We start from the raw sequence: 57,671 nt of genomic DNA, 5'->3' as shown, positions 1-57,671 counted from the left end.
TGATGGCAGTAGTCTTAGGGGTGTTCACTTTTACGCACAACTTATTACTGGCGCTAGGACTCTGTGCAGTTTTGGGTGTAGGTGCTGCCCTAATTGGCGTACCCATGCAAACTTTAATTCAACAACAAACACCGTCTACCATGCACGGTAAAGTGTTTGGCTTTCAAAATCATGCCGTCAACATTGCCCTGGCGTTACCCCTGGCAATTACTGGGCCCTTAACTGATGCTCTGGGTTTACGAACTGTGCTTGTAGCGATGAGTGTTGTTGTCGTAGTTGTCGGTGTTTGGGCTTGGCAAAATACCCGCAAAGTCTTGCAAGACGTACTTTAATTATGTAGGCTAATAATCTAGATTTATATTTAATATAAAAATTAATAAGGTTTTGATTGAAGTTTTCAACTAAAATGAAATCTTAAATACAGAATCCAGCATTAACTTTAGCTATAGTCTGAGGTTTGACCGTGCGTTCACGAAGTGTCTCCGCAGGAGAATCGCTCTCCCAAATTAGTCTCCCACAAACTGAGAATCACAAACAGTCTCGTGCTTCTAGCCCGCCAATCTTGCCCAAACGTGCATCTGGCGGTTTTGCTTTGCTTGACAGCCTTCATCGCCACGGCGTTGATTATATTTTTGGTTATCCTGGTGGAGCAATTCTACCAATTTACGACGACCTGTATAAAGTGGAAGCGACTGGTGCTATGAAGCACATTCTCGTGAGACACGAACAAGGCGCAGCCCACGCCGCAGACGGTTACGCCCGTGCAACTGGGAAGGTAGGAGTATGCTTTGGCACTTCTGGCCCAGGAGCAACTAACTTGGTGACAGGGATCGCCACCGCCTACATGGATTCAATCCCGATGATTATAGTCACGGGGCAGGTAGCACGGCCGTCTATCGGTACAGATGCGTTTCAGGAAACCGATATTTACGGAATTACGTTACCCATCGTCAAGCACTCTTATGTAGTGCGTGACCCCAAAGATATGGCGCGAATTGTCGCCGAAGCCTTCCACATCGCTAGCAGTGGCCGACCGGGGCCCGTTTTGATTGATGTGCCCAAGGATGTAGCTTTAGAAGAATTTGACTATGTACCTGTGAAACCAGGTTCAGCAAAATTACGCGGTTATCGTCCCACGGTAAAGGGGAATCCCCGACAAATCAACGCTGCGATTCAGTTGATTACTGAAAGTCGCCGTCCTCTACTGTATATCGGTGGTGGTGCGATCTCAGCTAGTGCCCATGAAGAAATCAAAGAGCTAGCTGAATTATTCAACATCCCTGTCACCACAACCTTAATGGGGATCGGTGCATTTGACGAACATCATCCCCTCGCTTTGGGAATGTTGGGGATGCACGGCACAGCTTACGCTAACTTCGCTGTTAGTGATTGTGACTTGCTGATTTGCGTTGGTGCTAGATTTGACGATCGCGTTACAGGCAAGTTAGACGAATTCGCCTCCCGCGCGAAAGTAATTCACATCGACATCGATCCTGCAGAAGTCGGCAAAAACCGCGTTCCCGAAGTGCCCATCGTCGGCGATGTGCGGAATGTGTTAGTAGACTTGTTGCGTCGCTGCAAAGAAACAGGCGTAAAGGCTACACCTAATCAAAACCAAGAATGGCTGAATCTAGTCAACCGTTGGCGCGATGAGTATCCTCTAATCGTGCCGCACCATCCCGACAGCATTTCACCCCAAGAAGTGATTGTAGAAGTCAATAGCCAAGCACCCAATGCTTTCTACACCACAGATGTCGGACAACATCAAATGTGGGCAGCACAATTCCTGAAGAATGGCCCAAGGCGCTGGATTTCTAGTGCTGGTTTGGGAACGATGGGTTTTGGCTTACCTGCGGCAATGGGCGCGAAAGTGGCGTTTCCTGATGAAGAAGTCATCTGTATTAGTGGTGATGCTAGTTTCCAAATGTGTTTGCAGGAACTAGGAACAATTTCACAGTATGGAATAAATGTCAAGACAATAATTATCAATAACGGCTGGCAAGGGATGGTGCGCCAGTGGCAGCAAGCCTTCTATGGTGAACGCTACTCATGCTCCGACATGGAAGTAGGGATGCCAGACGTAGAATTATTGGCAAAAGCTTATGGCATTAAAGGCATGGTAATTAGCGATCGCAGTCAATTAAAAGATGCGATCGCCGAAATGCTGGCACACAAAGGGCCAGTAATCTTAAATGTCCACGTCACCAGAGACGAAAACTGCTATCCAATGGTAGTCCCTGGTAAGAGCAACGCTCAAATGGTCGGCTTGCAGAAGCAATCGCCCAAAGCAGCAGCAGAGCCAGTTTATTGTAGTAACTGCAATGCCAAAAATGCTCCTAACCACAACTTCTGCGCTGAGTGTGGGACAAAGTTGTAACGCTTTTTGAGAATTAAATAGTTTTTTTATACGCAGAGGGATGGCTCTCTGCGTATTTTTTATGAAGAAATATTTATACCAATGTATTTTTCTCCATTCTTTTGGGAATCCTAAATTTTAGGAAGCATTTTACTTCCTGAAATATCACGTAACTTTTAGAGGATAATTATGTCTAAACGCAAGTTGCCCAAAGGCCGTAGTGTTAGTTCAGTTGCTTTAGAACCAGAAGTTGCGATCGCAATCCTTGGACTTTTTTCCGCTGCTGCTGATGGTGAAGGTATTTCTTCAACCGAAGAATATGCTTTAAGTGAATTTCTCGGTCGGGTTGACTTATTTGAAGATTACTCTGAAGAAGACTTTGAAGAATTGACAGAAAAAGTCGTCAGCTTGATTGAAGAAGAAGAACCAGAAGATTTAATTGCCCAGTCCATCGAATCATTGCCCAATAGAGGTTATCGGGAAGCTGCATATATCACAGCTATCTTAGTTGTGGGGATTGATGAAGAAGTACCCGAAGCTGAACAAGATTATATCTCTGAACTTCAAGAAGCCTTAAAGATTTCAGACGAGCGGGCACAAGAACTGATAGACGCAGTGTTCGGAGAAGATGAAGAGGAAGAGGAGTAATCCTTTTTCAATTACAGCCTCAAGCATCTACCATCGTTAATTTGGGGTTGCTAATTTAGAGTAAAAAATAATTTTGTTTGAGTTGAGTTGTTCAGATTCCTGACTTCATAAAGAAGTTGGGAATCTTGCGCTTTATCAAAATTAATTCCATACACCACTAATTAGAAATTGGTACATTTTTAAATGCGGCTGTATCTGGCACAAAAATGTCCAAGTTATTAACGCCATCGGGAACTCTTAGCCAGATATAAGCATCTGCGGAGGCTTGTGGGCGTACTTGAAACAAAGAAACGCTTCCTGTTGAGCGATTGAGAGCAACTCCTTTGTAGGTTACGCTAGTCTCAACATTACGGGCTGTTGTACTAGCCACCGATATAATATCACCAACAATTCCGTCTGTGGCAAGGCGACGAATCCGCATTTGCAGATTTACCACATCACGGTTTCCAGTTTCTGGATCTTTAATTCGCTTTGCTGAAAGTAACTCAACTTCTGCCTTTTTGCCAAAAGCAGGCTGCACAAATTGACCAGGGCTAATTGCTGATGTTGTAGCACTAGTTGGGGATGGTGAGATCGTTGCTTGTGGAGAAGTTGTAGCTGTAGGGCTTGGCACTTGAGTGGGAATGGTGTTGCTGACTGTATTACTAGCATTTAGTGTCTGCCGCAACGTGAAAACTTCATAAGCTACATAGCCGCTACATCCCAAAGCCAAAGTAGAGAGTAATACAGCTACACCAGATAAAAATGTACTCACACCATTGCCTCGATTTCGTATTTCTGTATATGCAGGTTGACTTACGTTTCTATTTTGTAGTCCCATAAATTATGTTTGTGCGTAGGCGCAGCCCGTCGTAGACATCGCCCATGTGTGAAACGTATGAACATCTTCCTTATACTAATTAAGTAACTTTACTGAGCCAATTCTTCTCTCTCCGGAAAGAAGTTGTTGGCAAACTAAAAATATCTATCTTTGGGATAAGGAAAATTGGTGAGACTTAAGACTTTCAATCAACCACTGGGTGTTTTGTTAATATTCTTGACTAGCCAGATAGGATTTAGTTCTATTGCGAAAGCACAAACCCAAGTCGCACCAACAACCAGTACAAAATCAATTTGCTCTACCCAACTGGGAACAGCTATAGATGCTGTAATCAATCGTCCTTTATTTAGTCGGGTGCGCTGGGGAATTTTAGTGCAACCCCTGTCAAGTGGGCAAACTCTTTACAGTCGGGATGCTCAAAAATATTTTATTCCCGCCTCTAACCTCAAATTGTTGACAACAGCAGCTGCATTGCAGCAATTGGGTGCTAATTTTCGGATTCGCACCTCTATTTATCAGAATGGCAACGGTGTTTTACGTGTTGTCGGTAGGGGAGATCCCAGCTTAAGTGATACTCAACTGCAAACATTAGCACAGCAGCTAAAACAGAAAGGTATTACTCAAATTCAGAGATTGATAGCTGATGATAGTTATATTCAAGGAGACATTGTTAACCCCACCTGGCAATGGGAAGATGTGCAGTCAGACTATGGCGCACCAGTCAGCAGCTTTATTCTCAATCAAAATATTTTTAGCTTAAAACTTGTACCGCAGGCTGTAGGTAAATCCTTACAAGTCGTGTGGATTGATCCTGGCGAGGCGAAACAGTGGCGGACAATTAATCAGTCAATAACGGTTGCCCAAAATCAACCAACTTACGTCAATATTACCCGCGAATTATCAGGAACAGCATTACGAATTCAAGGACAACTAACAACAAATTCTGAACCGTCTTTAATAGATTTGCCTGTAATCGACCCTAATTATTACTTCTTACGACGCTTCCGTGCTGCTTTGGCAACAGAAAAAATTCCTTTGGGACAAACATTAGTGGTAACTGGTGGTGTTCATCAAGAGGAAATAGCTTTTGTAGAGTCACCACCTTTATCTGAATTATTAATGGAAACTCTTCAGAATAGTAATAATCTTTATGCTGAGGCACTATTGAGAGCATTAGCTGGGGAAAAACCCAGAGTGAAAACTAAAACTAGCGTTGATGTTGGTTTAGAAGCTGTCAAAGCGAGTTTAACTAAATTGGGGGTTGATCCAGCAAATTATATTTTAATAGATGGTTCAGGTTTATCACGTCGGAACTTAGCGACACCAGAAGCTTTTGTACAAACTTTGCGAGGGATGGCAAGAACACCAGCAGGATATGTGTATCGTGCATCTTTACCCGTAGCAGGTAAAATTGGAACCTTAAAAGGGCGCTTTCAAAACACATCTGCTGAGGGCATTGTGCAAGCAAAAACAGGTACATTAACGGGTGTAGTTTCTCTATCTGGATATATGAATGCGCCGAAGTATGAACCGTTAGTTTTTAGCATTATCGTGAATCAATCGGAGCAACCTGCAACCATTCTGCGTCAGGCTATTGATGAAATTGTTGTGTTGTTAACGCAGTTGCAGCGTTGTTAAGAAATATTTAAAGATGCAAAATCTTGTGTCTCTAAATTTGCTTACTCTGGTAAATAATTGCAGCGATCACACAATCATTGACAGTTTACGGTTTTAATCTGTGGGAATGTCAATAATTTTCAGTCCCATGATTACTAAATCTCGTTCAACGGTGTCAATTTCGGCAACTTTAGGTAAATGTCCCCAAGATTGAAAACCAAATGTTTCAAAAAGGTTTAAACTGGGCTGATTGTGGGCAAAGATGAAGCCTAACAGGGTATTTAAACCCAAACTACGGCTTTCGCTAATTGCTTGTCCTAATAGTTGTCGTCCCAAACCACAGCGATGAAATTGAGGGGCTATATAAATACTAATTTCGGCAGTCTTATTATAGGCGGGCCGCCCATAAAAGGGTTGGAAACTAAGCCATCCAGCAATTACTCCCTCCACTTCGATTACCCAAAGTGGCCGTTGTGAAGGCGATCGCGCCTTAAACCAAAGAAGGCGACTTTCTACAGATATTGGCTCTAAATCAGCAGTTGCCATGCGGCTAGGAATTGCAGCATTATAAATTGCCACAATTGCAGGTAAATCAGTTTCAGTCGCATGGCGAATAGTCATTGCTAGCTTCTCGGAGAAAATATTGAGAAAATATTTAAAAATAATACAGCGTTACGTAAGCCGTAACACGCCCTTATCTCTTAAAAAGCTATTTGATTTAGTCAGCAAAGAAATACTGATATGCACCCGTAAAATTCTATCGAGCTAAAACACAGAAATCTCAAATCTGATAGCTTAAAGTTCACCACTAATGTTACATCTAGTATCGTTGAGTGGGGAAAAACCAGCGTGAAAGCACAGGTATTTAGAGGCGTTAATCAACTGTCTTACGAAGATATCCCAGTTCCAACCGTGGAACCAGATGAAGTGCTGGTACAGGTGCGGGTTGTGGGATTGTGTCAGTCAGATATTAAGAAAATTCGTTATCCACTGTATGAACCGCCGCGCATTTTTGGGCATGAAACTGCCGGCACGATCGCAGCAATAGGCAATAATGTCAAAGGTTGGCAAGTTGGACAACGGGTAGCAGTGATGCACCACATCCCTTGTATGCGTTGCGCCTACTGCCTAAATGATAATTTCTCTATGTGCGATGTTTACAAAAACATCTCCACTACCGCAGGCTTTAACGCCAGTGGCGGCGGTTTTGCTGATTATGTCAAAGTTCCTGGACATATTGTGGAAAATGGTGGGTTGATTCCCATCCCGGATAACATCAGCTTTGAAGAAGCAAGTTTTGTAGAACCAACTAACTGCTGTTTGAAGGCGGTGAGAAAAGCTCAAATTGCTCCAGGACAAACTGTATTAGTTACTGGTGCTGGGCCCATTGGGTTAATGTTTATCATGTTGGTGAAGTATTTCGGAGCTAAAGCGATCGCTACCGATTTACTACCTTCTAGAATTGATAAAGCCTTGAGTGTCGGTGCAGAAGCGGCTTTTGATGCTCGCGATCCCGATTTAACAGCAAAAATCCATGCGCTCACTGGTGGACTAGGTGTTGATGTTACTTTGCTGGCGGTTCCGAGTGAAAAAGCTTTCTTTCAAGCACTTGATAGTACTCGCAAAGGCGGTAAAATCTTATTTTTCGCCGAATTTCCTGATGAGTTGGAAATTCCTATCAACCCCAATATTCTCTACCGTCGGGAAATTGACTTAATAGGCAGTTACAGTTCCTCTTATAGGCTTCAGAATCTATCAGCCGATATTGTATTTAATCAGCGAATCGATGTAAAAGCGTTGATTAGCGATCGCTATCCATTAAAAGATTTATCAGCAGCTGTTGAGCAAGCGATCGCACCCACACCGGATACTTATAAAATCTTAATTTATCCGTAAAAGGAAGATGAGGGAGATGGGCGAGTGTTAAAACTAGAATTTTAAAGCTCAGAGGTTCAACGACGAAGCTAAAAGGTTCAACGATGAAGCTAAAAGGTTCAACAATGAAGCTAAAAGGTTCAACGACGAAGCTCAAAGGTTTAACGATGAAGCTCAAAGGTTTAACGATGAAGCTAAAAGGTTTAACGATGAAGCTCAAAGGTTTAACGATGAAGCTTAAAGGTTTAACGATGAAGCTTAAAGATTCAACGACGAAGCTCAAAGGTTCGACGACGAAGCTCAAAGGTTCAACGGTGAAGTCAACTTAAGCCTCAGCGAATGAAATTCGCGGCTACACAAACAAAGTCTACCTGTGCGGACTAAAAAAATTGAGTGTTTGAAACCCACGGAGGTGGGTAAAGCCTTGTGTAGATGCGGTTTCTAACCACCCATTTAACTATTTATCTGAAAATAGCTGTAAAGTCTCAAGTTTCATCCTCATCTCTCTCACTTTCCCCTTGTCCCCAACAAAATGCTTATTACACTACTTTTCGTAGCTCTACTAGCTTTCTACGTCGCCTGGAATCTCGGAGCAAACGATGTCGCTAACGCGATGGGAACCTCTGTCGGTTCCAAAGCTATCACCCTCAAACAAGCGATAATTATCGCTGGGGTATTAGAGTTTATGGGTGCTGTGTTGTTTGGACATGAGGTAACGGAAACTCTCGCAACGAAAATTGCTAATCCCGCCTTATTTGCGGCTACACCCCAAATATTAGTTACTGGGATGGTAACGGTACTAATTTCCTGTGGTGTGTGGTTGCAAATTGCCACATCACGCGGTTTACCAGTCTCATCTTCTCATGCGGTTGTTGGTGCGATCGCAGGATTTAGTTGGGTAGCTTTGGGAGTAGGTGCAATTGATTGGGCATCAATTGGCTTAATTAGCATTGGCTGGGTTTTAACGCCATTAATTAGTGGTGCGATCGCTGCTTTATTTTATAGTCAAATCAAGCACTGGATTTTAGATCAACCCAATCAAGTAGTCCAGTTACAAGAATGGATTCCCTGGTTGAGTACTGCGCTGCTAGGTGTCTTCGGTGTGATTGTATTACCATCGCTGACTGAACCGCTAACCAATTTTGTAATTGAGCAAGTTGGTTTTACAATCCCTTCTCATGACATCCCACTTTTAACAGGTGCAATCGCAGCTGTTGGACTCACAATCATTAGTTGGCGACAATTGGGAGATAAGAGAGACAAGGGAGAAATACTCCCCAATCCTGTAGAAAGATTATTTGCCCGATTCCAACTACTAAGTGCTTGCTTTGTAGCCTTTGCTCACGGTTCTAATGATGTGGGAAATGCGATCGCTCCTTTAGCTGCGATCGTTTACATCAATCGTACTGGTAGCGTACCTACAGATGGTCTTAGCATCCCCCTTTGGATTTTAATCCTTGGCGGTGCTGGTATTGTTGGTGGTTTAGCTGTCTGGGGAAAAAAAGTCATTGCCACCATTGGCGAAAACATTATTGCCTTGCAACCTAGTAGTGGATTTTGTGCCGAACTTGCTACTGCTACCACTATCCTCATCGCTTCTCGGTTAGGTTTACCAGTCTCCACTTCCCACGCTCTCGTCGGCGGTGTCGTTGGTATTGGACTAGTGCAAAATATTAAGTCGATTAAGTTCCAAACACTAAAAGGTATTGCTGCTGCATGGCTAATTACAATCCCTGTGAGTGCTTTACTTAGCGCTGCCATTTTTAGCATCGCCCGAATTTTATTCCGCTAAGAATTATTAATATTTCCCTAACTTTTTCATCTACTAAATCTACTCAAAGTAGAACCTAGACTGTAACAGCAGCAAAAAAGCGTGTTTTTGCAGAATTGCTGCTCATTCATTAGAATGTTGTGCAGGGGATAGCGTAACTTTGAAATTCCACAGAAAGATACTTTAATCTCCATTTAGAGATATAAACTGTCACACAAGTTACATTCCACAGAAATTTACAACTAGTTTCGCAAGGCAGATAACTTTCCGCCTAAGCACACGCATCTACAAGTCTTTGACAATTATTATTGGTAGCAAAACAATAAATATTTATTTGGAGTGAGATTTATTTAAAAGTAAAAATCTCATTGGCAAATATTATATTGATGTACATGAAACGGATCAAAAATAAAAAAGGTGTAATTTCAAGCTAGTTACAGCCATACGACAATCTAAAATCGTTCGACTGAGGAAAACCAGAGTCCAAAATCGAATGGCTAAATACTTAATCAATGCTGAAAAAATACCGATTATTAAGCAGTAAAGTACATTTAGTGCTTTGCCAAGTTGTGTTCAGTATGACAGAATTACGTTGAAATGCGGAAGTGCTGTTAAAATTTTTAATTTATCTGACAAAATACAGGAAATTAGGATGAGCGCCAATAAAGCGTACCGGAAGCAGCTTTATCGTCAAGGTGTTAGAGGTTAGAAGCTAATGGGGCGATTCGAGAAGCAACCAGAAAATCCAAGAGTCAGAGGCGAGCTATCTAGAGCAGCAGAAAATGCTCTTTGGGCTGTAGTTGAAGACTTAGAAAATCTTCAGCAGAATGTCCTCAGAGCGTTGCAGGAAGATGTAAAGCGACTTCAGTCAGAAAAAAATCGGTTATCCGATGAGATTCAAGGCTTGGTAGAGGAAAAAGAGCATTTACAACAAGTGCGCCAAATCACCGAACAGCAAGTCTTAATTCGTCAACTGGCAGAAGTTCTGGCAAAACATATATCTTCACAACTGCAATCCTCTCTGGCAAATTTAGCTAACCAAAGCATAGAGGGTAAGTCTTACGAACAAGCTGCGCTGAAGTCCGCTGAAGTGAGCAGCAATGTAGTAGGTGAAATCAACGAAAAAGTCGAACACATGTTTGACAGCCTGGATGACACCGTTACTGTTACTTTTAACTCGCTGCAACAGGAGCTAAAAAACTATCAAAGTAATCTTTCCCAACAGTTGTCGCGGATGTATAGCCAGCAACAGCAAGGGGAAACGATTTTGACGGAGTTTGTTAACCGCCTGCATGGAGAACTAGAAAAAACTATAGAAGAAACTTCACGCAAACCAGCAGCAGGTACGCCTACTGTTTTGCAGTTTACTGAGCCAGAAAAAAACAATCCTTCTGAGACATCCCCGCCAACCTTTAGCGAAGTAGTAAAAAATTCCTCTGAGCCAATTTCTGCGATCCCGGATCAATTTTTAGAAGAAAGAGAAACCACATTAGAGCCTCCCGGTGTTAGAGAAAACACCGCGAATACAATTTCTGTCTCCATCAAAGACTTGTTGGAAAGAGAAATAACATCAGAGCCTCCCATTGTTAGAGAAAGCGCTGCGAACCCGATTTCTGTCCCTAGCAATGACTTGTCGGAAAGAGAAACGACATCAGAGTCTCCTGTTGTTAGAGAAAACACCTCGAACCCGATTTCTGTTCCTATCAAAGACTTGTCGGAAAGAGAAACGACACCAGAGCCTACTGCTCCTGTAGTTCCGCCATCGCAGGAAAACGCTGCTGAACCCATTTCTGTCTTCAATAAAGATTTGTCAGAAAGCGAAATAACATTAGAGCCTCCTATTGTATCTGTGCCAAAGCCGGAAGCAATACAACCTCAACCTTTACGAAGAAGAAACGCTACTGAACCAAATTCTGTGATCCGCAGAGTGTCGCAGAGCAAACCAAAATCACCACCTTCGACTGCGCTAGAGCCGCAGCCGCCAGCAAAACCCTCAGAATCGCGATCGCGTGAATCCTCCGGCTCTTCGCAGTTGCAAGTCGGTTTCTTGTTGATTGTCTTATCAGCAGTGATATCGTCGCTTTACAACATAGCCATCAAGGTGATTTTCCATGAAGGTTCCCAAATTTTTGGAGTAGTAGATGTAGAACGCTTGCTACCGCCGACTTTGGGTAATACTCTGTTGATTTTGACGCTCCGGTTTATGGTGGTAGTACCACTGATGGTATTGCTATCTCCCATGTTGCATCCAACACTATGGCAAGATTTAGAAAACTTGGCCGCTTCAGTGCGAGGAAATCCCACAGCTGCTAATACAGCTACCAAGCGGATTTTGCTGTTGTCGGTTGTGAGTGGGTGCTTTTTGTTCTTGTCTCAGGTGCTAATCTACATTGCGATCGCTCAAGTCACAACTGGAATGGCGATCGCACTGTTCTTTATCTACCCGATGGTTAGTGGCTTATTGTCGTGGTTTCTGTTCCGCGATCGCCCCACCACATTCCGCTTCGGTGCGATCGCTGCCATTTGCTGCGGTGAATTGTTAGTTTTAGGAGGTTCTCCCAACACCAGTATCGGTAATCCTTCACTAGGAGGCAGCACCGCCCTTCTTTCGGGCGTAGCTTTTGCTGCTTACATAATTCTCACACGGGTATGTGCTAGCAAGCTGCATCCCGTGACTTTTACCTTAATTAACTTCGCTACCATGTTGCTGTTGAGTTTTATCTGTTTGATGCTACCTTTGCCAAGCAATTGGAACTTGATAGTTTTTGACCCCTCTAAGATGCTAGAACTGGTTTTAAGCGCATTTATCTTGGGTGTGCTGACTCTTGCTGGTTATTTGCTGAACAATGTTGGTATCAGTAAACTAGGCGCTTCGCGATCGGCAATTATCGGTGGTAGCATCCCAGTTTTAACGGTGATTTTTGCTGGGTTAATCATTCAAGAAAATTTAGAGATTGTGCAAATTCTGGGAGTGTTGTTAGTAACCTTTGGCGCGGCTGCTTTCAGCCTAGAAACGATGCGAAATCAGGCTAAACCCTCCAGTAACACGAATTAAATGGCGAGTTTAATCAGTTTGGGTGTAATGGGTGCTAGTTTACCTTCTATCACTTTCACCATCAATCCTGACGCTAATCTGCCCAAGATCCCCGACTTCTTTTAGAAGTCGGGGATCTTAGTTTTCACGGTTAATTTTGAGCGAAGAGTAATCAAAATAACTTGACTTGTAATATATTTTTAGCAATTTAGCCTGATACAGATAGGGAAAACACGTATATATAAGCAGTACGAGTAGTACTGACTCAAGCAATTGAGTGCAAGTACTTGCTCAAACAGGAAATTTGCAAGGAGTGAAGACCATTGCAGCATATTTTGGAACTAGAAGATGAAAAAGTAGTAGAAGGGTTGAGAGTAACCCGTTTTTTAAGGTACATGAATATATGGAGCGATCGCGCCCATAAAACAGCTACTTCCTTGATCCTACGAAAAGCCCTGCGAGTAACGCGAAATTCCAAATGCCTAGTTTGTATATTTTATGAGGTTGACGAGATGGTATCTTTATTAATGCCTTTGTGTCCTCGTCAACTTAGTCTGCGTAGGGGTAGCCCACCGTAGGTATCGCCTAAATACTTAGATAAAGATGCTTATATCCTAGTCGGCTGCGGATTCTCGTCTTTTTTTAGTAACACACTATTTACGCAATTACAGTCTCTCAAGCATATAAAACAGCGACATCAAAATTTACTTTCAAGTAGCCAATGAATTAATTAAATCATGGAATTTTAAAATTCTTTCATGAAAAAAATATAATTCCATTGAAAAACAATCTCTAAATAATCATCAGATTGAATCCAATATGTTTTATTATATATATGCCTATTAACTAATTCTTCTTTGATTAACACGAGCCAAAAATCCTCATGGCTATGCGATTCAGTCTGAATCAATCGCAGCTTTCTGTGTCAAATCATCAACACAAAAAGATAAATCAGACTTAGATTTAAGAGTCAGAACAGAAATATCATCAAACCTTGATTTAGTTAGAATATAAAATATTTAAATAGTCATAATTTATAAACTTTAAAATACATAATTTTATTCCAAAAGCAAAAAACAATGGTATGATAAAAAGCAATATTTGAAAGAACAATAGGTACTTTGAAATTGGAATTAATTGATCTACTTGATGTCTACTATCTTCCCTCAAGCCAACGGCTTATACTGCCGAGACATCACAGGAGGTTGTGAACGAAATAATAGTTCCCAACGAGCCGTTTGGCTCAACCTCTGAATGTTGCTACACCTGGTAAGCGGTTGCTTTTGAGATTACTCCCAACGATATCCGACCATCTGTGTACTACAAATAATTCACTAAAGCTGAATATAAAGCATCTTTTTCGAGTAACAAATACCCCTGATGAACCGCGCAAACTAGTTTTTACTCCGAGTCGGCATAGTGCCATAATTAGGTATAAGCAGTTTGATCTTGTTGCTCTTGAAAGATGAGAATAATCCCAGAGAAGTTAAAAGCTTTGTAGATTATTTGCAACACAGTTAACTTTTGGGAAGTCAACCGCCGTCAAGCTGGACTTAGTAATATCTATAATTTTCCAGTCAGATGCAGAGACAGTTATGGTAACAACAACTTAATCTGCCTGTGTACTAGAAAATATGCGAAAATGGTAGTTTGGACTACTGCCGATTTTATGGTTATCGCATACTAATATAGTCTGAAGTGAAAAATCGGCTTCAGCCAGGTGTATACTACCTTATTCTCAATCGATTAAAAACTCTGTAAACGTGCTATTCAATTGTCTGTAATATGAGTAACGACATAGATCTGATCAAACGTCTTGACCCCAGTGCGATGGATCAGATCATGCTTTATCTGGCTTTTAGTGCCATGCGGACGAGTGGGCACAGGCATGGGGCATTTTTAGACGCAGCCGCAACAGCAGCAAAGTGTGCAATTTACATGACCTATCTAGAGCAGGGACAAAACCTGCGAATGACAGGGCATCTGCACCACCTAGAGCCGAAACGAGTAAAAATTATTGTAGAAGAAGTCAGACAGGCGCTAACAGAAGGCAAACTGTTAAAAATGTTGGGTTCTCAAGAACCTCGCTATTTGATTCAATTGCCTTACGTCTGGCTAGAAAAGTATCCTTGGCAACCGGGGCGATCGCGCGTACCTGGTACAAGTCTGACAAGTGAAGAAAAAAGACAAATTGAGCAAAAACTGCCAAGTAACTTACCAGATGCCCAGTTAGTTAGCTCTTTTGAGTTTCTGGATTTGATTGAGTTTTTGCACAGGCGATCGCAAGAAGACTTGCCAACCGAACACCAAATGCCTTTGAGTGAAGCTTTGGGTGAGCATATCAAGCGTCGTCTACTCTACTCAGGCACAGTAACACGCATAGATTCTCCTTGGGGAATGCCCTTCTACGCACTTACTCGTCCTTTTTACGCCCCAGCAGACGATCAAGAACGCACTTACATCATGGTAGAAGATACCGCTCGGTATTTCCGCATGATGAAAAATTGGGCAGAACGGCGACGAAATGCCATGCGCTTATTAGAAGAACTTGATATTCTCCCAGAAAAAATGGAGCAAGCTATGGATGAATTGGATGAAGTTATCCGTGCTTGGGCAGATAAATATCATCAAGACGGTGGTATTGCAGTGGTCTTACAGACGGTTTTTGGTGAAAAAGAAGACTAGTTGCACTACGCAAAACTCAAAAAGCTTACATTATAAGCTTTTCACCGCTTTTGTCCCTTACTTAAAAGTAGGGGGATGATTGGTCTATTTACATTGTCATACTGTACTAATAGTATAAAAGTCACAAAACTGCTTGTGACTTTTGTATTGTAAGTATTTAGTTTGCATAATTTGCAAGCGTAAAGCAATTATGACGGATTCTATTATATAAATATTGTTGCTTCAGTCAAGCTAGTTTTGACTCCAATAGGACTTACTCAAAACTACACAAAGTAGGGGCAATACTCTGCGGGTATTTTGTTGGATAACTCGTAGACTAAGCTTTGCGTCTACATGAATTGCCTCTACCAAAAAATATAGGTTTGGACTATTTTGTGTGTAAGTCCTCTACAAGCTTGCTTACCTATAAATTTAAACTTGACAGACTAATAAGGTGGGCATTAGAACGCCCACCTTACTAATTAACCTATATTCTCAGCAATTACAAAGCACTGTATTTAATTAGTGCCGGGTTGCGTTGGAACAGTCGGTTGTGCTGGAACAGTCTGTTGCGTTGGAAACGGAACAGTCTCGATACTTGATCCTGCGGGAATGATGGTTGGTGGTGTTGAAGATGAAGCACCGATAACACTATCATCAGCACTAATACAAGTATCTAAGACTTGAGCAGGAGGAACATCGATTTGACTACGCAAGCCAACCACACACTGCCCAAAGCGCACGGGTAACAAACTACGTCCACAGTAATTTAAAACTGCCGGATTAGCTTCTTCTTTCGTACTTAAACTGACACCGACTACACAGGTAGCTAACTCTTCAGGTCGCCGGGCCTTCCCACAAGAAGAAAGTGCATCTGTCGCAGCAATTTGGGTTTCCTTATCAATTTTAACCACGCAAGCAGCCAAATCCGTTGGACGCAGTGCAGCTGCACAAGCTTGTGATGCCGCTTCTGCCGTTACGCCCACTTTTAAAAGACGACCTGCACAGTTACTATAATCATTGCTGTAGGAAGCAGCGATCGCTGGGTTGGGTAAGATCGTTGTCAACCATCCAGCTATAGCCAAAACTGGTACTATTAAACTTCTGGAGGTGGAACTGGCTTGTTTGTTCTTACCTCTATTAACCGCTTTGTTGCTCATTGACATTGCCATTCTCCAAACACCCAAAGTTATGCTAACTCAAATATTTTAAAAATCCTCTGTAATTCAATAATTTCAGCGTGAGCAAAGTTTAGACATAATTAATTATGTCGGAAATTGTGTTAATATAACTGTTTGAAAGATAAGTAGGCAACGTAAAAAGTATTTCAGAGTAAGAATACTGCGTACACCAATCTGATGATTGAGTAGCCTACGAAACTAAATAAAAACAAAAAACTTATTGGCAGAAGTACGGCGTGACAGGTCGGAATTCAAGCTTGGAAGCTAGTACGTCGGTACCGACTTAAAGCAACTGGCACAAAAGTTGAAGCCTCTACTCTGGTAGGATACGTCATACCAAGGCAAGCAGCTTCAAAAACCAAGAATCCCCTGATTTTTAATCAGTGGTATGTCAACATAGAATGTTTGGGTAAAGTTTAAACAGGATTAGATTAAGGAAACTCATGTCCCGATATAGAGGGCCACGCCTCAGAATTGTCCGTCGCTTAGGCGACCTACCAGGATTGACTCGTAAAAGCGCCAGACGCGCTTACCCACCTGGTATGCATGGTCAGAACCGTAAGAAACGCTCTGAGTATGCCATCCGTCTAGAAGAAAAGCAAAAGCTCCGTTTCAACTACGGTTTGACTGAAAAACAATTGCTCCGCTATGTGCGGAAAGCCAGACGTGTTACTGGTTCTACCGGACAAGTGCTGCTGCAATTGTTAGAAATGCGCTTGGATAATACCGTTTTCCGCTTGGGTATAGCCCCGACTATCCCAGCCGCTCGTCAATTGGTGAATCATGGTCACGTAACTGTTAATGGTCGTGTGGTGAATATTGCCAGCTACCAATGCCGTCCTGGAGAAGTAATTGCAGTCAGGGATCGGGCACAATCACGGAAGTTGGTGGAAGCTAACTTGCAATATCCCGGTTTGGCAAACCTCCCCAGTCATTTGGAGTTTGACAAAAATAAGTTGGTTGGTAAAGTCAACAGTGTTATTGAGCGCGAATGGGTGGCACTACAAGTTAATGAACTACTTGTGGTGGAATACTACTCACGACAAGCGTAATAGTCATTTTTTCTTAGTCATTTGTCCCTAGTTATTTGCAAAGGACAAAGGACCAATGACTAGCCACCAATTTGTGACATAGTGCGAGTATATGTACCGACAATCCCAGAATCGCGCCCTTTAAAGTTAACTTCTGGCTTGATTCCAAGTAAATGCCTCACCTGTTCTTGTAATTGAGTGGTACTAGTGCCAGAACGCAGAGCAGTTTTTAAATCTATTTGACCAGTTTCATTCAATAAACAGGGACGCAGCCAGCCATCAGCACTCAGGCGCATCCGGTTACAGCGATCGCAAAAACATTCTGACATTTGACTAATAAATCCTAGTGTCCCCTTCGCACCAGGAATTTGAAAGACATCAGCAGGGCCAGCCCCACGAACTTGAGATTCTGTCAAGCCCCAGCGATCGCGGATTTGTTGCCGTAAATCGGCTGATGATACCCAACCGCGATCGCCAAACAAATCCACATTCCCAATAGGCATAAATTCAATAAATCGAACGTGCCACTGTTTATCAATTGTCAGGGCGGCTAAATCTAGAATTTCGTGGTCATTAACGCCAGGAATTACCACCACATTCAGCTTCAGTGGGTCGAATCCGACGTGGTGGGCAGCTTGAATGCCATGCCAAACTTGTTGCCAACGAGAACGCCCCTGATTACCGATAATTTGATTAAAAGTGTCAGGATCGAGAGAGTCTAGACTGATATTAATTCGTCGCAGACCAGCATTGTAGAGGTTTTGTGCCATCGGAGCCAGCAAAAACCCGTTGGTGGTCATTGAAAGGTCTTGAGTTTGGGGTAAAGTTGCGATCGCACTGACCAAATCCACCACACGCGGACGCAATAAGGGTTCACCCCCTGTCAAACGAAACCGATTAAAGCCTACTGGAATAAATACTTCCTTAATTAAGGTGAGCAACTCCTCATCAGTTAACAGCTGTTGCTTGAGAATATAGTCCAGTTCTACTCCCTCTGGCATACAGTATTGACAACGAAAATTACAGCGATCGATTAAACTAATGCGGAGGTAGTCTACCTGGTTCATCGTTTTATTTTTATTCTCTCTGATCAATTAAAGACCTCACTGAGGTGGTTTACCCCTTCCTACTATATTTGTTGTAATTCAAAATACCGTACTCCCCCTTAAGTGAGAGTCCGCAGATTATGGCATAATAAGCCGATCGCATCCACTAGTTATCATCAATCGTGCAAGACACCGACTCCATCAACGACCTTGCTGCTGCTTTACTACAGCCAGCAGATATCAGCTTTGAACTGCCCGATCCAGAAGATGAACAGATTCTAGAGTCTGATTTTCAACAGCAGCTAGAAATAGCTTGGCAGGTATGCGATCGCTTTGATTTGCAGACTGAAATCTGGCGGGGGCGAATTTTACGGGCGATCCGCGACAGAGAAAAAGTGGGTGGTGATGGGCGCGGTACTGGCTTTCTGCGATGGCTAAAAGAGCGGGAAATCAGCAAAAGTCAAGCTTACGCCTGGATTCAACTGGCCAATAGTGCCGATACTCTGATTGAAGACGGGAAACTCGACCCCAGTTCTGTGAATAATTTCAGTAAACGAGCATTTGTTGAAACCTCCAAAGCATCGCCAGAAGTGCAACAGATGGTGAGTGAAGCCGCCCAAAAAGGCGATCGCATTACCAGGCGCGAAGTGCGCCAACTCAGCGATGAATGGACAGCCATGTCCTCAGATTTATTACCTGAATCTGTCAGAGAAAAAGCCGCAGATAACACCCTTCCGCCGCGCTACATCGCCCCATTGGTGAAGGAAATGGAAAAACTGCCAGAATCGCACCAAAAGTTTATCCAGAAAGAAATTGCTGCCAATCCTGATGTGGATACCCTGAAACAGGTAACAAGCGAAGCGCGTAACTTGGCCAAATATCTCAAAGGGGCGGCTCAAGTTCAAGCGCTGACGCAGGAAAATGTTGATATTGAAACAGCCTTAGAAGAAGCGCAAAGAGTCGGCTGTTTGAGCATTGCTGCGGATTTGGTCAATCAAGCATCCCAGATTGAACAAACGATCGCTAAACTCTACATGACGTGGAAACGAATTGGCAATTTGGCAGATAGATTATATGTAGATACTGGTGCAAGTACACCCAACTTGCGATCGCTCCTCACTTGCTTAGAACCTCTGGGTGGTGAAATCATGGAATTGCAACTTAGTGGTGCAACTGAACACACTGTTCGTGTGCAAATTCAGGAGACGAGTTAGGGAATAGACAATAGGCTAACTTGGCAGTAATTGCGATCGTGATTACTCCCAAGTTACAGAAATTGAACCTTAATTCAGAGACTGTTTAACTTGTCTCAAAGTCTAACGAGCAGCGCAAGATGTAGCCGTGAGTGACGAATTATGAGGCGACGCAGTGGGTACTTGAGCAACCAAAACCACATTACCATCGGCATCCATTACCCATCCCTGGGCTTCTACAATTTGAGTAGGTTCATTGACAGAATTAACTTTCTGTGATTTTTCTTCTGTATTTCGCTGCGCCTGAAGAACCGCTCTTTTCTGAATACCAGCAGCACTATTTTTACTCTCTGGCTCTAGTGTGATCCAATCTGCCAGCACCGCATCATCAGCTATCAATGGCTGCGTGGGATCGGCTACTAATCCTCCACGCCCAGTAGCAATAAAGGAACTGCTTCCTATTTTTGCACCAGAATTACAACCAGCAGCAATTTGCTGGGAAGCATCAACCAGATTTACAGGTAGTTCCACTAATCCTTTACTAGGGTCAGTATCTGGTGAGTTGATTTGTACAGTGCCATTTAATGTAGGGTCTTGCTGAGAAAATGCAGTGATGTCACTTGTTAGCAGGTTATTCGGGTTTCTTTCGCCTGTTGGATCAAGCCTCTCTACATCTGCACCTGTGCGCCGCACAAAACCAAAGATTTTCTTAGTGGTGATTGTGATTTTACCACCAGAGCCGAAGTTGGCGTTGGCGGTGATATCGTTATTTCCGAAGGGAGTGGCGACAAGGAAGCCCTTTGGTGCATAGATGGTGATTTTCCCTCCATCTCCATTAGCTCCTGCATTAGTAGATATCTCACTATTGCGACGCATCAATAGTAAGTCCTGCACCTCTAGTGAAATATTTCCGCCTTTACCTGACTCACTATTCGATGTGAGCTTTCCTTCATCGAGCATGATAGAGCGAGCGGTTACATTTAGTGCGCCTGGTGTTTCTGTGATATTTGTATTTTCTGAGGGAATCGCATTTTGTGGAATCTTAACATCCACAGCAATTGCAGCCCCGTCGCGGACAATCAATTGTCCTGTGGTGACGTTAATAGTTCCCGTATTTCCGTACCTTAAAGCCGAAGCAAACAACCCACTAGGATTGCCTGCTGGTGAAGTTCCAATTAGCTCTACAGACTTGGAGGCATTCACAGTCAAATTTCCTCCTTTTCCAGTAGCTGGTGTCACTTCAAAGTTATCCAATAATGTAGTAGACTCTGTTGAAACGCCTGCACCATTTTGGACACTTAATTTTTTTGTATTTATTGTTACGTCTCCTGCCAGCCCCGCACCACCAGTGATACTAAATAATGCAGTAAGAAAAGCATCACTACCACCAATAATATCTACTGTCTCGGAGGCGTTAACTGTCAAATTTCCTCCTTCTCCAATACTTCCAGTAGAAGTGCCTACTTGTGAACCTTTTTGGACAATCAACCTTCGAGTATTGATTATTAATTCTCCTGCATTTCCGCTACCAAAAGTTCCAGTCCTCAAGGTTGTATTGGGATCAATTAGTTCTACGGACTCTGCACCTGTGACCATTAAATTTCCCCCTGATGGTGAGCCTAAAGTTATAGCCCAGATCCCTGAACCGCCAGTGAGTAAGACATGTCTACCGTGGACTTGAATATTACTAACTCCATCGCCACTGGTATCTACAGTAGATGGAAACTCGAAACCGTCAATAATTCGCGGGATTAGTTGAATGTTCTTAAAATCCTGAACACCCTCATATCCCAAAGCCCAGCCTTGGTTCGTTGGGTTGAGACTAACCAGACTATTGCTAGCAACGCTTCCTAGCTCAATTCGTCCGGAAGGTGCTGTTAAGTTGCCACCCTCCAAGACTATATCACCACCTACAAGTGCCAAGGTTTTGTCTGGCCGCACTTGTAAACCAACGTTTTGATCTAGAATATTTTTAGTATCGTTAACTAAACTAGAAGCTTGAGACTGATTATGGATAGGAGCCGCAGTTGCTTCAAATTGTAAACCAACGGGAACACTGACTGTGAGTAGGGGTGTAGTCTGAGGACTAGTGCTAAATTTGGTACCATCAGCAAAGTTCAGACTAGTGGCTGTGCTAGCTACAAATGAACCACCTATTTGCAAAGAAGCATTGGGACCAAAAATAATCCCATTAGGATTAATGAGAAACAGGTTAGCTGTGCCATTAGCTTTTAGAATGCCTTGAATATTGGAAACAGACTTACCTGTTACCCGACTTATAATGTTTTGAACACTGTCAGCATTTTTAAACTCAGCTGTACTTCCATTAAGAACCGAAAATTCATTAAAACTGTGGAACAGATTACTTTGTACTTGTGTTCCACCTTCAATAGTTATAGTACTACCTTCTGTTTTAACAATGGTAGGTAGAGTACCATCCTGTGTGATTTGGGCAATAGCAGAGTTGACAGAGAAAACTATCACACCACCTATAGCAACTCCTAGACTTTGAAACCAGCCCCAAAAAGTACTCATACCTAATAATGAACCTCTTCAAAGAAATATTTAGTTTCTAAACAACGGTGATGCTGCACTTACATACAAGTGGAACTTAACATCATGACTATATGTAATGCTGAACGAAGGTTATTCATTGCTCCGCTATTGCTATGTACGCATCTGACTGAATTTATAAAATATATTAAGCGCGTCTAGTTTGGAGAGACACTTGCGTCGCTACATTAAAGCGATTATGGGCAAGGAACACAACGTCCAAGCCTATCCATACAGCAAAACATTTGCATAACCCGTTTAGCAGGAATTGGTTGTAAAAATCCCTGGGCTTGGCGTTCGATATTAATATTATTAGATTGAATTTGAGTTACTTCAATACTACACTGAAATCTAATTTCAAAATTGTTGTTTTTAGATATACCATGTTTTTCTAGTATTTTACTTAAGTTAGAGTTATTTATGCTCTCACTGATTTCCTGCTGCAACTCGTCTTGTAACTGCTGTAATTCTTGAGGATCAATGACTGCTTGCTGTGAAGTTGGAGATTCCATGAATTTTACTTTCCTTGCAGAATGGTAAATGTGTAAATTTATCTTGTGATGTACTAAATTAACCTGATTTCAATTAGTACAGTTTGGCAACGAACGAATCAAGGATACAGAGTCTAGGGTGGCACGAGAGCATTAGGTTTCTAAAGCTCTTGCGAACTTGCATAATTATGACTTCAGCTTGGCTAGTTATAATTACGCATTGTGTAACAAAACTTCATATATTTCTGCCGGATTTCCTTAAAGCATTCATGAATATGGCTACTTTCCGTTAGTTATTCAAGTGGATTGAGTAATTGATACCTCCTCAACTCTCATACTGTGCTTACGGTTTGGATAAGCCCATAGGCTTTATTAGAAAAAGCGATCGCTTACATAAATTCATTGCGAAAAAGCGATCGCACTTACAGCTGAGTTTAGGGCGATCGCTTGTATGAAGGTTATTGCAAAGGAGCGGTCGCACTCAAAACTGAGTTTAGTAGAAGGTGCGATCGCTTGTATAAAGGTTATTGCAGTGGGCTACACTAACGCACCACAGCTGATTTGAGTAGAAGGTGCGATCGCTTGCTTACATGAAGGTCATTGCGAATAAGCGATCGCACCACACCTGAGTTCAGTACAAAGAGCGAAGCGATCGCTTGCATGAGGGTCATTGCGAAAAAGCGATGTCTACGACGGACTACGCCAGCGCACCAACAAAACTTACGAGAATCTCAAATTTTAATTACCAGCGCAAGATGTAGCGATGAGTGAAGAATTATGAGGCGACGCAGTGGGTACTTGAGCAACCAAAACCACGTTCCCATTGGCATCCACTACCCATCCTTGAGCTTCCACAATTTGAGTAGGTTCATTGACAGAATTAACCTTCTGTGATTCTTCTGTGTTTCTCTGCTTGTGAACAACCACTCTCTTCTGGATACCCTCAGCACGATTCTGACTCTCTGGCTCCAGTGTGATCCAATCTGCTAGCACCGCATCATCAGCTATCAATGGCTCCGTGGGATTGGGCGCTATTCCTCCACGCCCAGTTGTAATAAATGAACTTCTGGCTATTTTTCCACTAGAATTACAACCAGCAACAATTTGCTGGGAAGCATCAACCAAATTTACAGGCAATTCCACTAATCCTTGACTGGGGTCAACATCTGGTGAGTTGATTCGTACCGTGCCATTTAATGAAGGGTTTTGCTGAGAAAACGCCGTGATGTCACTTGTTCGCACGTTATTCGGGTTGATTTCTTCGCGATCGAGTTTTTCTACATCTGCACGAGTGCGCGGTACAAATCCAAAAGTGTTCTTAGCGGTGATTGTGATTTTACCACCAGAGTCAGAGAAGGCATTGGCAGTGATATCGTTATTTCCCAAGGGAGTAGCGACGATGAAGCCATTAGGTGCATTGATGATGATATTACCGCCATCTCCACCCAGTCCTGTTGTACCTGCGTTAGTGGTGATTTGACTTTCGCGGCGCATCAATAATAAGTTCTGCACCTGTAGGGTAATATTCCCACCTTTACCTGACTCACTATTAGATATGAGTTTTCCTTTATTGTCGAGAAGTATGGAGCGAGCGGTTATATTTAAATAGCCTGCTTTTCCAAGATTATTTGGATCTCCGATATAGATTACATTTTTTCGAGCTTGGCTGCTCACAGTTATTGCAGCCCCATCCTTGATAATCAATTGCCCTGTAGTTAGGGTCAAGTTTCCACCATCTCCAGGCCCTTGAGTCCCAGAAAATAAGCTACTGAGCTTAGAGCCATTTGGTGAAGTTCCGATTAATTCTACCGACTCGGAAGCGTTCACCGTCAAGTTTCCTGCATTTCCTGTAGCTGGTGTAAGTTGGTTCGGAATAAACCTGTATATGCCCTCAGAACTTGTTGATATTCTTGCTCCTCCTTCGATACGCAATTTTCCAGTATTAACTGTGATGTTTCCAGCGTTTTTATCGCCGTAAGTTGCACTAAATAATCCACTGGATATTAAATCACTACCATCTCGAAAGACAGGGATGGTAGTGCCACCAATTACTTCCACGGAATCTGAAGCGTTTATGGTCAATTGCCCCTGCAATTGCGCTCCACTTTTGACCACCAACTTCTTAGTATTGACATTTATGTTTCCAGAGTTTGCGTTGGAAAAACTCTGAGTAAACAGTTGTGAGTCTTGTTCAATTACTACAGAATCTGAAGCGTTCACTGTCAAATTCCCCCCTGATTGCACTCCAAAGGGATTAACTAGAATTAGGAAACTGCCATCTACTCGTACAAATCCCCCTTGCAGGTGGATATTGCCGCTACCATTTCCATGAGTATCTACAATAGATGGAATTTTATTTAACTGGATGATTTCGATATTCTGGAAATTTTGAACACCTTCATATCCCAAAACCCAACCTTGGTTCATTGGGCTTAAACTGACCAGACTATTGCCACCAACGCTTCCTAATTCAACCCTTCCTCCCCTTGCCGTTATATTTCCACCCTCTAGCGTGATATTACCGCCTATAAGTGCCAAGGTTTTGCCTCGCTGCACCTCTAAACCAACGCCTTGTCCAAAGATATCAACTGCGCCGTCTGGACTTGCTTGAGATTGATTGCGGATGGGAGCCGCAGTTGCTCCAAATTGTAAGCCAATGGGAACACTTAATGTCAGTAGAGGTTTAGCTTGAGGAGATGTAGCACTAAACTTTGTACCATCAGTAAAGTTCAAGCTACTCGCCGTAGTTGCCACAAATGAACCGCCAATATTTAAAGAAGCATTGGGCCCAAAAATAATGCCGTTAGGGTTAATCAGAAACAGGTTCGCCGTGCCGTTAGCTTTCAGAATGCCATCTATCTTAGAAATGGAATTACCTGTCACCCGACTGATAATGTTCTGAATATCTATTGCATTATTAAAGTAGGCTGTCCTTTCCGCAGAGACAGAAAACTGTTCAAAGCTGTGGAATAAGTTTGTACCACGAACTGCCCCACCATCAATCTGGTCTATAAGCTGACTATCGATTAGCTTTGGTGTAATGATTGAGCTTTCAGATTCAAGTGTGCCATCTTTTTGTATTTGGGCTAAGACAAAACTCTCAAAGAAAGTGAGTACTCCAGCAATTGCTAATGTACTCACTATCCCTAACTCCCAGTACCAACTACTTCGGTATCGAGACATGACAAACTTGCACCAAAAAAATAAGAGTATATTAAAATACTGCTCTTTGCTAGTTAAATTAAGTTAAGTGGGTGTAAACAATTAAAGGTTTCTAATAAGGGATTCAGCCCTGACTACGAGCCAATCTAATTAATCATCTTACATTGCGTAAGATGATTTTATTTGTCCTTGCTCACTAACTTATGGTGATACTTGAAATTATCTCTGTAGCCTAACTAGTAAATGCAAAGTTCAGTATTTTTATACTCACTAGAATAAACTTTTTACAGTGTAAAAACTAAATTATTTAGCAGTTACAACCTAGAGGACTGCCAGTTGAAGGGCAAGGAATACACCATGATTTTTCCATCAGCACAATTTCCTGTTTTGGAGTTGCTGGCAATAATTCATTTACTTGCTCTATATTCGCTGCGTCACCAGGTTTGATTTTATTTGGGTCAAGATTACACTGCCATTGAACGATTAAGGCTCTATCATCTAATACACCGTATTTCTCAAGCACACTGTATAAATCAGCGTTATTAACACTTTCAAGCAGTTTTTGCTCAATCTCGGCTTGTAACTGTTGTAATGTTTCGGAGTTCATGACTGTTTCCATTTCCTACAGAATGTGTATAATTCTGCTTCAGCTGGGCCCGGAACAATTACGCATAGCATCATAAAAATTAATATTTTACTTATCTCGCGCTTCACCAAAATCTAAAATTCAGACAGCTTCCTTTGCTAATTCTTAATTCCCGTTGCAGCAATACCTTGAATAAACTGACGCTGACCGATGAAAAATAATACCATCACTGGAACTGTCGCTATTGTCACCGCCGCCATCATCAAAGGCCAATTATTCGTAAATTGTTCTTGAAATTCAGCCAACGCCAGTTGCACTGTTCTTAATTCGGGACGGGTTGTAAATACCAGAGGTTTAAACAAATCATTCCATTCGCCGATGAAAGTGAACAAAAACAGCGTCACCAGGGCCGGACGGGCTAAAGGTAACATTACCCGCCACAATATTTGTAATCTGGTTGCCCCATCGATGGCTGCGGCTTCCTCTAATTCCACAGGAATTGTCTGGAAATACTGACGTAATAAGAAAATCCCAAACCCATTGACAGCAGTGGGTAAAATGAGCGCCCAGTATGTATTTATCAAGTGTCCCCACTTCAAAACCAAAAAGATGGGAATCACCAATAACTGAAAAGGAATTACCAAAGTTGCTAAAACAACCAATAGCAGTGCTTGCCGTCCCCGAAACTTCAGCCGTGCTAAGGCGTAACCAGCCAAAGCAGAAGTGACAATCTGAAACGCCGTCACAGCGATCGCTACCAAGGTAGAATTAGCAAACGCCAGCAAAAATTTTCCCTGTTGCCATGCAACACGGTAATTAGCTAAAGACCAGTTATTTTTAGACAAATTTTCTGGGCTGGCGGCTGTCGATGCAAAGGAGGTGAGAAAAACCACAAATAGCGGTAGTAAAACGATAAATGCCCCTAGCAGTAAGACTACTAGGCTCAAAAAATCACCAGATTTCAGATTCGGGTTTGGTTTGGACATAAATTTATCTGTAAAGCATTTGTTTCGCTAGTACTACAGCATCTCCCCCAGCAACAGTTAATCTATAAACATAGTTACTTGTTAAGTTAAATTAAACCACAGTGATTGTTACCCTCAGTTCATAGGGTAAATTGAATCCTGGTGTCCAATAATTCAGGTTTACAGGAGTAAACATAACCATGCAGCAGCTTACAGACCAATCTACAGAATTAGATTTCAAAAGCGAAACATACAAAGATGCTTATAGCCGGATTAATGCGATCGTGATTGAAGGGGAACAAGAAGCCCATGAAAATTACATCACACTAGCCCAACTGCTGCCAGAATCTCATGATGAATTGCTTCGCCTATCCAAGATGGAAAGCCGCCATAAGAAAGGATTTGAAGCTTGTGGGCGCAATTTGGCTGTTACCCCAGATTTGCAATTTGCCAAAGAGTTTTTCTCCGGCCTACACCAAAATTTTCAAACAGCTGCCGCAGAAGGAAAAGTGGTTACTTGTCTGTTGATTCAGTCTTTAATTATTGAATGTTTTGCGATCGCAGCATATAACATTTACATCCCCGTAGCCGACGATTTTGCCCGCAAAATTACTGAAGGGGTAGTTAAAGAAGAATACAGCCACCTCAATTTTGGAGAAGTTTGGTTGAAAGAACACTTTGCAGAATCCAAAGCTGAACTTGAACTTGCAAATCGCCAGAACCTACCCATCGTCTGGAAAATGCTCAACCAAGTAGAAGGTGATGCCCACACAATGGCAATGGAAAAAGATGCTTTGGTAGAAGATTTCATGATTCAGTATGGTGAAGCATTGAGTAACATTGGTTTTACGACTCGCGATATTATGCGCTTGTCAGCCTACGGACTCATAGGTGCTTAAAGCTAGTTAGGAGTGAGAAATTATGAGCCGTACTCCTAACTCCTAATTCCTAACTCCTAATTCCCAAGTCCTAACTCCTAATCCCCCGCGCTCAAGATAGCATAAGCCTAATAATCACTACATGTTTGGTCTAATTGGACATCTGACTAGTTTAGAACACGCTCAAGCGGTAGCCCAAGAATTGGGATACCCAGAATATGCCGATCAAGGGCTAGACTTTTGGTGCAGCGCCCCGCCGCAAATTGTCGATACTATTATTGTCACCAGTGTAACTGGGCAACAAATTGAAGGAAGGTATGTAGAATCTTGCTTTTTGCCGGAAATGCTAGCTAGTCGCCGCATCAAAGCCGCAACACGGAAAATCCTCAACGCCATGGCCCATGCACAGAAGCACGGCATTAACATCACAGCTTTAGGCGGATTTTCCTCGATTATTTTTGAAAACTTTAAGTTAGAGCAGTTTAGCCAAGTCCGCAATATCAAACTAGAGTTTGAACGCTTCACCACAGGAAACACGCATACTGCCTACATTATTTGTAAGCAGGTGGAAGAAGCATCCAAACAACTGGGAATTAATCTATCAAACGCGACTGTTGCGGTATGTGGAGCAACTGGGGATATTGGTAGTGCCGTTACACGCTGGCTAGATGCGAGAACAGATGTCCAAGAACTCCTGCTAATCGCCCGCGATCAAGAACGTCTCAAAGAGTTGCAAGGCGAACTGGGGCGGGGTAAAATCATGAGTTTGACAGAAGCGCTACCCCAAGCCGATGTTGTAGTTTGGGTTGCTAGTATGCCCAGAGGCATGGAAGTTGACCCTACCACTTTGAAACAACCCTGTTTGTTGATTGATGGTGGCTATCCTAAAAACTTAGCGACAAAAATTCAATATCCTGGCGTACACGTGTTAAATGGTGGAATTGTAGAGCATTCCCTGGATATTGACTGGAAAATTATGAAAATAGTCAATATGGACGTGCCAGCCCGTCAATTGTTTGCCTGTTTTGCCGAATCAATGCTGCTGGAATTTGAGAAGTTATACACGAACTTTTCGTGGGGACGGAATCAGATTACCGTAGATAAAATGGAGCAGATTGGCCGGGTGTCAGTAAAACATGGATTTAGACCGTTGTTGGTTTAGTCATTGGTCATTAGTCATTTGTCCTTGGTCATTAGTCATTGGTCATTTGTTATTTGCAAAGGACAAAGGACAAAGGACAAAGGACAAAGGACAAAAGGCAAAGGATAGATAACTTATAACTCGTAATTGATAAACCCTACGATGGCAACTACCGAGCGTAAACCGCTACTGTTAGATTTTGAAAAGCCCCTAGCAGAACTTGCAACCCGAATCGATCAAATTCGGCAACTTGCAGAAGAAAATGGTGTCGATGTTTCTGGTCAAATTCGTCAACTAGAAGCACGCGCCATGCAACTACGTGAGGAAATTTTTACTAGTCTATCGCCTTCCCAGCGATTACAAGTCGCTCGTCATCCGCGTCGCCCCAGTACTCTCGATTACATTCAGGCTATTAGTGATGAATGGATGGAATTGCATGGCGATCGCTGCGGTGGTGACGATCCGGCTTTAGTTGGTGGTGTTGGTCGTCTTAGTGGGCAACCTGTGGTGATGTTGGGTCATCAAAAAGGTCGTGATACCAAAGACAATATTGCCCGTAACTTTGGAATGCCTTATCCTGGCGGCTACCGCAAGGCGATGCGGTTAATGGAACATGCCAATAAATTTAGTATGCCGATACTAACTTTTATTGACACGCCGGGAGCTTGGTCTGGGGTAGAAGCAGAACACCAAGGTCAAGGAGAAGCGATCGCTTACAACTTACGGGAAATGTTCTGCTTAGATGTGCCAATTATCTGCACAGTCATTGGTGAAGGTGGTTCCGGTGGCGCACTCGGTATTGGCGTAGGCGATCGCCTACTCATGTTTGAACACTCCGTTTATACCGTCGCCACTCCCGAAGCCTGCGCCGCCATTTTGTGGAAAGATGCTGGCAAGGCTCCCCAAGCCGCCGTGGCTCTGAAAATTATTTCCCACGACCTGAAAAAATTGGGAATTATCGACCAAATACTGCCTGAACCCACTGGTGGCGCTCATTCCGATCCTTTAAAAGCTGCTACCACTCTCAAGCAAGTTCTGCTAGAAAATTTGGACGAACTCAATCGTTTAACCGCTCCAGAACGCCGCCAACTGCGTTATGAAAAATTCCGCAAAATTGGTGTTTTTACAGAAGTTGCCCACTAACGGCACTGCATAATGATTGATTAATAAAGCAGAAATGCTATAATTGCCTATGTGCTTAAAGATTTTTAACAATCTAGCCATAGGCATTTGTATGTTTGGTAAACCTACTCAATTTGATTGAGTAGCTTTTGTGTTATTAAGTAATTTAATTTCAGTGTCCGGCGTGGTTTTCCAGGCAATAATTTGTTGTCTTCACTGTTGAAACCCACAATACGCCTACTATTGCACTGAATCATAGCAGTTGCTTAATTGAAATCATCAAATTTTTAGGTTCCTTTAATCTATCCAAACCAAGAAGTGTGAATAATTGGGTGGTAATAGGCTTTGGGAACTGCCAAAAAATTGGGAGACACCATGAGTGTTGAGCAAAAACGACGCGCCCTAATTACAGGGGCAAGTAGTGGAATTGGGAAAGCAACGGCTTTAGCCTTTGCGAAAGCGGGAATAGATGTCGCCTTAGTTAGCCGTTCTTTGGATAAGTTGGAGGCGGTAAGAGAAGCAGTCGAGCATACTGGGGTGGAAGCGAAAGCTTACGCTGTAGACTTAGCGCGGCTCTCCGAAGTCAAAGAAAATATCCAAGCGCTCGCCCTTGACTTTGGCGATATAGACATTCTGGTAAATAATGCCGGCATCGCCTATACAGGCAATTTGAGCGAAACCCCCTTAGAAGACTGGCAGCAGGTAATTGACTTGAATCTTACCAGCGTGTTTCAGTGCATTTTAGGAATTTTACCTTCAATGCGCGATCGGGGCACGGGCACAATTATCAACGTCGCTTCAATTGCCGCCAAACAACCGTTTCCCGGTTGGGGAGCATACAGCGTCAGCAAAGCTGGTTTGATTGCCCTCTCTCAAACCCTCGCACAAGAAGAACGCACCCACGGCATTCGTGTCACAGCTATCTCTCCTGGCGCAGTCAATACCGAACTTTGGGACACAGAAACAGTCCATGTCAACTTAGACCGTTCTAAGATGTTAACCCCAGAAATAGTGGCTCAGTCAATTCTCCACACAGTTCTGTTACCACAACAGGCAGTTATAGACGAATTGACCCTGATGCCCAGTGCTGGCGCACTTTAATTTCTCCTTTGTCATCAGTCCTTTGCAAATAACCAATGTACTAATGACTAATGACTAATGACCAACTTTCAAAACATAACCAAGACTGAATCATGACTATCGCTAGTTCCAACGGTTCCAATTACTCTCAATCGCCTCTGATTCCTGACTTGGCAGAAGCCATAACTCCTAGACCCGATCGCAATACGAATAACGGGCGACAAGCTGATGTGTTCCCGCCAAAAGAGGAACATATAGAGGAAATGAAGGATGCAGTGCGGAAAATAATATTGGGCGTTGGCGAAGATCCTGAACGCGAAGGACTCCTCAAAACACCAAAGCGAGTGGCCGAGGCAATGCGGTTTCTTACCAGTGGCTACAACCAATCCCTTGAAGAACTAGTTAACGATGCCATCTTTGATGAAGGGCATAACGAGATGGTACTAGTCCGAGATATTAATTTCTTTAGTCTGTGCGAACACCACATGCTGCCATTTATGGGTAGAGCGCACGTTGCTTATATCCCCAACCAAAAAGTTGTAGGACTGAGCAAACTGGCCCGCATTGTTGAGATGTATTCCCGTCGCTTGCAAGTCCAGGAGAGGTTAACCCGCCAAATTGCTGAAGCAATCCAGACCATTCTAGAACCTCGAGGCGTAGCCGTTGTGATGGAAGCTAGCCACATGTGTATGGTAATGCGAGGCGTACAAAAACCAGGTTCTTGGACTGTCACTAGCGCAATGGTTGGCGTGTTCCAAGAAGAGCATAAAACCCGCGAAGAATTTTTTAACTTGATTCGCCATCAACCAGCGTTCTTTTAAGGAATGGGGAATGGGGAATGGGGGTATTATGTTATTCCATTTTCTTGCTTCCCCTGCTCCCCCTGCTCCCCTTCTCCCTGCTCCTTATTCCCTATTCCCCAATTTCTCAAACAACTTGGTTACTTTATCTAAATCCTTATCTCCAGGTGCGCGTTCTACACCACTAGATAAATCAACACCACTGGGATTAACCTGACTTAAAGCTTCCAGAATATTATCTGCTGTTAATCCCCCAGCTAAAAACCAAGGGCAATTGGGGTTAAATTGCTCTAATATTTTCCAATCTAAGGTTTTACCTGTACCACCAAGTTGTTCGGGATGATAGGCATCCAGTAGTAAAGTATCTACGTATTTTGTGTAATCAGCCGCCGTGCCCAGATGCTCAAGACTACGAATTCTAAGTGCTTTAATAATTTCTACATTTGGTAAAGCTTGGCGTAATTGGTAGCAAAAATCTGGTAACTCATCCCCGTGTAACTGAACCCCCGTCAACCCAGAATCAACAACTATCTGGCTGATTTCAAGAATACTAGCGTTGGCAAAAACTCCAATTGTGTCAATATTTGCTGGGAGTTCTGCCACGGCTGCCCGAATTTGGGATGTAGTCACGTAGCGAGGGGAGTTTGGTACACAAATAAATCCTAGTGCTGTTGCGCCCAGAGAAGCGATCGCTAGAGACTGCTGTGGTTGAGTAATGCCGCAAATTTTAACGCGCATGAATATTTAATAGATTTACAATAATCATCAAGAAAGTCTAAACTATCCGAAAAACTTTTGTGCCTTGGTAATTTTATAATTTTGTAGGTCTACATTTTAGGAGACAAAAGCTTGATTTCATCTATTTTACTAGCAGCCCAGGCAACTGTTCCCGCAACACCTGCGTGGAATCCTACAGTCGGCATCATCATCAGCATCAGCAGCTTAGTAATGGTTCTACTAAGTACTAGGATCGAAAAACCGCTAGTTGGCCCCAAGTTCCCCATCCTGCCGATTAGTATTCCAACATTCGTTGCAGCGATGGCTTTTGGTCATATTGTTGGCGTTGGTATCGTTTTAGGACTGACTAACATCGGTCGTCTGTAGTTTTGCGACGATCGCGGCGTTGCTTGTAACGCTGCGATCAATACAAAATTCCTGAAAACGATTTTAGTTCTTTCTCCAGCAAGGTAACTCATAAGCATCAGCCAGTTAGCCTCCGTGTAGTAAGCCTAACTAAGGGGGGAGGCATTAACCTTCCCCTTGAGGGACGATCCAACTGCTTGATCAGAGGAGGATTTATATGGCTTTAGAGACGGGATTAATCCCCTCTGTAAGGCTTATTGAGTTAATTAATGCAGGAGAAAGAACTATGATGTCATCAATTTTATTAGCAGCCCAAGCCACTTTACCCAAAACTGGCACAGGATGGAACTTGACTGAAGCTGGAATTATTACTGGCGCTTGTCTATTATGTCTTTTGATTATTCCTCGGACAATTCGCTATCCTCACGTTGGGCCTAAGATGCCTTTGCCCTTTCCGTCGCTGTTCAATAATCCCAGTGCTGCTACATTCCTCGCCGCGATGAGCGCCGGCCACCTGATCGGCACTGGTACCGTCTTAGGATTGAGTAATCTCGGCATTATCTAAATTAAATTTATATTTTTTCCACATAACATACTCAAAAAGCGGACATGGTGAGCAAGGGGCAGGGAGATCAGGAGAACAACCCAATTCCCAATTCCCAATTCCCAATTCCCAATTTTAGGGTTTTGCTCACAGGCATTAATTGTCTATTCTAGAAATAAGAGCATTTTGGAACTCGGCACTACCAAATTGATGCTCAGATATATACGCAAGTATTGCTGTATAGGAACTACTGGCGATATCTAGTTTTAGGACAATGTAATGCAAACAAATTGGAAAATTGGGTCTTTATTTGGAATTCCCCTGTTTTTAGACCCGTTATGGTTTGTGATTTTAGGGTTGGCAACCCTTAACTTTGGGGTAGCTTACCAGGAATGGGGGACTGCTATAGCTTGGAGTGCTGGAATAGTTATGGCACTGCTGCTATTTGGTTCGGTGTTGCTACATGAGTTGGGTCACAGCTTGGTAGCCCGATCGCAAGGTATTAAAGTTAATTCAATTACTCTGTTTCTGTTTGGCGGGATTGCTGCTATTGAAGAAGAATCTAAAACTCCTTTCAAAGCCTTTCAAGTAGCGATCGCTGGGCCATTGGTGAGTATCATACTATTTTTCCTGCTCAGTCTGGGAGTTTTTGTAATCCCTGATACTAGTCCACTCAGTATCATGGTTGGAGATTTGGCGAGAATTAACTTGGTGGTAGCACTATTTAACATGATTCCTGGTTTACCTCTAGATGGAGGGCAAGTGTTAAAAGCAGCACTATGGCAAATAACAGGTAATCGTTTTCAAGCCGTACACTGGGCTGCTAGGGCTGGGCAAATTTTGGGTTATGGTGCGATCGCTTTAGGATTTGTTGTAGATTTTTTGACAAGGGAGTTAGCACTTGGTTTGTGGATTGCGCTGTTAGGTTGGTTTGCTGTCCGCAACGCTAACACATACGACAACATGACTACGTTGCAGGAAAGCCTACTTAAAGTGGTGGCGGCTGATGCGATGACTCGTGACTTTCGGGTTATCGATGCTGACCAGACACTGCGCTCCTTTGCCGATTTATACTTGTTGGAAACCGCTCCTTCACAAGTTTATTTTGCTGCTTCTGATGGACGTTACCGAGGTTTGGTTTCCATTGACGATTTTCGTCTAACCCAAAGGAGTGAATGGGAAACCCAAACCTTACACAGCATTGTGCATCCCCTAACAGAAATACCCACTGTTGCTGAAGCAACGACCATAGCTGAGGTCATTAACAAGCTGGAAAATGAGCAGTTACCTCGAATTACTGTACTTTCTCCTGCTGGTGCTGTAGCTGGTGTAATTGACCGAGGTGATATTGTGCGAACATTGGCACAAAAGTTAAATTTGCGGCTCACAGACGCAGAAATCAAGCGGATAAAAGAAGAAGGTAGCTATCCGCCTGGATTGCAACTGGGAGTAATAGCGAAGTCAATTGCAAATTAAACGTCATATCCTCGTCATAGTTTTGCAATAGATTTGTCAAAAGCTTGTGTGATATTGAATTTGGTATTTGGTTACAAAATGCTTTTTTTGGGTAAGAGGTAGGATTTCCTACCTTTTTTATTTTTTAAACTAATGTGAATTTGAGCAACCTCGCCCTGTCTTGAACTAAAATTCAAGCTTTTCCCTCTCCGTCTCGGAGAGGGACGGTTTTACGTAGTAAAACCAGGGAGAGGTTTCTTTGGCATCGCTTCAGATTATGGGAAAATTAAATTAAAACTTAAAGTGAGTAAAATGTAAGTACATGATATACTACGTCTCTCACTTACCCTGGTTTTATGGCACTGCCAATTGTTGCAATTATCGGACGCCCAAATGTGGGCAAATCCACCCTGGTTAATCGACTCGCCGGGGAACAAACGGCGATTGTCCATGATGAACCGGGAGTGACACGCGATCGCACTTACATGCCAGCTTTCTGGAATGGTCGCGAATTTTTAGTCGTAGACACTGGTGGATTAGTCTTTAATGATGATACCGAATTTCTACCACTGATTCGCCAGCAGGCAATGACAGCCCTGGCAGAAGCCTGCGCCGCAATTTTTGTCGTAGATGGCCAAACAGGTCCCACATCGGCAGACCAAGAAATTGCCGAATGGATGCGTCAACAACGCGTACCTGTGCTACTAACTGTAAATAAATGTGAATCTCCTGACCAAGGCTTAATGCAAGCTGCCGAGTTTTGGGAATTGGGTTTGGGCGAACCATACCCCATCTCCGCAATTCATGGTAGTGGCACAGGAGAGTTACTCGACGAGTTAGTTAATCACATACCTGCTGTTGAAGACATCCCAGAAACTAATGAAATCAAAGTAGCAATTGTGGGTCGCCCAAATGTGGGCAAATCGAGCTTACTCAATTCTTTTGTCGGCGAAGAAAGGGCAATTGTCAGCCCAATTTCCGGCACAACCCGCGATGCTATTGATACCGTCATTGAACGAGAGGGACAAACCTACCGCTTAATTGACACCGCCGGCATTCGCAAAAAGAAACACATAGAATACGGTACAGAATTCTTTAGTATTAACCGTGCTTTCAAAGCGATTCGTCGCGCTGACGTGGTTTTATTAGTACTAGATGCTGTAGATGGAGTCACAGAGCAAGACCAAAAATTAGCTGGGCGGATTATCGAAGAAGGTCGAGCTTGCATCATCGTCGTTAATAAGTGGGATGCTGTCGAAAAAGACTCTTACACAATCTACGACTACGAAAAAACTCTGCAATCACGGTTACATTTTACCGAATGGGCAGAAACAATTTTTGTGAGTGCTTTGTCAGGGCAACGGGTAGAAAAAATTCTAGAGTTGGTGAAAACGGCGGCTGAATCACACAAACGGCGTGTCAGCACATCAGTTATTAACGAAGTCTTGACAGATGCCGTTAGCTGGCATTCACCGCCAGCATCCCGTGGTGGTCGTCAGGGCAAGATTTATTATGGTACACAAGTAAGTAGCCAACCACCAACGATCGCACTATTTGTCAATGATTCCAAACGCTTCAATGACAACTATCGGCGGTACATTGAACGTCAATTCCGTCAACAGCTAGGATTTAAAGGCACGCCAATTATTTTACTGTGGCGCAGTAAAAAAGTCCGTGATGCCGAAATTGGTAATGTTAATAGAGCAACTCGCGTCAAATTAAGTTAACAGACGCGATGAATCGCGTCTGTACAAGAGTTATGAGTTAAAGTCAAAATTGCTTGCTAACTATACAACCCTATCGACTAGAGTTTGATAGCGGCAGAAGATAGAAAGTTATGAGTTTAAGTCAAAACTCCTAACTCCTTACTCCTAACTCCTTACTTTTAACTCTTAACTCTAAAATGGATTTATTGCGATCGCTGCCACTTGGACTTTATTTAGAACAACCCCAAACTTGGCTGCATAAAATCGATCCGCGAGTCAAGTTCGCCTGGTTGATGAGCTTTTTAACAAGCTATGTTTTAGCTAACAACTTTTGGCGGGTGCTGCTGGTAGTACTGTTGATTATTGCCACCTTGATTGCTAGGATTCCCCGGCGAGTATGGCAGCAACAAATGGGCTGGCTATTAATGCTATCGTTTTTTGTCTTAGCGATCGGAGCCATCAGTCCTGATGGAATGGGTGTAGATTATCAACCACGCCTGCCAGCTAATGAACGAATATTAACCCCGCAAGCAGTCTCCAAGAATATTGTTCCAGAGCAAGCAAGTAATAACAAAAAATACAACTATGTGCTATTGCAGAAAGGCCCAGTCAAAGTAACTCGCCGCTCCTTGGATTTGGCAGTACGGCTGAGTACAATTATATTTACCGTAATTTATAGCACCAACCTCTATCTGCTAACAACTGCACCAGAAGAAATCACATCTGGCATAGAAAGCTTAATGCAACCCCTACGACGCTTCAAATTGCCTGTCACAGAAATTGCTTTAACTTTAACCTTGTCCTTGCGCTTTATTCCTCTAGTTTTAGAAGAAGTGCAAAACTTATTTCGCTCTGTGATGACAAGGGCAATTAATTGGAAAAAGCTGGGATTGAAAGGAGGCTTCAAAGTATGGATGACAGTCGCAGAGAGATTGTTAGAAAATCTGCTCTTACGAGCCGATCAAATGGCGAATGCAATGATGGTGCGGGGTTTTACCAGTCCCAACGAGCATCGAGTGCAATGGCACGACTTACGATTCAAAGGGCGTGACTGGCTTGCTATTGCAACTTTAATTGTATTTTGGGGAATACGGCTAGCTATAGGAACTCAGGTCTAATTTGTACCGAGAAAATGGTAAAAGGTAGTATTTTCTTTTCGCGCTTTTCCATCTCCCCTTCACATACGCTTGATTAGGTTGTCTAGACTACGATGTGGTATGGGAAATTGAACAGTTATCCCGCCAGAAAATTGATCCCATACCATTTTACGTAGCTTTTTAGTTGGAATCAGATTGTTTTCCTGTTTTAGATTGTGTGCAACAAGTTTTTGGCTAGCTGCCCAGTGTGCAAGTGGGTGCGGGAAGTGTCGCAGACAGCGATCCTGAATAAAGAATGGTATGAATCTCTGCACAAAGCCCAGGCACAATTGACAATGCTGAATAGGTAATAGTTTTCTTTCTAGTCCCCAATGCCCAATTCCCACTTCAGTTAGCTATTTTGTGCCATTTAGCAATAGTTGTGGCAGTATGGAAAGAAGTTGAAAAGTTCGCTGTTGCCGTTGGGAGCTTCAAAGGGTGTTTTCCCTTGCTACGTCGAACTTTTAACAAGAGGATCAGGACTATCTTGTACCTTGTTCCGACAGATTGGTAAATTGAAGTCACCAAAGCAGATGGTGATGTTTCTCAACCAGCCTCTACTCTCTGAATCCACGCTTTGCGGCTTCTGTTGTACCATTTCGCTTCACTACCACTAGCTTCATCTGCCAATTAGAAACTAGATCAAGGTCTTCGTAACCGCAGTTTTGCATTTTAAGCAAATATTCTGACGAATGTTGGTATTATCGTCTGAATGTTTGTAATTCACTGCGAAAAGATATATATACTCCCACCTTGACTACACCTTGACTCTTAAATGAATCCAGAAAACGCAGAAACTTACATAAACCATCCAACTTGGGGTTTACTCTACAAAATCTGTATGGTTGATGAAACCCAGGATTTGTTCACCACACTTTATGCCCAGCGCCTGTTTTTTTTGGTCGCAAATGACGTTAAAGGTGTCAAATTCCAGCCAATAGGACGGACTGAGGCGAGAATGATGTTGGAAAATCGCTTACGTACTCTGCGGCGCAGTGGACATTCTCAGGAGTACGATCAGCTTCAAAGTGTTTTCCAACGCACCTTCCAATGAACAGTTCGATTTCCGAACGTATTGTTTCCATTCGTTCCTCTCTACCAACTTCAGTCAAATTGATTGCTGTTAGCAAACAAGTTTCTGCCCAGGCCATTCGGTCTGCATACTCCGCAGGGATTCGTGATTTTGCAGAGAGTCGCATCCAAGAAGCTGCCAGCAAACAAGCCGAGTTGCAAGACTTACCGGATATTACCTGGCACTTTATTGGACATTTGCAAAGCAATAAAGCCAAAAAAGCCATCGAACAATTCCCTTGGATTCACTCCGTGGACAATTTGAAGCTGGCACAGCGCTTAGATCAATTAGCCCAACAGCTAGGAGTGAGTCCCCAGGTTTGCCTGCAAGTCAAAATTCTCCCCGATCCCAACAAGTCTGGTTGGAGTATGGCAGAACTTTTGGCTGATTTACCCATACTCGATCAATACAAAAATTTACAAATTCAAGGTTTGATGACAATTCCACCTTCAGGATTAAGCGATCCGGAAATTTTGAATGTGTTTAATCTCAATCGTGAGCTGGCAAAGAAAATCCAGGAGCAAAACTGGTCGCACATAAAAATGCAGCAACTATCTATGGGTATGTCAGGCGACTACGAACTGGCAGTGCAAGCAGGCGCAACGATGGTACGATTAGGAACAATATTGTTTGGCGATCGCTCTTAGCCCTCTAACGTCAGCTTTCCAGGTCAGTATTAATAGAGATCAGGGTTTGATGACAAGAATTTTGTAAGAGACTGGTGCAATTAGAAACAAAGGATATAGTATTGACAAGAGCAATCGCCAAGGGAAAATGGGGTATAAAGAACTTTCCTTCGGATAAACCTTAGGATATAATCTTGACTCATTATTATGTTTAGGCGATGCACAGACCTTTCCAATAAGTGTCAGTTCATCGCCAAAACCCGTAGTATGGGCTACAAATAGCAATATACTTGCTGAAGTATCCACTCATGTAGCGTAGTTTACTACCGTAGGCATCGCTCCTATCTCAATAAATCCTAAGCCAAGTCAATACGGCTATTCGCACCAGGAGAGTACACAGACAATGAACAACATCTTTTCCAAACTCAGAGACTTTGTAGGTCTAAATGAGCAAGTGGAATACGAATATTACGAAGAAGAACCAGAAACAGATAATAATAATTACCAAAATCTGTATCAGCAAGAAAATCCCCAACCCCCAGCCCCACAAGAGAGCGCAACCGCTCAGAATCGACGCTGGCGGGAACCAGTGCCTACAATGGGAGATGATATCGCAGCAGGTTCAAAGCCAATGGGGAATGTGATTGGTATGCCAGGAGCAATTAACGGAATTTCGGAAGTTTTAGTCCTCGAACCACGCACCTTTGAAGAAATGCCCCAGGCAATTCAAGCGTTGCGAGAACGGAAGTCAGTGGTATTAAATCTGACAATCATGGATCCAGACCAAGCTCAACGAGCAGTAGATTTTGTTGCAGGTGGTACTTACGCACTAGATGGACATCAAGAGCGCATCGGTGAGAGCATCTTCTTGTTTACACCAAGCTGTGTCCAAGTTAGCACCCAAGGTGGCGTTCTTCATGAAGTACCACAACCGCCAGCACGTCCTTCTCGGCCTACAGGTTCTCCAAATCAAACCTGGGGCAACGAAACTAACCGGATGGCACAATAGAGTTAAATTAGTTGTTAGTCCTTTGTCCTTTGTCATTTATCTCGGGTTTTGATCGTAGTGACAAATGACAAACGACAGAGGACTAATGACAAATGACTAACGATCAATGACTATAAAATTTGGTTTAATTGGTGGTGGGGTAATGGGAGAAGCGCTCTTATCCCGCCTTATCGCGCGTGGAATTTATCAATCATCAGAAGTCATAGTTAGCGAACCGCTACCTTCACGCCTAGATTTTTTGCAACAGCAATATGGTGTTGCTGTGACAACAGATAATAGTGAGGTTTTCACACAAGCCAAAGAAGTTGTATTTTTGGCAGTGAAACCACAGGTGTTCAGCGCGATCGCTCAAGAATTAGCAGATATTGATATTATTAATAGAGAACAATCACCCCTAATAATTTCCATATTGGCGGGTGTGCCCTTAAATCAGCTAGAAGCTGCATTTGTGCAATTGCCAGTTATTAGAGCAATGCCCAACACCCCAGCCACTGTGGGAGCAGGAATTACCGCTATTTGTTTAGGTGCATATACCAATACCAAGCATCACCAAATAGCACAACAAGTTTTTTCTGCTGTGGGCGAAGTTGTGGAAGTCTCAGAAGGGCTGATGGATGCAGTTACAGGGCTATCTGGTAGCGGCCCCGCTTACGTGGCGCTGCTAGTAGAATCACTTGCTGATGGCGGAGTATCCGCAGGTTTACCTAGAGCAATTGCCAATCAATTAGCATTGCAAACCGTACTGGGAACAGCGAAACTGTTGTATGAAACTAAAATGCACCCAGCAGAACTTAAAGATCGCGTTACCAGTCCTGGTGGTACAACCATTGCGGGAATTGCCAAGCTAGAACAGGCAGGATTCCGTTCAGCTTTAATTGAAGCAGTGAAAGCTGCCACAGAGCGATCGCAAGAACTGGGAAAATAATAAAGAGTCATTAGTCATTGGTCATTTGTGAAAAACTAATGACAAATGACTAATGACAAATGACTATTAACGAAGTTGACAAAAGACTCGTTAGTATAGTAAACAATCTGGTTGCAAATGTGATTGAGTGAATTATCCTGCGCCGTCTCCAGAACTTGACTTAGGGTCTATATTTCCCTTTGATCTGGATCAGTTTCAAAAAGAAGCGATCGCGTCCCTAAACGCTGGACGCTCCGTAGTCGTGTGTGCGCCCACAGGTTCGGGCAAAACATTAGTCGGGGAATACGCCATTTATCGCGCCCTGTCGCGAGGAAAACGTGTATTTTATACTACTCCCCTAAAGGCGCTGTCGAATCAAAAATTACGTGACTTTCGAGAAAAATTTGGGTTTGATCAAGTCGGACTGTTAACTGGAGATGCCTCCATTCACAGGGATGCACCGATTTTGGTGATGACCACAGAAATTTTCCGAAATATGCTCTATGGCACACCCATCGGACAAGTCGGCATCTCATTAGTAGACGTGGAAGCGGTGATACTTGATGAGTGCCATTACATGAACGATCGCCAGCGCGGTACAGTTTGGGAAGAATCCATCATCTATTGTCCCCGGGAAGTGCAACTGGCAGCCCTCTCAGCAACGGTTGCCAACAGCGATCAACTCACCGATTGGTTAAATCGCGTTCACGGCCCAACAGACCTGATTTACTCCGATTTTCGCCCAGTTCCCTTGGAATTTCACTTTTGCAATCCCAAAGGGTTATTTCCCCTGCTGAATGATAGCAAAACTAAAATTAACCCCCGCCTTCTTCAGAAGAAGAAAGGGAGAGGGGGAGAAAGGGACAGGGGGAGAAGTGGTAGACCGGAAGCTCCTGGCATAATTTATACTTTGAGCCAGTTAGAGCAACGGGATATGCTACCAGCAATTTACTTTATCTTCAGCCGCCGGGGATGTGATAAAGCGGTGGCAGAAGTGGGTGATTTATGGCTGGTAAATAATGAAGAATCCCAGATTTTGCGGCAACAAATTGATGACTTTTTAGCCCGCAATCCCGAAGCTGGGCGTTCTGGACAAATTGCACCCCTATACCGAGGAATTGCTGCCCACCACGCCGGGATTCTGCCTGCATGGAAAGCACTGGTAGAAGAACTATTTCAGCAAGGGCTGATTAAAGTAGTATTCGCCACAGAAACACTGGCCGCGGGTATTAATATGCCCGCCCGGACAACGGTAATTTCTACCCTTTCCAAACGGACTGACACCGGACACCGCCTGTTAAATGCTTCCGAATTCTTGCAAATGGCGGGACGGGCAGGCCGTCGGGGGATGGATAAACAAGGTCATGTGGTGACAGTCCAAACTCCTTTTGAAGGAGCCAAAGAAGCGGCATATTTGGGGACATCCAAGCCAGACCCCCTCGTAAGCCAGTTTACGCCCAGTTATGGCATGGTACTCAACTTGCTGCAAACTCACACCCTAGAGCAAACGAGGGAACTGATAGAGCGCAGTTTTGGGCAGTACATGGCGACATTGCATTTAAGACCAGAATACGATGAGATTGCCGAACTGGAAAAACAATTAGCTCAACTACATGAGCAAATCGCCGCCGTTGATGAAAATGAACTGGCTATTTATGAGAAATTGCGGCAACGTCTGAAAGTAGAACGCCAGATATTGAAAACCCTGCAAGAGCAAGCACAGGAGGATAGACAAGGTGAATTGGGGATGATGTTAGACTTTGCAGTGTCAGGAACTCTGTTGAGTCTCAAAGGCAAAAACATCACAGTGTCTTCACCCGTAACCGCAGTGTTAGTGGGAAAATCGCCTGGTTCTGGTCAAGCTCCCTACTTGGTATGCTTGGGGCATGATAATCGCTGGTATGTTGCAACCACCGGTGATGTAGTCGATTTGTATGCCGAATTGCCGCGAATTGAGGTGTCACCTGATTTACTACCACCGCCAGAGATGCCCTTGAAACCCGGACAGTCACGTCGTGGTAACGAAGAAAGCTTTGCGATCGCTACACGTATTCCTAATCCAATAGAATCTTTGCATCTAGCACCAGAAGTAGCAGAACAAATGAGTCGCACTGCTGCCGTCCAAGAGCAATTAGAAGCTCATCCCCTACATCAATCAGGCAATGCTGCCACGCTTTTCAAACGTCGCGCCAAATATGTCGAACTAGAAGCCGAACTCGAACAGTTACAAGGGCAAGTAGAGCAACAGTCACAACGTCATTGGGAAGAATTTCTCAATTTAATCTTAATTCTGCAACACTTTGGCGCTTTAGATAATTTAGTGCCCACACAATTAGGGCGAATTGCTGCTGCCATTCGGGGTGAGAATGAATTGTGGTTGGGTTTGGTATTCGCTAGTGGTGAATTGGACAACTTAGATCCCCACCATTTAGCCGCCGCCGCCGCCGGTTTGGTGATGGAAACACCCCGTCCAGATAGCAAAGTTAACTTTGAGCTTAGTAATGAAGTGGCAGAAGCCTTAGCAAAATTGCGGGGAATTCGTCGGCAAATGTTCCAACTACAACGGCGGTATAACGTAGCGCTGCCTATATGGTTGGAGTTTGAGTTAATTGCCATAGTAGAACAATGGGCGCTCGGAATGGAGTGGACAGAACTCTGCGAAAACACCACCTTGGATGAAGGTGATGTGGTGAGAATTCTCCGCCGGACGTTGGATTTATTATCACAAATACCCCACGTTCCCCATCTGCCAGACTCTTTCTTGCGTAATGCTTATCGAGCGATGCAGTTGATTGATAGATTCCCTGTGAATGAAGTGGTTGAATAAACAGGACACTCTTAACTACGGAGTTCTGTGCGTCTTTATATTAGACATTGTAGGGACAATTCATAAATTGCCCCTACAAACTGTGCTGGCTTTTCAGCTTATGTGGAAGAGCCAGCCAAAAACCTAACCCCCTTCCCGACGCGAGAAGGGGCAAAATTCAAAGTCCCTCTCCTAAAGATTTAGAGAGAGGTTTTCCAGATGCCGTGAAAGGCCAGACAAACCGCCCCAAGAATGAATTTAAATTTAATAGTAATGGTACGTAGTTAAAAATGCTTTTTTGGTTTCGTATATCTTCTATACGTAATTAATTACGCGTATTTAACAGAAGTTGTAGTCGCTATCAGTGCTATTCAACCTTAGTACACCAAGTTTCCAGTACCACGCAACTGACGCAAAGAATTGATGCACAATGGACAATCACAGCCGAATGTCTTAATTGCAGCATCACTTTCTTCATCAGTAAAATTCAACATAGCAACATTCTGATCTGATACTGATGTGACAATAGTTGCAGAACGGGTAGAGGTATACGGTTTAGTTCTTTCTGAATCTCGAATGCACACAAAATCTTTTCCACCATGTGGGTTAGTGATACAGGTACGACCGTCTTCTGTGTACAGTAATCGCTGTGTAATACTACCACCACTAGCATGGGCAGGATGAAATGCCACCAGCGTAGACATCATCGACACAAAGATTGAGGAATTGGAAAGCAAATTCAGAAGAATTTTTTTGTTCATAGATTTCCTTGAGAAAATTCTCTACTAGCTTAGGGTATTCGATTCACTTTCAAACTTCAAGTGGGTTCCCCCCAAGAATAGCTAGCTTGACACTTGTTATTTAAGAAAGTTCCATATTTACTAAGTTTGATCGCAAAGTAGTTGTCATACCTGAATTAAGCAGTCAAACAGGCTTGTAGTTTATAGCTCAAGACCTTTAAAATCTTATCCAAAGCAATAAATTGCTCACCACGAACAAAAATTATATCTTAGATTATTCTAAAAAATTGATAACCAATATAGCTAACTTTACAGAATTATAAATCTTAATCTGAACCAAAAGATAGCATAAGTATTTAACAATAAATCTGATATAGATTCTCATTCTTAAATGTTCAACTTGTAAAAATCTCTTTTTTTTATTACATTTGGAAAAAGGCTCATATACCAAGTAATTTACTAGCCTCAACACAAAAAATGAAGCAAAAACTACATTCAGAATCTTCAGGTTGTTGCAGCTGTGAACATGACCATCACGAGAATCATAATCACAATCATGATGAAAATCATAACCATGGACACAATCACGATCACGGTGGAGAATTCAATCTAAAAAATGAGGTATTGTCTTTAGTAGCAATTTTAAGTTTATATGTGCCTGGTGTAATTTTTGAAAATCAATTACACAATACATTCTACTCAATAGGTGAATATCTACTTTTCATTCCTGCCTATTTATTAAGTGGATGGACTGTTTTAAAAACGGCTGGGCGTAATATACTTAAAGGTAGATTATTTGATGAAACTTTTTTAATGACAGTATCGACACTAGGGGCGATCGCAATTCATAAATTGCCCGAAGCTGTCGGAGTCATGCTATTTTATAAAATTGGCGAATTGTTCCAGGATGTTGCCGTTAGTCGTTCTCGTAATTCTATTAAAGCTTTATTAGAAGTCCGCCCTGATTATGCAAATATCCAAATAGAGGGGAAACTAAAAAAAGTCCGCCCAGAAACAGTAAATATTGGAAATATTATCGTCGTCAAACCAGGGGAAAAGATTCCCTTGGATGGTGAGATTATAGATGGAAATTCGCAAGTTGATACATCTGCATTAACTGGAGAATCTGTACCACGAACAGTGAGACTGGGTGAAATAGTTTTGGCTGGGATGATCAATAAAATGGGTGTTCTCAGCATTAGAGTAACAAAACTGTTTGATGACTCTGCTATTGCGAAGATTCTAGACTTGGTTCAAAATGCCAAAAGCAAAAAAGCAGAGACAGAAAAATTCATTACTAAATTTGCCCGATATTATACGCCAATAGTAGTTTTTATATCTCTAGCAGTTGCTTTATTACCTCCTTTATTCATTTCTGGTGCAAGTTCTTCAGAATGGATTTATCGTGCCTTAATTTTGCTAGTTATCTCCTGTCCGTGCGGACTTGTTATCAGTATTCCATTAGGTTATTTTGGAGGTGTGGGAGGTGCAGCGAGACGAGGTATTTTGGTTAAAGGCTCTACTTTTTTAGATACTCTAAATTCAGTCAATACAGTTGTATTTGATAAAACGGGAACATTAACTAAAGGCGTATTTAAAGTAGTAAAAACGGTAGCATTAAATGGCTACAATGAAACAGAATTGCTGCAATTAGCTGCCAAAGTAGAATCGCACTCAAATCATCCCATCGCTCAATCTATCCTTAAGGCTTATGGGAGAAAGATTGATGAATTTGAGGTGAGAGATTATGAAGAGATTGCAGGCTATGGAATTAGAGCCAAGGTTGAAAATAGGGTAGTGATAGCGGGAAGCGATCGCCTACTCCACAGAGAGAATATTGCTCATGATAATTGCCAGTTAGAGGGAACAGTGATCCATCTAGCAGTGGATAATATTTACGCTGGGTATATTGTCATTGCTGATGAACTGAAAGAAGATGCAAGACACGCTATTCAAGCACTCAAGCGAATGGGTGTAGAAAGAACAGTAATGTTGACAGGAGATAATCAAGCGATCGCTTCCCGAATTGCTGAACAGCTAGGCATAGATACTTACGAAGCAGACTTATTACCAGAAGAAAAAGTTAATGCCATTGAGAAATTACTCAGAACCGCCGGCAAGCATGGTAAAGTTGCCTTTGTTGGGGATGGTATTAATGATGCGCCAGTGATTGCTAGAGCGGATGTTGGCATGGCAATGGGTGGCTTAGGTTCAGATGCAGCCATCGAAACTGCTGATATTGTCATCATGACAGATGCGCCATCAAAAGTAGCAGAAGCAATACAAATCGCCAAAAAAACAAGGCAAATTGTTTGGCAAAATATTGGCTTTGCTTTAGCAATTAAAGCTGTGTTTATTGGATTGGGTATTTTAGGTATAGCGACAATGTGGGAAGCTGTCTTTGCTGATGTTGGAGTAGCATTGCTGGCAATTTTAAATGCAACTAGAGCGATGAAATAAAATTTTTGGAAAATCGGGAATCTGTGGTTGGTAAATTGTAGTAGTTAAACTATGAGTACGTTTTACTCATATTTTACTACCCAAGAATAGAACCTATGAATTCATCGATCAAAGGCATTGCTACAGCTACTTTAGCTTTATTACTAAACTATTCAGCAAACCCAGCTTTTGCACTACCCCAGAAAATCAATCATCCAATTACTGTTGCTAAATCGCAATTATTAACGAACACCTTGATTGTTCCTGGCGAACGAGTGGGGCCAATAACACGCACAACCACCAAGCAAGATTTAGTGAAGCTGTTTGGTGCATCCCATCTCGTTGATAAAACCATTTCCGGTGCTGAAGGAATAGGGAGTTTCGCTGCTACTCAGGTAAACCTAAATCAGGGGCGATCGCTCTTAGTAGTTTGGAGTGATAATACTCGTACTAAACCTCTAGATGTGCGTAACCTGGGTTCAGCTTGGAAAACCCGCGAAGGTATCGGTGTTGGAACCCCATTGAGCGAGTTACGCAAGAAATTAGGTAATTTTAAACTTTATGGATTGGCCTGGGATTATGGCGGTACGATTTTGTTGGATAGTAGTAAATTATCCCGTTATCAAGGCAAACTGATTTTACGAGTAGACGCTGCTCCCAATGCTTACGAAAAGTTTGCTAATGACTACCAAGCTGTTTCTGGGGATAGTACTTTTTCCTCCAGCGATCGCCATTGGAAACCTTTGGGAATCACACTTACAGAAATTATCGTTGTACTTAACCCAGGTGAGTAGTGGTATGATAAATATCAGGTTGCTTGCTAAATCGTAGAGAGACTATGAAGACGACGTTCTTAATACTAAGCCTAAAACTGGTAAATTACTGACAGAAGAAATTACATAAGTGACATCTCGTGTCGCAATGATATTTCAGCTATTGAAACCAAACATAATAACCCAGATTAGTACATCAATAATCTGGCTATTTGTCTTGAGTAAAGATTATTAACTCAAAAACTAACTGCATGGCTTCCGAGCAGCATCTACAATATGAAATCGATGGATTACAAAAACAGTCTGAACTGCTAGCCCAGAAGTTAAAAAGGTTGCGTCACGATTATGCGATCGCAGCAGATACTCTCATTCGCTTCCAATTAGAAAAGCAAATTGAACAAACTGAAGCTGAACTAAAAGAATTGGATCAGCAACTTGATGATCTCGAACAAACTTTCTCTAGTGAAAGAGTGTATCGTGCTTTGTTGAAATTGGGCTATCGAGAGCAGACACGAGCATTTCGGAGATTTATTGAGACTAATTCAGTAGCAGCCTTTCTAATCTACGGTTCACTTTACTATGGTCAACGCTGGTTGTTAAATCGGTTAGTGCGGCAAAATGTCCCCAATATCATGACGGGAAAAGTTGTGCGAATTGAACTCAGTCGCATTGCTCGGAGAAGTGACAGTGCTGCTTTATGGCGTGAACTTAGTGGAAGAGTTGGTCTGGGTAGGCAAAGCTCAATTCCTGAAATTGCTGAACGAGTTTATCAATGGTGGCTAACTCAGAATGTCCTGTTAATTTTATACGATGTTGATTGTCTTTCAGAAACTCTTTTACACGATCTGATCCGAGATTTTTGGTTATTATTAGCGACTAAAGTTAAAACGGCCAGCCCGCAAGCGAGTCAATTCAAATTATTAATGTTCCTAGTAGATTATGATGGCTGCGTAGGTAGTTGGAATATTCCTTTTGTAGAACGGCTTGACCCTAACTGGAAGCCAGATAACCCTGTGAAACTACCTGAGATTAACCAATTTTCTAACGATGAACTGACTAACTGGCTAGAGTATGCAGAGGACGAATTGCCGACTAAATTGATAGATCAGTTAGATGAAACAGTACAAATAATACTGAAAAACAGTGATAATGGCATTCCAGAACCAACTTTGGGCGAAATTTGTCAACTGTCTGGCTGTAATTGGTATGACGAAGAGGAAAAATGGTTGAAGTTCTAAGTAGACAATTCTTGGAATATACAGGTAAAGTGCAGCCCCACTTAGGAGAAAGGGGGGCAAACGGACAGCTATTATATCCCTATTTGCCTAATCCTGAATTGGTAGAAGCGGTAAACTTGGCGATTTACTTAGAACGACCGTTACTGCTAAAAGGCGAACCAGGGTGTGGGAAGACTTTACTGGCAAGTGCTGTCACTTACGAACTGGGTTTAAATTTAGAAGCCTGGTATGTCAAATCCACCAGTCGAGCGCGGGATGGCTTGTATACTTACGATGCTGTAGGACGGTTGCGAGATGCCCAACTAGCTGCTTCTGATCGCCTGACAGCAGAACAGATTCAGCGACTTGATAACCCGACTACTTATGTCCGTTGGGGGCCTTTGGGACGGGCATTTCAGAGTAAGCAACGTACAGTGGTGCTGATTGATGAAATTGATAAAGCTGACATTGACTTTCCCAACGACTTGCTGCTGGAACTAGATCAAAAACGATTTATTGTTGATGAAACGGGGCAGGAGATTGAAGCCAAGGCAGCACCCATTGTTTTAATTACCAGTAATGATGAAAAAGATTTGCCAGATGCTTTCTTACGTCGATGTTTATTCCATTATGTAGAATTTCCTAGCCGTGAAAGACTCATCCATATTATGAATGCTTTGTTTCCGAAAGCCTCAGAGGTTTTGATAAACCAAGCTGTAGAGCGTTTTTGGGAACTGCGGGAAGAAATGAAAAAAAACCAAGGTGGAGCAAGCAAGAAAATCAGCACTAGTGAGTTGATTGACTGGTTCAAGGCTTTGCGTCGCTACTCCGAAGATGAGGCTTTGGCAAAACTCAATGGTAAGTTGCCTTATCCTGGTGTGTTGTTAAAGAGTTGGGAAGATCACATCCGTTATCTAAAGTTGAAAAATAATGGATGATTTACCCCTACTGGAATTGTTTACTCGACTGCGGCAGGCAGGATTACCTCTGGGTGTGGATGATTACCAGTCGATGTTGCAGGCTTTGCAAGCTGGTTATGGTCTTCCAGATAGAGCCGCTTTAGCTCGATTGTGTCGAATACTTTGGGTTAAATCAGTTGAAGAAAAATATATATTTGATTATCACTTTGAACAGTTAATTTGTAGTGAGACAGTTCCCCAAACTCAAGTTTTAAATGTAAACCAAAGTCAAGCTATTCAACTTCTTAGGTTTGCAACTTTAGTAGGAGTGTTGGTTTTAAGTGTAGGGTTAGTGCTATGGGTTACACGCCCAAAAAATCAAGTGAGTGTACCTTCGCCTACGATATCTTTGCCAACATCAGTACCAGTACCAGAGAAATTACCCTCACCAGTAAAGCAACCAGTTGTGCCGACCCCGACCGCACAAATTCCTCAAAAGAAAAGTCAAATAAATTGGCCAGCTTGGTTGATTTTCTTGCTAATTTTGGCAGTAACTTCAGGGTGTTTGTGGTTGCTAAGGTTGTTGATGAAGCGTCGCGCTCAAAATAATTACTTGCAGACAGAACCATCTAAACCCATACCTACTGCTACTTTAGCTTCAGAATCGTTTCCTAATATTGGAGATGAAGTACAAGTTGCCCAAGCGATACATCAGGTAACTAGTAGAGCGGAGGTATTGGGCGATCGCTTTCTCTTCTCTACGGACTATTTGCCCGTAACTCAAAGGCAAATGAAGCAGATGTGGCGACATCTGCGCCGTTTGACTAAAGAGGGAATTGCTACAGAATTGGATATCGAAGCAACAGTTAAGCAGATTGGATGTTACGGAATGATGCTGGAGCCTGTATTGTCACCAGCCAGGGTAAATCGGACAGAACTGCTGTTGCTGATCGACCAAGACGGATCAATGGTTCCTTTTCATTCTCTGTCAGTTCGTTTGGGTCACACTGCCTCGAGGGGTGGACAATTAGGTGCAGCTGGCATCTACTATTTTCATAATTGTCCAGTTGGGTATCTTTACCATGATCCACTGCATCAAAAAGCAGAGCCAATTGAGAATATTTTCGCTCGCCTGCATCAAAATAGAGTAGTAGCACTCATATTCAGTGATGCTGGCGCTGCTCGTGGTGGTCTGAATTCAGAGAGGATAGAGTTCACAGAAGAATTTCTCAAACAGTTAAAACAGCACGTTCGTTATGTTGCATGGTTAAATCCCATACCAAAAAAGCGTTGGTTGGGTACAACTGCTGGAGAAATTGCTGGCTCAGTTCCCATGTTTGAGGCAACCCGCGAGGGTTTAGATAGTGCTATTAATGCTCTGCGAGGTCGTCATAGCAGTTTGCAGAACTTTTAGAAGGTGTAAGATGACTCGCACAGCATCCTCAAATGAAACTAAATATAGAATTGCAAAACGGCGCGTTGAGTCATTTCGTAAACGCTTTGGCGAATCACATTTCTATTTAGCTTGCCATGCTGCTTTCTCATTAGCATTAACACCTGATTTGCTATATCGGCTGTGGGCTAACTTTCAGAGGGATATAAATGGGAAAGTACTGAATATTCCCTGGATTGCTGTAGCCGATTTGCTGCTTTCTAATCTGTGTGATGAAGTCGGGTGTGAATTATATCAGATGGATTTGGAAGTGCGAAATTTGCTGTTGAAGCAATTACAGGAAGATGAAAAATTCGGTCAACAAAGGATAAATGAGCTATCGGATTTTTTACTAGAGTATGTAAGGCAGAAACTTCAGAGTGATGACCCCGATATTCGAGATTTTGCCCAAACTCAAAGCTGGATAGGATTAGCATACACCCAACCTAGTAAAGCAGCGCGGGAGTTAGCATTATCATTCTCGAAATTGAATGAAAAAGATACAGCAGAACTGGTACGAATGGCATCTTTGACGGAAACACTTGTCGAGCCATTGGCTGAATACCAGCCACTACTGATTTATGCTCGTGGGATGAGAACGTTTGCCCGTGGCGACTTGGAGGGGGTAACAGACCTTTTGGGCAACGTGTTGGGAGAAGACAACTTAATTAAAGTTGCTGGTATTAGTTTGCCTATACCCAAACAGATAAAGGAAAAGCTGTCTCCAGTTTCTAAACCTTCTGCTAAATCTCCTCTAATAATTTGGGGAAGAATAGCGGCTACATTATTAACTACAACTTTAATTATTTCTATTTACATTTCTACACCAGAAGGTCAGAGTTTTATAAATTCGCCAGCTACTCAGAACGGTTTAATGAGAATTTATCTGGTGCTTCCTTGGGCAAATGATTTAGCCAGCCGAATTTTGAAATATATGGAGTCAAAAAACTATGAGATTTCTGTTGGGGCAAAAATGTATAACATTATTTATGTTGAGGGTATGAATGAGGATGGAACTATTAACAATAATGCTCCAAATGTATTTAATGATCGGCGAATGGTCATCGAGGTAATCAACGGAATTCCCAAAATTGTGGGTAATTGGGAAAGTACTACAGAACCAGGGAAGTACTACACTGATAATCCGATGAATTCCAAAGGAGCAGCTAGGATGCAGCTTGGACAATACAAAGCTTGGGTTGTTGGTACCCACGGTACAGCTGAACCTCACGAAGCATTAGTGCAAGTTGGAGATATAACTGTTTATAGAGATTTCAATAAAGATTTTAAACGAACTGGCGATAAACCTGATACATCTGATAATTTCTATATAAGCCAACAGTGGGGTTATGACAATCCTACTAATGATATTAAATATGCTTCTGCTGGTGCTTTAGTAGGGCGTACTAGACAAGGACATAAAGATTTTATGGCGATTATTAAACAAGACAAACGCTATGTAGCAAACCCCAAGTATACATTCTATACAACTATTATTTCTGGAGAAGATTTAGCCAATAACTTTCCAAATTAATAGATTATCCCTCTTTTGTCACTCTCGGAAAACAATAATCTCAGCCAAATTCTGAGACTTTGATTTAATCCAGGTTTGAGGCTTTATTTTCTAACAGAAACTAAAATTTATAGACAAAAAGTAGAAATTAAAGTCCCGTAACCGTTTGAGCGATTGGATTCTCCTAAAGTGACAAAAGAGGGTTATTAAGCAATTAACTTACCTTTATTGCTGCATTGCTAGGCTATGGTAATTTTTAAGATTCCACACCTTCTAGGCTAGGACATGAGCAAGCAGAACTTCAAGAACGGTTATGCCTTACCGATTGGCGTAGGTGCTGATTTACCAGTCACAGTCAAAGATGCAACGGCTATAGGAGATATACTGATTGATAAGCGATCGCAACAAAAACTAGACGCACTTCAAGCAGAATTTGACATCCGCAGCCAGAAGTTTAAGCAGATGAAGAAAGCTGTAGCTATTGAGGCTGCTACGGCAGACTTATGTAAATATACAGTTATTTAGCGCATCGAAGTTACGATTTTCTTACCAAGGAAACAAGGAAAATACAGATATTCAGCTAATTGGTGTTTGTTTATACTATTTCAAATTTTTGTAGTCGTTATACTCATAACTTAGGTTCTACCTGGGAATTAGGAAGTGGCTTTGCCACTTCTTTTTATTAATTTAGTAACCTAGTAAAAAATAAATTAAAAGTTAAAAGTAATTTATTGAACTTTTAACTTTTATTAGCTGTTATATCATGTCTATTTAATTGACCATAAAATAATTATTCTGTCAAGCTATGGCTTTGTAAGCTTCAACAGAATTTTGGTCAATGTAGACATGATATTAGTCATTACTTGCTGTATCTTGCCATCTCTCACGCTTAGGCTTGCTCTCTACATCGCGCGATCGCGTTTCTTGCCAAGTCCCCCACATTAGAGATTGCTGCCTTTCAACATGGTTAATAAAGTGCATGATTGACTGATCTGCTTTGATTGGAGTTTTCAAATCAAACTTAATTGTTTGGACAATCTTGATGTCACCCATGAGAAAAAATTTACCTGCAATCTTAGTCAGCCATAACACAACTCGATTGGATAACCAACCAAAAAATCCTTTACGTTTCTTAGTAATTAACAGGATTTGACCTTCAGCTTTTCCACCTTCGTGCAGGCGAACTGCAAACATTGTGTGGACATGGAAGAAATCGGGGCCAAGTGTCACAATGCCAATGCTACCGTACCAATAGCAAATACTGATAGTTATGGCATTCTTGTAAAAAAGACGGATGAGTTTAATGAAAGATGAATTCTCTTTAATGTTTGTAGTGTTACTGAAGATAATTGCATTTTCGTTCAGTTCCTGTCTTTCAAAAATAATTTCTATTGGCAGTTTGTGAACTGTATTGACATGTTGAGTATCAATCGCATTAATCATCACCACATTGGGGTGACAGTTCATCAGAAAGTGAGAATGGATAGCGACATCACACTCTTTTTGTTCTAACTCTGGAACAAAAGGTAGAGGTTGCTGTGGTATTTCTCCAGTCCAAACCCAAATCATGCCGTACTTTTCAGCAGTGGGCCAAGTTTGTAACTTTAGGGAAAGCGGCGTATCTAAACATGGGATATCAATACACATCCCTTCAGCGTCAAACTTCCAGTGATGGAAGAAACAACGGAGTGCATTACCCTCAACTTTGCCTTCAGCAAGATGAGCGCCCATGTGGGGACAGTAGGCATCAAAGGTAGTTACTCTTTTGTCCTTACCACGGTAAATCACTAGTTCTCTGCCCAAAATCGTGACAGCTTTTACTTCACCCACCCGCAGATTTCGAGAGGGTATTACCCAATACCATCCTTCAATAAAACGCTCTGGATTATTGAAAGTTTTAGGTTTACGGGTTGAGCTAGAAGTCTGCGAGTTGAGATTCATTTTTATGGTTTCACTTGAGGTGAAGCAGTTGATCTAGAAGTAACATGCGAACTTAAAAAAAACAGTTACTTTCAGTACCTTGAGCAATAGTCACTCAACAAATAGATAAAATTTGAGGAGTAAAATATTGAGTAAATTAGATTAAAAATGTTAAAATTATACTAATTAATTATTAGGCACTATCAGCCAATATCTATTCATAATAGATATCTGAAAAATCAAAACTTAGTAATATCTCTAATTAAATAAAAATTTCAACTACTGACACCAAGATTTGGCTAAACTCTTATCTGAATTAATAAATTAGTATAAATATGTAATAATAATTACAATATTTGGGAAAATCTGCCGTGTTAACTCAGGAAACAAAACTGCTTTTAATTGGTCAGGTAACAGATATAAGCGGAATCCCTATCAGGACAATTCGCTATTACGAGAGTTTAGGTTTAATCAAATCATCAAGACGAACAGAGGGAGGCTTCCGCCAGTTTTCATTGGATGTGCTGACTCGTCTAGCCTTCATTAAAAGGGCACAAAATCTTGGTCTGAGCTTAGAGGAAATTGGAAATATTCTTCAGGTCTATGACCAAGGACAAGCTCCCTGTGGTGAAATCAAAGAAAAGCTCCAGGACAAGCTTTTGCAAATTGATCGCCAAATCGATCAGTTATTAACTTTGCGATCTGAAATAAAGGGATTACTTTCAGGCTGGAAGAATATCGGCGACCAGTATGAAGATACAATTTGTCCCATTATTCAAAATATCCCTCAGTGCTGATAAACACAGAAAAAGACAGAGGAGGCAGCAGGAGCAAACTTATGACAGCACATATCCTTTTGGTGGAAGATGAAGTCAAACTAGCACGATTTGTCGAGTTAGAGCTAAGTAGCGAAGGATACCAAGTAAGCGTGGCTCATGATGGGATTGCCGGTCTTACCCTAGCGCGAGACTCATCGCCAGATTTAGCGATTCTCGATTGGATGTTACCAGGTTTAACAGGTTTAGAAATTTGTCGCCGTTTGCGAGCAACAGGTAGTACAGTACCAGTAATTTTATTGACAGCAAAAGATGAAGTGAGCGATCGCGTCGCCGGATTAGATGCGGGAGCCGATGATTATGTAGTTAAGCCCTTCAGCATTGAGGAATTACTAGCTAGAATTCGCGCCCATCTGCGCCGCACGCAAGAAACAGCCGAAGGTTTACTGCAATTTGAAGATTTAAGCTTAAATCGCCGTACCCGTGAAGTTTTTCGGGAAAAACGAAGCATTGAGTTAACAGCAAAAGAGTTTGACTTATTAGAATATCTCCTCTCACATCCCCGTCAGGTGTTTACTAGAGATCAAATTTTAGAGAAAGTTTGGGGTTACGATTTCATGGGTGATTCTAATATTATTGAAGTATATATTCGTTATCTGCGACTCAAATTGGAAGAGAATAATGAAAAGCGTTTGATTCATACAGTCCGTGGTGTAGGCTATGCACTACGGGAACAATCGTAATGGCTTAGTGATTTCGACAAAAAGCAAAATTTTAAAGAAAAAAGAGGATCATGAATAAAAAATGGGCTGTTAAACGGCTAACGGTAAATCTCACGGCTGAGGAAATGAAGAAACTTGAACACTACTGTGCTTTGACAGGAAGGCCAGCAACAGACGTAATTCGAGAATTACTCCGATCTCTTGAGGTTGACAATACTGAAAACTCTGAAATGGCAACAGCAGACTCAAAAACAACAGTTGGTATTGGGTCAAAATCACAGTAACTATTCACCAGAATATCCCGCTAAATCTCAAAAATCTGCTAGCTATCTTGAATTACCAATAGGACTCAAGGCTATACTTCTCAGTTAAAGGAAAAGGGTAAGGGTTTAAATTCATTCCTTACCCTTGTTCCCTTAAACTTTTCTCAGAAGACACTCCTAATAGTGGGGCATAGCTATTTATAGAACCCAATACTGCTCGGGTTTTAGATTTTAAACTGAAATTTTGTTTGGGGAAAAGGTTACTGGCTTTAGATTAAAGGTTTTCTCTTTCCCATTCCCCTTTTCTCCTTAACCGACAAATATTAAGGGCAATCTGGGTTTGTTCTCGTTGCTGCCAGATGGGTCATTGAGCGGTCAAGTCGCTTCTTTACGAGACGCTGCGCCTTGCTTGTTTCCATATAGGAGTACGCTCCAATTAAAAATTATTACTCCCGGTTCGCCCATTTTTTCGGGAGTTAGAAGAAATGCTACTCAGGAGTAAAAGATTGACCACCAAGTTGAGTGTAAATAGTAGTTGGGAACCCAAGTAAAACAAGAATACGTTGCTGTAAGGGTGAAAGGGCAGTCAAATGAGCATAAACTTCGTTTTTAACCTCAATTA

Annotated in this window: 50 protein-coding genes and 1 pseudogene (1 of these 51 running past the window's edge); 38 read left to right on the top strand and 13 right to left on the bottom strand. The window is 42.3% G+C overall.

From position 1 onward, the window contains the following. The 3 genes from GNF10_RS03570 to GNF10_RS03560 form a co-directional block, all read left to right on the top strand. Positions 1 to 332 carry the 3' end of an MFS transporter gene (locus GNF10_RS03570; protein ID WP_185582545.1) on the top strand. 931 nt of this gene lie to the left of the window's left edge, so the window shows 332 of its 1,263 coding nt (coding positions 932-1,263); its start codon lies off the left edge, out of view; it ends in the stop codon at positions 330 to 332. 131 nt (positions 333 to 463) lie between these two features. Next, entirely contained in the window at positions 464 to 2,377 is a 1,914-nt protein-coding gene (ilvB, locus tag GNF10_RS03565; RefSeq protein WP_185582547.1) for a biosynthetic-type acetolactate synthase large subunit, read from the top strand. Between the two features lie 168 nt (positions 2,378 to 2,545). Further along, complete coding sequence (locus GNF10_RS03560; protein WP_185582550.1) at positions 2,546 to 3,004, top strand: tellurite resistance TerB family protein; 459 nt, start codon at positions 2,546 to 2,548, stop codon at positions 3,002 to 3,004. A gap of 157 nt (positions 3,005 to 3,161) precedes the next feature. Here the strand turns inward: GNF10_RS03560 and GNF10_RS03555 are convergent, their stop codons facing one another. Next, positions 3,162 to 3,758 carry a hypothetical protein gene (locus GNF10_RS03555; protein WP_185582564.1) on the bottom strand — a complete coding sequence of 199 codons (597 nt, stop codon included), beginning with the start codon at positions 3,756 to 3,758 and terminating at the stop codon, positions 3,162 to 3,164. 234 nt (positions 3,759 to 3,992) lie between these two features. On the opposite strand from GNF10_RS03555, the gene dacB reads away from it, so the two are divergent. Beyond that, positions 3,993 to 5,462 (top strand): D-alanyl-D-alanine carboxypeptidase/D-alanyl-D-alanine-endopeptidase, encoded by a 1,470-nt coding sequence (gene dacB / locus GNF10_RS03550; protein ID WP_311774100.1) that lies wholly within the window; start codon positions 3,993 to 3,995, stop codon positions 5,460 to 5,462. A gap of 93 nt (positions 5,463 to 5,555) precedes the next feature. On the opposite strand, the gene GNF10_RS03545 is transcribed toward dacB, so the two are convergent. Then, on the bottom strand, positions 5,556 to 6,062 hold the full coding sequence (locus tag GNF10_RS03545; protein WP_185582552.1) for a GNAT family N-acetyltransferase: 507 nt from the start codon (positions 6,060 to 6,062) through the stop codon (positions 5,556 to 5,558). Positions 6,063 to 6,290: 228 nt separating this feature from the next. On the opposite strand from GNF10_RS03545, the gene GNF10_RS03540 reads away from it, so the two are divergent. From GNF10_RS03540 to hetR, 6 genes are all read left to right on the top strand, one after another. Continuing rightward, positions 6,291 to 7,337, top strand: coding sequence for a zinc-dependent dehydrogenase (locus GNF10_RS03540; protein ID WP_185582553.1), 1,047 nt, complete (start codon positions 6,291 to 6,293; stop codon positions 7,335 to 7,337). 104 nt (positions 7,338 to 7,441) lie between these two features. Continuing rightward, positions 7,442 to 7,645 carry a hypothetical protein gene (locus GNF10_RS03535; RefSeq protein ID WP_185582555.1) on the top strand — a complete coding sequence of 68 codons (204 nt, stop codon included), beginning with the start codon at positions 7,442 to 7,444 and terminating at the stop codon, positions 7,643 to 7,645. Positions 7,646 to 7,848: 203 nt separating this feature from the next. Beyond that, a complete protein-coding gene (locus GNF10_RS03530; RefSeq protein ID WP_185582557.1) occupies positions 7,849 to 9,108 on the top strand; it encodes an inorganic phosphate transporter in 1,260 nt (419 codons plus the stop codon). 694 nt (positions 9,109 to 9,802) lie between these two features. Further along, a complete protein-coding gene (locus GNF10_RS03525) occupies positions 9,803 to 12,142 on the top strand; it encodes an EamA family transporter (protein WP_185582558.1) in 2,340 nt (779 codons plus the stop codon). A gap of 302 nt (positions 12,143 to 12,444) precedes the next feature. Then, entirely contained in the window at positions 12,445 to 12,699 is a 255-nt protein-coding gene (locus GNF10_RS03520; RefSeq protein ID WP_185582560.1) for a hypothetical protein, read from the top strand. Positions 12,700 to 13,906: 1,207 nt separating this feature from the next. Continuing rightward, positions 13,907 to 14,806 (top strand): heterocyst differentiation master regulator HetR, encoded by a 900-nt coding sequence (gene hetR, locus GNF10_RS03515; protein ID WP_185585991.1) that lies wholly within the window; start codon positions 13,907 to 13,909, stop codon positions 14,804 to 14,806. 497 nt (positions 14,807 to 15,303) lie between these two features. On the opposite strand, the gene GNF10_RS03510 is transcribed toward hetR, so the two are convergent. Then, complete coding sequence (locus GNF10_RS03510; RefSeq protein WP_114080893.1) at positions 15,304 to 15,957, bottom strand: hypothetical protein; 654 nt, start codon at positions 15,955 to 15,957, stop codon at positions 15,304 to 15,306. A gap of 452 nt (positions 15,958 to 16,409) precedes the next feature. Between GNF10_RS03510 and rpsD the strand changes: the two genes are divergently transcribed. Next, entirely contained in the window at positions 16,410 to 17,018 is a 609-nt protein-coding gene (gene rpsD / locus GNF10_RS03505; protein ID WP_094349733.1) for a 30S ribosomal protein S4, read from the top strand. A 59-nt stretch (positions 17,019 to 17,077) separates the two neighbouring features. Here rpsD and moaA read toward each other — a convergent pair whose 3' ends face one another. Beyond that, positions 17,078 to 18,064, bottom strand: coding sequence for a GTP 3',8-cyclase MoaA (gene moaA / locus GNF10_RS03500; protein WP_185585992.1), 987 nt, complete (start codon positions 18,062 to 18,064; stop codon positions 17,078 to 17,080). Between the two features lie 161 nt (positions 18,065 to 18,225). Between moaA and GNF10_RS03495 the strand changes: the two genes are divergently transcribed. Further along, a complete protein-coding gene (locus GNF10_RS03495; RefSeq protein ID WP_185585993.1) occupies positions 18,226 to 19,257 on the top strand; it encodes a hypothetical protein in 1,032 nt (343 codons plus the stop codon). 102 nt (positions 19,258 to 19,359) lie between these two features. On the opposite strand, the gene GNF10_RS03490 is transcribed toward GNF10_RS03495, so the two are convergent. Together GNF10_RS03490 and GNF10_RS03485 are read right to left on the bottom strand one after the other, a co-directional pair. After that, positions 19,360 to 21,771 (bottom strand): filamentous hemagglutinin N-terminal domain-containing protein, encoded by a 2,412-nt coding sequence (locus GNF10_RS03490; protein ID WP_185585994.1) that lies wholly within the window; start codon positions 21,769 to 21,771, stop codon positions 19,360 to 19,362. Between the two features lie 215 nt (positions 21,772 to 21,986). Next, positions 21,987 to 22,301, bottom strand: coding sequence for a hypothetical protein (locus tag GNF10_RS03485; protein ID WP_185591923.1), 315 nt, complete (start codon positions 22,299 to 22,301; stop codon positions 21,987 to 21,989). 293 nt (positions 22,302 to 22,594) lie between these two features. Here GNF10_RS03485 and GNF10_RS03480 point away from each other — a divergent pair, with 293 nt between their 5' ends. Continuing rightward, positions 22,595 to 22,735: a hypothetical protein gene (locus tag GNF10_RS03480; RefSeq protein ID WP_185585996.1), complete on the top strand. Its 141-nt coding sequence runs from the start codon at positions 22,595 to 22,597 to the stop codon at positions 22,733 to 22,735. Positions 22,736 to 22,822: 87 nt separating this feature from the next. Here the strand turns inward: GNF10_RS03480 and GNF10_RS38320 are convergent, their stop codons facing one another. The 4 genes from GNF10_RS38320 to GNF10_RS03465 all read right to left on the bottom strand — a co-directional run bounded on the left by GNF10_RS38320 (position 22,823) and on the right by GNF10_RS03465 (position 27,014). Further along, on the bottom strand, positions 22,823 to 22,951 hold the full coding sequence (locus tag GNF10_RS38320; RefSeq protein WP_260445810.1) for a hypothetical protein: 129 nt from the start codon (positions 22,949 to 22,951) through the stop codon (positions 22,823 to 22,825). Between the two features lie 67 nt (positions 22,952 to 23,018). Next, entirely contained in the window at positions 23,019 to 25,463 is a 2,445-nt protein-coding gene (locus GNF10_RS03475; protein WP_185585997.1) for a filamentous hemagglutinin N-terminal domain-containing protein, read from the bottom strand. 286 nt (positions 25,464 to 25,749) lie between these two features. Beyond that, entirely contained in the window at positions 25,750 to 26,049 is a 300-nt protein-coding gene (locus GNF10_RS03470) for a hypothetical protein (protein ID WP_185585998.1), read from the bottom strand. A gap of 137 nt (positions 26,050 to 26,186) precedes the next feature. Beyond that, entirely contained in the window at positions 26,187 to 27,014 is an 828-nt protein-coding gene (locus GNF10_RS03465) for a carbohydrate ABC transporter permease (RefSeq protein WP_185585999.1), read from the bottom strand. Positions 27,015 to 27,193: 179 nt separating this feature from the next. On the opposite strand from GNF10_RS03465, the gene GNF10_RS03460 reads away from it, so the two are divergent. From GNF10_RS03460 to folE, 5 genes are all read left to right on the top strand, one after another. Further along, a complete protein-coding gene (locus tag GNF10_RS03460) occupies positions 27,194 to 27,892 on the top strand; it encodes an aldehyde oxygenase (deformylating) (protein ID WP_185586000.1) in 699 nt (232 codons plus the stop codon). Between the two features lie 121 nt (positions 27,893 to 28,013). Then, on the top strand, positions 28,014 to 29,033 hold the full coding sequence (locus GNF10_RS03455) for a long-chain acyl-[acyl-carrier-protein] reductase (protein WP_185586001.1): 1,020 nt from the start codon (positions 28,014 to 28,016) through the stop codon (positions 29,031 to 29,033). Between the two features lie 141 nt (positions 29,034 to 29,174). Continuing rightward, complete coding sequence (locus GNF10_RS03450) at positions 29,175 to 30,155, top strand: acetyl-CoA carboxylase carboxyltransferase subunit alpha (protein ID WP_185586002.1); 981 nt, start codon at positions 29,175 to 29,177, stop codon at positions 30,153 to 30,155. Positions 30,156 to 30,509: 354 nt separating this feature from the next. Continuing rightward, positions 30,510 to 31,235 (top strand): SDR family oxidoreductase, encoded by a 726-nt coding sequence (locus tag GNF10_RS03445; protein ID WP_185586003.1) that lies wholly within the window; start codon positions 30,510 to 30,512, stop codon positions 31,233 to 31,235. A 92-nt stretch (positions 31,236 to 31,327) separates the two neighbouring features. After that, positions 31,328 to 32,035 carry a GTP cyclohydrolase I FolE gene (folE, locus tag GNF10_RS03440; RefSeq protein ID WP_185586004.1) on the top strand — a complete coding sequence of 236 codons (708 nt, stop codon included), beginning with the start codon at positions 31,328 to 31,330 and terminating at the stop codon, positions 32,033 to 32,035. An 84-nt stretch (positions 32,036 to 32,119) separates the two neighbouring features. Here folE and GNF10_RS03435 read toward each other — a convergent pair whose 3' ends face one another. Beyond that, the gene (locus GNF10_RS03435; protein WP_185586005.1) at positions 32,120 to 32,752 is read right to left on the bottom strand and encodes a phosphoribosylanthranilate isomerase; all 633 of its coding nucleotides are present in this window, start codon (positions 32,750 to 32,752) and stop codon (positions 32,120 to 32,122) included. Between the two features lie 111 nt (positions 32,753 to 32,863). On the opposite strand from GNF10_RS03435, the gene psaK (GNF10_RS03430) reads away from it, so the two are divergent. The 10 genes from psaK (GNF10_RS03430) to GNF10_RS03385 all read left to right on the top strand — a co-directional run bounded on the left by psaK (GNF10_RS03430) (position 32,864) and on the right by GNF10_RS03385 (position 44,376). Then, positions 32,864 to 33,118, top strand: a complete 255-nt coding sequence (gene psaK, locus GNF10_RS03430; protein ID WP_109010963.1) for a photosystem I reaction center subunit PsaK — start codon at positions 32,864 to 32,866, stop codon at positions 33,116 to 33,118. A 265-nt stretch (positions 33,119 to 33,383) separates the two neighbouring features. Then, positions 33,384 to 33,662 (top strand): photosystem I reaction center subunit PsaK, encoded by a 279-nt coding sequence (psaK, locus tag GNF10_RS03425; protein WP_185586006.1) that lies wholly within the window; start codon positions 33,384 to 33,386, stop codon positions 33,660 to 33,662. Between the two features lie 258 nt (positions 33,663 to 33,920). After that, positions 33,921 to 35,117 carry a site-2 protease family protein gene (locus GNF10_RS03420; protein WP_185586007.1) on the top strand — a complete coding sequence of 399 codons (1,197 nt, stop codon included), beginning with the start codon at positions 33,921 to 33,923 and terminating at the stop codon, positions 35,115 to 35,117. A 335-nt stretch (positions 35,118 to 35,452) separates the two neighbouring features. Then, the gene (gene der, locus GNF10_RS03415) at positions 35,453 to 36,823 is read left to right on the top strand and encodes a ribosome biogenesis GTPase Der (protein WP_114080909.1); all 1,371 of its coding nucleotides are present in this window, start codon (positions 35,453 to 35,455) and stop codon (positions 36,821 to 36,823) included. A 176-nt stretch (positions 36,824 to 36,999) separates the two neighbouring features. After that, positions 37,000 to 37,920: an energy-coupling factor transporter transmembrane protein EcfT gene (locus tag GNF10_RS03410; protein ID WP_185586008.1), complete on the top strand. Its 921-nt coding sequence runs from the start codon at positions 37,000 to 37,002 to the stop codon at positions 37,918 to 37,920. 793 nt (positions 37,921 to 38,713) lie between these two features. After that, positions 38,714 to 38,992 carry a transcriptional coactivator PipX gene (gene pipX / locus GNF10_RS03405; protein ID WP_012408389.1) on the top strand — a complete coding sequence of 93 codons (279 nt, stop codon included), beginning with the start codon at positions 38,714 to 38,716 and terminating at the stop codon, positions 38,990 to 38,992. Beyond that, a complete protein-coding gene (locus tag GNF10_RS03400) occupies positions 38,989 to 39,657 on the top strand; it encodes a YggS family pyridoxal phosphate-dependent enzyme (RefSeq protein ID WP_185586009.1) in 669 nt (222 codons plus the stop codon). The genes pipX and GNF10_RS03400 overlap by 4 nt, the downstream gene beginning before the upstream one ends. Positions 39,658 to 40,039: 382 nt before the next feature. Beyond that, positions 40,040 to 40,645, top strand: a complete 606-nt coding sequence (locus GNF10_RS03395) for a cell division protein SepF (RefSeq protein WP_114080912.1) — start codon at positions 40,040 to 40,042, stop codon at positions 40,643 to 40,645. Positions 40,646 to 40,751: 106 nt separating this feature from the next. Next, positions 40,752 to 41,570, top strand: coding sequence for a pyrroline-5-carboxylate reductase (gene proC, locus GNF10_RS03390; RefSeq protein WP_185586010.1), 819 nt, complete (start codon positions 40,752 to 40,754; stop codon positions 41,568 to 41,570). Positions 41,571 to 41,697: 127 nt separating this feature from the next. After that, complete coding sequence (locus GNF10_RS03385) at positions 41,698 to 44,376, top strand: RNA helicase (RefSeq protein ID WP_185586011.1); 2,679 nt, start codon at positions 41,698 to 41,700, stop codon at positions 44,374 to 44,376. A 356-nt stretch (positions 44,377 to 44,732) separates the two neighbouring features. Here GNF10_RS03385 and GNF10_RS03380 read toward each other — a convergent pair whose 3' ends face one another. Then, positions 44,733 to 45,116 (bottom strand): hypothetical protein, encoded by a 384-nt coding sequence (locus GNF10_RS03380; protein ID WP_185586012.1) that lies wholly within the window; start codon positions 45,114 to 45,116, stop codon positions 44,733 to 44,735. 456 nt (positions 45,117 to 45,572) lie between these two features. On the opposite strand from GNF10_RS03380, the gene GNF10_RS03375 reads away from it, so the two are divergent. From GNF10_RS03375 to GNF10_RS03345, 7 genes and pseudogenes are all read left to right on the top strand, one after another. Beyond that, positions 45,573 to 47,555 (top strand): heavy metal translocating P-type ATPase, encoded by a 1,983-nt coding sequence (locus tag GNF10_RS03375; protein ID WP_185582617.1) that lies wholly within the window; start codon positions 45,573 to 45,575, stop codon positions 47,553 to 47,555. Between the two features lie 95 nt (positions 47,556 to 47,650). After that, the gene (locus GNF10_RS03370; RefSeq protein ID WP_185582619.1) at positions 47,651 to 48,328 is read left to right on the top strand and encodes a hypothetical protein; all 678 of its coding nucleotides are present in this window, start codon (positions 47,651 to 47,653) and stop codon (positions 48,326 to 48,328) included. A 230-nt stretch (positions 48,329 to 48,558) separates the two neighbouring features. Beyond that, positions 48,559 to 49,545, top strand: coding sequence for a hypothetical protein (locus tag GNF10_RS03365; RefSeq protein WP_185582621.1), 987 nt, complete (start codon positions 48,559 to 48,561; stop codon positions 49,543 to 49,545). Then, positions 49,530 to 50,462, top strand: coding sequence for a MoxR family ATPase (locus GNF10_RS03360; RefSeq protein ID WP_185582623.1), 933 nt, complete (start codon positions 49,530 to 49,532; stop codon positions 50,460 to 50,462). Before GNF10_RS03365 ends, GNF10_RS03360 begins: the two co-directional genes overlap by 16 nt. Continuing rightward, the gene (locus tag GNF10_RS03355; RefSeq protein WP_185582626.1) at positions 50,455 to 51,837 is read left to right on the top strand and encodes a hypothetical protein; all 1,383 of its coding nucleotides are present in this window, start codon (positions 50,455 to 50,457) and stop codon (positions 51,835 to 51,837) included. Before GNF10_RS03360 ends, GNF10_RS03355 begins: the two co-directional genes overlap by 8 nt. A gap of 922 nt (positions 51,838 to 52,759) precedes the next feature. Continuing rightward, positions 52,760 to 53,389, top strand: a pseudogene (locus tag GNF10_RS38315) (peptidoglycan-binding protein); the annotation flags it as partial. Between the two features lie 264 nt (positions 53,390 to 53,653). Continuing rightward, positions 53,654 to 53,893: a hypothetical protein gene (locus GNF10_RS03345; RefSeq protein WP_185582630.1), complete on the top strand. Its 240-nt coding sequence runs from the start codon at positions 53,654 to 53,656 to the stop codon at positions 53,891 to 53,893. A gap of 327 nt (positions 53,894 to 54,220) precedes the next feature. Here the strand turns inward: GNF10_RS03345 and GNF10_RS03340 are convergent, their stop codons facing one another. Beyond that, positions 54,221 to 55,309 carry an aromatic ring-hydroxylating dioxygenase subunit alpha gene (locus GNF10_RS03340; protein ID WP_185581856.1) on the bottom strand — a complete coding sequence of 363 codons (1,089 nt, stop codon included), beginning with the start codon at positions 55,307 to 55,309 and terminating at the stop codon, positions 54,221 to 54,223. A gap of 350 nt (positions 55,310 to 55,659) precedes the next feature. On the opposite strand from GNF10_RS03340, the gene GNF10_RS03335 reads away from it, so the two are divergent. The 3 genes from GNF10_RS03335 to GNF10_RS03325 are packed head-to-tail and all read left to right on the top strand — an operon-like array spanning position 55,660 to position 57,070. After that, positions 55,660 to 56,085: a heavy metal-responsive transcriptional regulator gene (locus GNF10_RS03335; protein WP_012408378.1), complete on the top strand. Its 426-nt coding sequence runs from the start codon at positions 55,660 to 55,662 to the stop codon at positions 56,083 to 56,085. Between the two features lie 41 nt (positions 56,086 to 56,126). Then, complete coding sequence (locus GNF10_RS03330) at positions 56,127 to 56,807, top strand: response regulator transcription factor (RefSeq protein ID WP_185580511.1); 681 nt, start codon at positions 56,127 to 56,129, stop codon at positions 56,805 to 56,807. Between the two features lie 50 nt (positions 56,808 to 56,857). Continuing rightward, positions 56,858 to 57,070, top strand: coding sequence for a ribbon-helix-helix protein, CopG family (locus GNF10_RS03325; RefSeq protein WP_185580512.1), 213 nt, complete (start codon positions 56,858 to 56,860; stop codon positions 57,068 to 57,070). Positions 57,071 to 57,671 lie beyond the last annotated feature (601 nt).

This window comes from Nostoc sp. UCD121, from assembly GCF_014222285.1.
Lineage (GTDB): Bacteria > Cyanobacteriota > Cyanobacteriia > Cyanobacteriales > Nostocaceae > Nostoc.
Note: the sequence above shows the minus strand (reverse complement) of the source record. Positions and strands in the feature narration are given on the sequence as shown.

What these genes read in the sequence shown, in the direction of transcription:
- GNF10_RS03340 (WP_185581856.1), bottom strand. Translation starts at nt 55,309, where the DNA reads ATGAATCTCAACTCGCAGACTTCTAGCTCAACCCGTAAACCTAAAACT.
- GNF10_RS03470 (WP_185585998.1), bottom strand. Translation starts at nt 26,049, where the DNA reads ATGAACTCCGAAACATTACAACAGTTACAAGCCGAGATTGAGCAAAAA.
- der (WP_114080909.1), top strand. Translation starts at nt 35,453, where the DNA reads ATGGCACTGCCAATTGTTGCAATTATCGGACGCCCAAATGTGGGCAAA.
- GNF10_RS03450 (WP_185586002.1), top strand. Translation starts at nt 29,175, where the DNA reads ATGGCAACTACCGAGCGTAAACCGCTACTGTTAGATTTTGAAAAGCCC.
- GNF10_RS03490 (WP_185585994.1), bottom strand. Translation starts at nt 21,771, where the DNA reads ATGAGTACTTTTTGGGGCTGGTTTCAAAGTCTAGGAGTTGCTATAGGT.
- GNF10_RS03410 (WP_185586008.1), top strand. Translation starts at nt 37,000, where the DNA reads ATGGATTTATTGCGATCGCTGCCACTTGGACTTTATTTAGAACAACCC.
- GNF10_RS03360 (WP_185582623.1), top strand. Translation starts at nt 49,530, where the DNA reads ATGGTTGAAGTTCTAAGTAGACAATTCTTGGAATATACAGGTAAAGTG.
- GNF10_RS03400 (WP_185586009.1), top strand. Translation starts at nt 38,989, where the DNA reads ATGAACAGTTCGATTTCCGAACGTATTGTTTCCATTCGTTCCTCTCTA.
- GNF10_RS03475 (WP_185585997.1), bottom strand. Translation starts at nt 25,463, where the DNA reads ATGTCTCGATACCGAAGTAGTTGGTACTGGGAGTTAGGGATAGTGAGT.
- GNF10_RS03530 (WP_185582557.1), top strand. Translation starts at nt 7,849, where the DNA reads ATGCTTATTACACTACTTTTCGTAGCTCTACTAGCTTTCTACGTCGCC.
- proC (WP_185586010.1), top strand. Translation starts at nt 40,752, where the DNA reads ATGACTATAAAATTTGGTTTAATTGGTGGTGGGGTAATGGGAGAAGCG.
- psaK (WP_185586006.1), top strand. Translation starts at nt 33,384, where the DNA reads ATGATGTCATCAATTTTATTAGCAGCCCAAGCCACTTTACCCAAAACT.
- GNF10_RS03465 (WP_185585999.1), bottom strand. Translation starts at nt 27,014, where the DNA reads ATGTCCAAACCAAACCCGAATCTGAAATCTGGTGATTTTTTGAGCCTA.
- GNF10_RS03545 (WP_185582552.1), bottom strand. Translation starts at nt 6,062, where the DNA reads ATGACTATTCGCCATGCGACTGAAACTGATTTACCTGCAATTGTGGCA.
- GNF10_RS03435 (WP_185586005.1), bottom strand. Translation starts at nt 32,752, where the DNA reads ATGCGCGTTAAAATTTGCGGCATTACTCAACCACAGCAGTCTCTAGCG.
- GNF10_RS03325 (WP_185580512.1), top strand. Translation starts at nt 56,858, where the DNA reads ATGAATAAAAAATGGGCTGTTAAACGGCTAACGGTAAATCTCACGGCT.
- GNF10_RS03485 (WP_185591923.1), bottom strand. Translation starts at nt 22,301, where the DNA reads ATGGAATCTCCAACTTCACAGCAAGCAGTCATTGATCCTCAAGAATTA.
- GNF10_RS03455 (WP_185586001.1), top strand. Translation starts at nt 28,014, where the DNA reads ATGTTTGGTCTAATTGGACATCTGACTAGTTTAGAACACGCTCAAGCG.
- GNF10_RS03380 (WP_185586012.1), bottom strand. Translation starts at nt 45,116, where the DNA reads ATGAACAAAAAAATTCTTCTGAATTTGCTTTCCAATTCCTCAATCTTT.
- GNF10_RS03355 (WP_185582626.1), top strand. Translation starts at nt 50,455, where the DNA reads ATGGATGATTTACCCCTACTGGAATTGTTTACTCGACTGCGGCAGGCA.
- moaA (WP_185585992.1), bottom strand. Translation starts at nt 18,064, where the DNA reads ATGAACCAGGTAGACTACCTCCGCATTAGTTTAATCGATCGCTGTAAT.
- GNF10_RS03420 (WP_185586007.1), top strand. Translation starts at nt 33,921, where the DNA reads ATGCAAACAAATTGGAAAATTGGGTCTTTATTTGGAATTCCCCTGTTT.
- hetR (WP_185585991.1), top strand. Translation starts at nt 13,907, where the DNA reads ATGAGTAACGACATAGATCTGATCAAACGTCTTGACCCCAGTGCGATG.
- GNF10_RS03375 (WP_185582617.1), top strand. Translation starts at nt 45,573, where the DNA reads ATGAAGCAAAAACTACATTCAGAATCTTCAGGTTGTTGCAGCTGTGAA.
- GNF10_RS03330 (WP_185580511.1), top strand. Translation starts at nt 56,127, where the DNA reads ATGACAGCACATATCCTTTTGGTGGAAGATGAAGTCAAACTAGCACGA.
- GNF10_RS03535 (WP_185582555.1), top strand. Translation starts at nt 7,442, where the DNA reads ATGAAGCTAAAAGGTTCAACGACGAAGCTCAAAGGTTTAACGATGAAG.
- GNF10_RS38320 (WP_260445810.1), bottom strand. Translation starts at nt 22,951, where the DNA reads ATGACCCTCATGCAAGCGATCGCTTCGCTCTTTGTACTGAACTCAGGT.
- GNF10_RS03370 (WP_185582619.1), top strand. Translation starts at nt 47,651, where the DNA reads ATGAATTCATCGATCAAAGGCATTGCTACAGCTACTTTAGCTTTATTA.
- folE (WP_185586004.1), top strand. Translation starts at nt 31,328, where the DNA reads ATGACTATCGCTAGTTCCAACGGTTCCAATTACTCTCAATCGCCTCTG.
- GNF10_RS03560 (WP_185582550.1), top strand. Translation starts at nt 2,546, where the DNA reads ATGTCTAAACGCAAGTTGCCCAAAGGCCGTAGTGTTAGTTCAGTTGCT.
- GNF10_RS03510 (WP_114080893.1), bottom strand. Translation starts at nt 15,957, where the DNA reads ATGGCAATGTCAATGAGCAACAAAGCGGTTAATAGAGGTAAGAACAAA.
- GNF10_RS03445 (WP_185586003.1), top strand. Translation starts at nt 30,510, where the DNA reads ATGAGTGTTGAGCAAAAACGACGCGCCCTAATTACAGGGGCAAGTAGT.
- pipX (WP_012408389.1), top strand. Translation starts at nt 38,714, where the DNA reads ATGAATCCAGAAAACGCAGAAACTTACATAAACCATCCAACTTGGGGT.
- GNF10_RS03525 (WP_185582558.1), top strand. Translation starts at nt 9,803, where the DNA reads ATGGGGCGATTCGAGAAGCAACCAGAAAATCCAAGAGTCAGAGGCGAG.
- rpsD (WP_094349733.1), top strand. Translation starts at nt 16,410, where the DNA reads ATGTCCCGATATAGAGGGCCACGCCTCAGAATTGTCCGTCGCTTAGGC.
- GNF10_RS03345 (WP_185582630.1), top strand. Translation starts at nt 53,654, where the DNA reads ATGAGCAAGCAGAACTTCAAGAACGGTTATGCCTTACCGATTGGCGTA.
- GNF10_RS03365 (WP_185582621.1), top strand. Translation starts at nt 48,559, where the DNA reads ATGGCTTCCGAGCAGCATCTACAATATGAAATCGATGGATTACAAAAA.
- GNF10_RS03395 (WP_114080912.1), top strand. Translation starts at nt 40,040, where the DNA reads ATGAACAACATCTTTTCCAAACTCAGAGACTTTGTAGGTCTAAATGAG.
- GNF10_RS03460 (WP_185586000.1), top strand. Translation starts at nt 27,194, where the DNA reads ATGCAGCAGCTTACAGACCAATCTACAGAATTAGATTTCAAAAGCGAA.